Annotated in this window: 49 protein-coding genes and 2 pseudogenes (2 of these 51 cut by a window edge); 21 read left to right on the top strand and 30 right to left on the bottom strand. The window is 72.1% G+C overall.

The window, feature by feature from the left end; all coding sequences use genetic code 11:
- Both M2163_RS19950 and M2163_RS19945 read right to left on the bottom strand, forming a co-directional pair.
- Positions 1–712 carry the 5' portion of a glutamate ABC transporter substrate-binding protein gene (locus M2163_RS19950; protein ID WP_280851451.1) on the bottom strand. It extends 353 nt beyond the left edge of the window, so 712 of the gene's 1065 nt are visible here — the first part of the coding sequence; its start codon is at positions 710–712; its stop codon lies beyond the left edge, outside the window.
- A 14-nt stretch (positions 713–726) separates the two neighbouring features.
- Positions 727–2145: a hypothetical protein gene (locus M2163_RS19945; RefSeq protein WP_280854196.1), complete on the bottom strand. Its 1419-nt coding sequence runs from the start codon at positions 2143–2145 to the stop codon at positions 727–729.
- A 250-nt stretch (positions 2146–2395) separates the two neighbouring features.
- Here M2163_RS19945 and M2163_RS19940 point away from each other — a divergent pair, with 250 nt between their 5' ends.
- Positions 2396–2986 carry a hypothetical protein gene (locus M2163_RS19940; RefSeq protein WP_280851452.1) on the top strand — a complete coding sequence of 197 codons (591 nt, stop codon included), beginning with the start codon at positions 2396–2398 and terminating at the stop codon, positions 2984–2986.
- On the opposite strand, the gene M2163_RS19935 is transcribed toward M2163_RS19940, so the two are convergent.
- From M2163_RS19935 to M2163_RS19905, 7 genes are all read right to left on the bottom strand, one after another.
- Positions 2974–3945, bottom strand: a complete 972-nt coding sequence (locus M2163_RS19935; protein ID WP_280851453.1) for a BadF/BadG/BcrA/BcrD ATPase family protein — start codon at positions 3943–3945, stop codon at positions 2974–2976. The two genes, M2163_RS19940 and M2163_RS19935, sit on opposite strands and share 13 nt — an antisense overlap.
- Positions 3936–5201, bottom strand: coding sequence for a 6-phospho-beta-glucosidase (locus M2163_RS19930; RefSeq protein ID WP_280851454.1), 1266 nt, complete (start codon positions 5199–5201; stop codon positions 3936–3938). Before M2163_RS19930 ends, M2163_RS19935 begins: the two co-directional genes overlap by 10 nt.
- A gap of 89 nt (positions 5202–5290) precedes the next feature.
- Complete coding sequence (locus M2163_RS19925; protein WP_280851455.1) at positions 5291–6184, bottom strand: carbohydrate ABC transporter permease; 894 nt, start codon at positions 6182–6184, stop codon at positions 5291–5293.
- A 2-nt stretch (positions 6185–6186) separates the two neighbouring features.
- Positions 6187–7131: a sugar ABC transporter permease gene (locus M2163_RS19920; RefSeq protein WP_280851457.1), complete on the bottom strand. Its 945-nt coding sequence runs from the start codon at positions 7129–7131 to the stop codon at positions 6187–6189.
- A complete protein-coding gene (locus M2163_RS19915; RefSeq protein ID WP_280894601.1) occupies positions 7131–8474 on the bottom strand; it encodes an ABC transporter substrate-binding protein in 1344 nt (447 codons plus the stop codon). The genes M2163_RS19920 and M2163_RS19915 overlap by 1 nt, the downstream gene beginning before the upstream one ends.
- A 52-nt stretch (positions 8475–8526) precedes the next feature.
- Positions 8527–9720 (bottom strand): ROK family transcriptional regulator, encoded by a 1194-nt coding sequence (locus M2163_RS19910; protein ID WP_280851459.1) that lies wholly within the window; start codon positions 9718–9720, stop codon positions 8527–8529.
- 178 nt (positions 9721–9898) lie between these two features.
- Positions 9899–11002: a mechanosensitive ion channel family protein gene (locus tag M2163_RS19905; RefSeq protein ID WP_280851460.1), complete on the bottom strand. Its 1104-nt coding sequence runs from the start codon at positions 11000–11002 to the stop codon at positions 9899–9901.
- A gap of 282 nt (positions 11003–11284) precedes the next feature.
- Here M2163_RS19905 and M2163_RS19900 point away from each other — a divergent pair, with 282 nt between their 5' ends.
- On the top strand, positions 11285–11821 hold the full coding sequence (locus M2163_RS19900) for an HNH endonuclease (RefSeq protein ID WP_280851461.1): 537 nt from the start codon (positions 11285–11287) through the stop codon (positions 11819–11821).
- Between the two features lie 87 nt (positions 11822–11908).
- On the opposite strand, the gene M2163_RS19895 is transcribed toward M2163_RS19900, so the two are convergent.
- From M2163_RS19895 to M2163_RS19885, 3 genes are read right to left on the bottom strand one after another with little or no spacing between them, the layout of a single operon-like run.
- Positions 11909–13276: an ABC transporter permease gene (locus M2163_RS19895; protein WP_280894600.1), complete on the bottom strand. Its 1368-nt coding sequence runs from the start codon at positions 13274–13276 to the stop codon at positions 11909–11911.
- Positions 13273–13959, bottom strand: coding sequence for an ABC transporter ATP-binding protein (locus tag M2163_RS19890; RefSeq protein WP_280851463.1), 687 nt, complete (start codon positions 13957–13959; stop codon positions 13273–13275). The genes M2163_RS19895 and M2163_RS19890 overlap by 4 nt, the downstream gene beginning before the upstream one ends.
- Entirely contained in the window at positions 13956–14489 is a 534-nt protein-coding gene (locus M2163_RS19885) for a PadR family transcriptional regulator (protein ID WP_280851464.1), read from the bottom strand. The genes M2163_RS19890 and M2163_RS19885 overlap by 4 nt, the downstream gene beginning before the upstream one ends.
- 187 nt (positions 14490–14676) lie before the next feature.
- On the opposite strand from M2163_RS19885, the gene M2163_RS19880 reads away from it, so the two are divergent.
- From M2163_RS19880 to M2163_RS19870, 3 genes are all read left to right on the top strand, one after another.
- Positions 14677–14892 (top strand): hypothetical protein, encoded by a 216-nt coding sequence (locus tag M2163_RS19880; RefSeq protein WP_280851465.1) that lies wholly within the window; start codon positions 14677–14679, stop codon positions 14890–14892.
- The gene (gene malQ / locus M2163_RS19875) at positions 14893–16947 is read left to right on the top strand and encodes a 4-alpha-glucanotransferase (protein ID WP_280851466.1); all 2055 of its coding nucleotides are present in this window, start codon (positions 14893–14895) and stop codon (positions 16945–16947) included.
- A 69-nt stretch (positions 16948–17016) separates the two neighbouring features.
- The gene (locus M2163_RS19870) at positions 17017–17313 is read left to right on the top strand and encodes a hypothetical protein (RefSeq protein ID WP_280851467.1); all 297 of its coding nucleotides are present in this window, start codon (positions 17017–17019) and stop codon (positions 17311–17313) included.
- Positions 17314–17448: 135 nt separating this feature from the next.
- Here the strand turns inward: M2163_RS19870 and M2163_RS19865 are convergent, their stop codons facing one another.
- Positions 17449–18015, bottom strand: coding sequence for a TetR family transcriptional regulator (locus M2163_RS19865; RefSeq protein WP_280894599.1), 567 nt, complete (start codon positions 18013–18015; stop codon positions 17449–17451).
- Positions 18016–18138: 123 nt separating this feature from the next.
- On the opposite strand from M2163_RS19865, the gene M2163_RS19860 reads away from it, so the two are divergent.
- A complete protein-coding gene (locus M2163_RS19860) occupies positions 18139–19575 on the top strand; it encodes an FAD-dependent monooxygenase (RefSeq protein ID WP_280851469.1) in 1437 nt (478 codons plus the stop codon).
- Positions 19576–19584: 9 nt separating this feature from the next.
- Here the strand turns inward: M2163_RS19860 and M2163_RS19855 are convergent, their stop codons facing one another.
- Entirely contained in the window at positions 19585–20094 is a 510-nt protein-coding gene (locus tag M2163_RS19855; protein ID WP_280851470.1) for a MarR family transcriptional regulator, read from the bottom strand.
- Between the two features lie 134 nt (positions 20095–20228).
- Between M2163_RS19855 and M2163_RS19850 the strand changes: the two genes are divergently transcribed.
- The 3 genes from M2163_RS19850 (at position 20229) to M2163_RS19840 (ending at position 23423) form a co-directional block, all read left to right on the top strand.
- Complete coding sequence (locus tag M2163_RS19850) at positions 20229–21176, top strand: EamA family transporter (protein WP_280894598.1); 948 nt, start codon at positions 20229–20231, stop codon at positions 21174–21176.
- 69 nt (positions 21177–21245) lie between these two features.
- Entirely contained in the window at positions 21246–22586 is a 1341-nt protein-coding gene (locus M2163_RS19845) for a sigma-70 family RNA polymerase sigma factor (RefSeq protein WP_280851472.1), read from the top strand.
- Positions 22587–22664: 78 nt separating this feature from the next.
- Positions 22665–23423: an SDR family oxidoreductase gene (locus M2163_RS19840; RefSeq protein WP_280894597.1), complete on the top strand. Its 759-nt coding sequence runs from the start codon at positions 22665–22667 to the stop codon at positions 23421–23423.
- Here M2163_RS19840 and M2163_RS19835 read toward each other — a convergent pair.
- The 3 genes and pseudogenes from M2163_RS19835 to M2163_RS19825 all read right to left on the bottom strand — a co-directional run.
- A complete protein-coding gene (locus M2163_RS19835) occupies positions 23392–24564 on the bottom strand; it encodes a hypothetical protein (protein WP_280894596.1) in 1173 nt (390 codons plus the stop codon). The genes M2163_RS19840 and M2163_RS19835 overlap by 32 nt on opposite strands.
- A pseudogene (locus M2163_RS19830) lies at positions 24561–25007 on the bottom strand (ThiF family adenylyltransferase); the annotation flags it as partial. The gene M2163_RS19835 and the pseudogene M2163_RS19830, both read right to left, overlap by 4 nt.
- 720 nt (positions 25008–25727) lie before the next feature.
- Positions 25728–26033: pseudogene (locus tag M2163_RS19825) on the bottom strand (ThiF family adenylyltransferase); the annotation flags it as partial.
- Between the two features lie 681 nt (positions 26034–26714).
- On the opposite strand from M2163_RS19825, the gene M2163_RS19820 reads away from it, so the two are divergent.
- A complete protein-coding gene (locus tag M2163_RS19820; protein ID WP_280851474.1) occupies positions 26715–27965 on the top strand; it encodes a M14 family zinc carboxypeptidase in 1251 nt (416 codons plus the stop codon).
- 287 nt (positions 27966–28252) lie between these two features.
- On the opposite strand, the gene pepN (M2163_RS19815) is transcribed toward M2163_RS19820, so the two are convergent.
- A complete protein-coding gene (pepN, locus tag M2163_RS19815; RefSeq protein WP_280851475.1) occupies positions 28253–30829 on the bottom strand; it encodes an aminopeptidase N in 2577 nt (858 codons plus the stop codon).
- Between the two features lie 158 nt (positions 30830–30987).
- On the opposite strand from pepN (M2163_RS19815), the gene M2163_RS19810 reads away from it, so the two are divergent.
- Positions 30988–31461: a DUF1203 domain-containing protein gene (locus tag M2163_RS19810; protein ID WP_280851476.1), complete on the top strand. Its 474-nt coding sequence runs from the start codon at positions 30988–30990 to the stop codon at positions 31459–31461.
- Here M2163_RS19810 and M2163_RS19805 read toward each other — a convergent pair.
- A complete protein-coding gene (locus M2163_RS19805) occupies positions 31458–32474 on the bottom strand; it encodes an aspartate-semialdehyde dehydrogenase (RefSeq protein WP_280894595.1) in 1017 nt (338 codons plus the stop codon). The genes M2163_RS19810 and M2163_RS19805 overlap by 4 nt on opposite strands.
- Positions 32475–32778: 304 nt before the next feature.
- On the opposite strand from M2163_RS19805, the gene M2163_RS19800 reads away from it, so the two are divergent.
- Positions 32779–33312: a sigma-70 family RNA polymerase sigma factor gene (locus M2163_RS19800; RefSeq protein ID WP_280851478.1), complete on the top strand. Its 534-nt coding sequence runs from the start codon at positions 32779–32781 to the stop codon at positions 33310–33312.
- 1 nt (position 33313) lies between these two features.
- Positions 33314–34015 (top strand): hypothetical protein, encoded by a 702-nt coding sequence (locus M2163_RS19795; protein WP_280851479.1) that lies wholly within the window; start codon positions 33314–33316, stop codon positions 34013–34015.
- Positions 34016–34082: 67 nt separating this feature from the next.
- Here the strand turns inward: M2163_RS19795 and M2163_RS19790 are convergent, their stop codons facing one another.
- Together M2163_RS19790 and M2163_RS19785 are read right to left on the bottom strand one after the other, a co-directional pair.
- Positions 34083–37376 (bottom strand): S8 family serine peptidase, encoded by a 3294-nt coding sequence (locus tag M2163_RS19790; protein WP_280894594.1) that lies wholly within the window; start codon positions 37374–37376, stop codon positions 34083–34085.
- Positions 37377–37618: 242 nt separating this feature from the next.
- Positions 37619–38161 carry a CGNR zinc finger domain-containing protein gene (locus M2163_RS19785; protein ID WP_280894593.1) on the bottom strand — a complete coding sequence of 181 codons (543 nt, stop codon included), beginning with the start codon at positions 38159–38161 and terminating at the stop codon, positions 37619–37621.
- Between the two features lie 122 nt (positions 38162–38283).
- Here M2163_RS19785 and M2163_RS19780 point away from each other — a divergent pair, with 122 nt between their 5' ends.
- From M2163_RS19780 to M2163_RS19765, 4 genes are all read left to right on the top strand, one after another.
- The gene (locus M2163_RS19780; RefSeq protein WP_280894592.1) at positions 38284–38727 is read left to right on the top strand and encodes a VOC family protein; all 444 of its coding nucleotides are present in this window, start codon (positions 38284–38286) and stop codon (positions 38725–38727) included.
- A 2-nt stretch (positions 38728–38729) separates the two neighbouring features.
- The gene (locus M2163_RS19775; RefSeq protein WP_280894591.1) at positions 38730–39611 is read left to right on the top strand and encodes a pyridoxamine 5'-phosphate oxidase family protein; all 882 of its coding nucleotides are present in this window, start codon (positions 38730–38732) and stop codon (positions 39609–39611) included.
- A 9-nt stretch (positions 39612–39620) separates the two neighbouring features.
- Positions 39621–40067 carry an NUDIX hydrolase gene (locus tag M2163_RS19770; RefSeq protein WP_280894590.1) on the top strand — a complete coding sequence of 149 codons (447 nt, stop codon included), beginning with the start codon at positions 39621–39623 and terminating at the stop codon, positions 40065–40067.
- A 232-nt stretch (positions 40068–40299) separates the two neighbouring features.
- The gene (locus M2163_RS19765; RefSeq protein ID WP_280894589.1) at positions 40300–42066 is read left to right on the top strand and encodes a TIGR03767 family metallophosphoesterase; all 1767 of its coding nucleotides are present in this window, start codon (positions 40300–40302) and stop codon (positions 42064–42066) included.
- Positions 42067–42184: 118 nt separating this feature from the next.
- On the opposite strand, the gene M2163_RS19760 is transcribed toward M2163_RS19765, so the two are convergent.
- Together M2163_RS19760 and pepN (M2163_RS19755) are read right to left on the bottom strand one after the other, a co-directional pair.
- Positions 42185–43243, bottom strand: a complete 1059-nt coding sequence (locus tag M2163_RS19760) for a hypothetical protein (RefSeq protein WP_280894588.1) — start codon at positions 43241–43243, stop codon at positions 42185–42187.
- Positions 43244–43449: 206 nt separating this feature from the next.
- Complete coding sequence (gene pepN, locus M2163_RS19755) at positions 43450–46053, bottom strand: aminopeptidase N (protein ID WP_280897286.1); 2604 nt, start codon at positions 46051–46053, stop codon at positions 43450–43452.
- Positions 46054–46189: 136 nt separating this feature from the next.
- Here pepN (M2163_RS19755) and M2163_RS19750 point away from each other — a divergent pair, with 136 nt between their 5' ends.
- On the top strand, positions 46190–46852 hold the full coding sequence (locus M2163_RS19750; RefSeq protein ID WP_280851486.1) for a DsbA family protein: 663 nt from the start codon (positions 46190–46192) through the stop codon (positions 46850–46852).
- 267 nt (positions 46853–47119) lie between these two features.
- On the opposite strand, the gene M2163_RS19745 is transcribed toward M2163_RS19750, so the two are convergent.
- Entirely contained in the window at positions 47120–48544 is a 1425-nt protein-coding gene (locus M2163_RS19745; protein ID WP_280894587.1) for an FGGY-family carbohydrate kinase, read from the bottom strand.
- Positions 48545–48565: 21 nt separating this feature from the next.
- The gene (locus tag M2163_RS19740) at positions 48566–49609 is read right to left on the bottom strand and encodes a 2-hydroxyacid dehydrogenase (RefSeq protein WP_280851488.1); all 1044 of its coding nucleotides are present in this window, start codon (positions 49607–49609) and stop codon (positions 48566–48568) included.
- A gap of 97 nt (positions 49610–49706) precedes the next feature.
- Here M2163_RS19740 and M2163_RS19735 point away from each other — a divergent pair, with 97 nt between their 5' ends.
- From M2163_RS19735 to M2163_RS19725, 3 genes are read left to right on the top strand one after another with little or no spacing between them, the layout of a single operon-like run.
- A complete protein-coding gene (locus tag M2163_RS19735; RefSeq protein ID WP_280854198.1) occupies positions 49707–51218 on the top strand; it encodes an FGGY-family carbohydrate kinase in 1512 nt (503 codons plus the stop codon).
- Positions 51215–51844, top strand: coding sequence for a histidine phosphatase family protein (locus M2163_RS19730; protein ID WP_280894586.1), 630 nt, complete (start codon positions 51215–51217; stop codon positions 51842–51844). The genes M2163_RS19735 and M2163_RS19730 overlap by 4 nt, the downstream gene beginning before the upstream one ends.
- A gap of 12 nt (positions 51845–51856) precedes the next feature.
- The gene (locus M2163_RS19725; RefSeq protein WP_280851490.1) at positions 51857–52633 is read left to right on the top strand and encodes an SAM-dependent methyltransferase; all 777 of its coding nucleotides are present in this window, start codon (positions 51857–51859) and stop codon (positions 52631–52633) included.
- Between the two features lie 137 nt (positions 52634–52770).
- Here M2163_RS19725 and M2163_RS19720 read toward each other — a convergent pair whose 3' ends face one another.
- The 5 genes from M2163_RS19720 to M2163_RS19700 all read right to left on the bottom strand — a co-directional run.
- Entirely contained in the window at positions 52771–54123 is a 1353-nt protein-coding gene (locus M2163_RS19720) for an amino acid permease (protein WP_280894585.1), read from the bottom strand.
- Positions 54124–54235: 112 nt separating this feature from the next.
- Positions 54236–55132, bottom strand: coding sequence for a TauD/TfdA family dioxygenase (locus M2163_RS19715; protein ID WP_280851491.1), 897 nt, complete (start codon positions 55130–55132; stop codon positions 54236–54238).
- A 15-nt stretch (positions 55133–55147) separates the two neighbouring features.
- Complete coding sequence (locus M2163_RS19710; protein WP_280894584.1) at positions 55148–56485, bottom strand: LLM class flavin-dependent oxidoreductase; 1338 nt, start codon at positions 56483–56485, stop codon at positions 55148–55150.
- A complete protein-coding gene (locus M2163_RS19705; RefSeq protein WP_280894583.1) occupies positions 56482–57207 on the bottom strand; it encodes an ABC transporter ATP-binding protein in 726 nt (241 codons plus the stop codon). Before M2163_RS19705 ends, M2163_RS19710 begins: the two co-directional genes overlap by 4 nt.
- Positions 57183–57671: the 3' portion of an ABC transporter permease gene (locus tag M2163_RS19700; RefSeq protein WP_280894582.1), read on the bottom strand. The gene runs 351 nt beyond the window's last position; the window shows 489 of its 840 coding nt (coding positions 352–840); the start codon falls outside the window, past its right edge — the gene reads right to left on this strand; it ends in the stop codon at positions 57183–57185. Before M2163_RS19700 ends, M2163_RS19705 begins: the two co-directional genes overlap by 25 nt.

Raw genomic sequence — 57671 nt, 5'->3', positions numbered from 1 at the left:
CGAGATCCCCGGCCTTCTTGTCGTCCTCCAGCTTGCTGAAGGCGGTCGAACCCTCCGCCGTGCAGATCCTCTTGTGCGCCAGCGTGCCGTCGTAGCCCTCGATGTCCGAGGACTTGGGGGCGAGGACCTGCTGCCCCGTCTTGAAGTACGGTGCGGAGAACGCCACTTGGCCGACACGCGTGCAGTTGATCGTCATCGTGCGGACGACCATGTCGACCCGGCCGTTCTGTATGGCAGGGATGCGCTGGTTGGTGGGGATGGCCTTGAACTGCACCGCGTTGGCGTCGCCGAGGATGTCCTGGGCGATCCGGTGCACCAGGTCGATGTCGAAGCCCTCCAGGTCGGCGTTCTCCCCGCCGTTGGGGTTGCGGTAACCCCAGCGGTAGCTGTTCTGGTCGACGCCGACGATCAGCTTGCGCTTCTCGCCCTCGCGGGCCTTGATCCTGTCGATGGTCGGGCCGTCCGCGCCCGACGGGGACAGAGTCTGCTCCTCCGGGTGCGCCTTGATCGCGGGATCGAGACAGGGGTCGTCCGCCGCGGCCTGCTCGGCACGGGTCAGCCCCGGGCCGCCGCTGCCCGTGCTGCCGTCGCCGGGTGGCCGGGCCAGCGGCAGCAGCAGGGCGAAAGCGAACACCAGGACACAGACGGCGGCCATCGCCCCCACCCCGCCCCAGCCCCTGAGACCGGCCCGCACCCGTCCACGCATCCGCATCGTCCCGCCCCCTCTCACCGGTACTCCGACAGCCTGCGGCCGATGCCGAGGACCGCGCCCGCGGCGCCCAGCACGGCCAGTACGGCGGCACCCACCGAAAGCCCCGTCATCGCGTCCAGACCGTCACCGGCCGACTGCCGGAACTCGGACTCCTCGTGGGTCAGGGCGAGGGAGAGGTTGTGGTCGACGCTGTCGAAGCACTCGCCCGTCGCGCCCTTGCCGCCGATCACCCGGTTCAGCGCCGCCTGGTAGTTGCCGAAGTCGTCCTGCTCGCGGGCCGCGGCGTGACGCTCCTTCCACACCTTCATGTTGCCCTGGGCCGCGGTCACCGGCTTCTCGCCCTTGTCGTCGTCGGCGAGCCCCGACGCCTGGGCCAGTCCCTTGCCGAGCGCGTCCATGTCCTGGTCGAAGTCGTGGTCGTAGGCGTCGAGGGTGACCTTCTCGCCGGTCCTGCCGTCCGTGACCGTGACGGTCTCCGCGCCGCGCGCCACCAGCGTGAGGTTCTCGTTGCCGCGCGCCTTCAGGGAGGCGATGCGGGCGTCGTGCAGCACGTTGAGCGAGCGGACGCCGTGGTCGTAGGAGTCGTTCAGGCCCGCGCGCGCCACGGTGTGGCCGACGACGAGCCACAGCAGCACCACGGTCGCCGTCGCGGTGGCCGCGACCAGGCCGTGGTTGAGGACCCGGTTGGTGCGCCGGTAGTTGCGGTGCTGTGCCCAGGCCAGTGCGGCGAGCGCCAGGACGCCGAGGCCGATCGCGGCCCACGGGTAGGGCGTGGCGTCGGCGTAGTCGGCGCGCAGCCGCTGGTTCTCGCTCGTGTAGAGGTTCTGCGCCTTCGGGAGCATCTCCTCCTGCATCTTCTCGTTGGCGTACCGCAGGTACGCCCCGCCGACCGGGAAGCCCTGGCGGTTGTACGTACGGGCCTGCTCCACCAGGCCCTTGTACTCCGGCAGCAGGGTGTTCAGCTCGGCCACCGTCTTCGCGGCGGGCGAGTCCGGGTCGGAGTTCGAGGCGGCCCTGACCAGGCCGGCGGCGGCCCGGTCGATGTCGTCCTCGTACCGCTTGCGGGAGTCGGCCGACTCCTGACCGCCGGCGAGGAAGCCGCTGGAGGCCGTGGTGTTGGCGTCGGCCAGGTACAGGTAGATGTCGGCGGCGGCGCTGCTGAGCGGCTGGCTCTTGTGCAGCACGTCGTCCGCGGCGCCGGCCCGTTCCTCGCTCTGCCAGGCGGTCACCGCGCCGAAGAGCACCACGAGCAGGGCGAGCGCCGCGCCGATGATGCGCAGCCTGCCCGGCTCGGTGGTGGCGGCCGCGCGCACCTGGTCGAAACCCTCGGCGAAGGCGGTACGACGGGCGGGCGCCGGGTCCGGCGCGGGGGCGGGCGGGGGCGCCTGCGGGGCCGGGGCCGAGGGGCCAGGCTGTGGCGGTACGGCCGGCATCGTGGGCACCCCGGAACCCGGTGGTGCCGCACTGCTCTTCGGCGGATGTGTCACCGCTTGACCTCCCCCATGGTCACCCCTCGCCGCAAGTATCGCTGCCGCGACCGACATCCGCACCGGGCTTGGCTGGATCTTGATCGGATCGCAGCGGATCGACCGTCGGCGGCTGAGCGTTCCGCACCACCCCTTGCCCATGAATACGCCGCCGGAATCGGTTCGGTTCCCCCCGGGGGCGCGTAGGGTCGGCGTCGTGCGCGGGGTACGTGTGGTGATGATCGGCGGAACATCCAATACCGGCAAGTCCACGGTGGCCGGGGCGGTCGCGGAGCGGCTCGGCTTCGCGCACCGTTCGACGGACCTGCTGGCCAGACACCCGGGACGGCCCTGGCGTACGCCGGAGCGGGAGGTGCCGGCGCATGTGGCCGAGCACTACGCGACGCTCGGCGTCGACGAGTTGACCGCCTCGGTCCTCGCCCACTACGAGCGGCTGTGGCCCCGCATCGAGGCGTTGGTCGGGGCGCACGCCACCGGACCGGGCCTGGTCCTGGAGGGCTCCGCCCTGTGGCCGGAACGGGTCGCCGCGCTGGGGGCCCCGCACACGGCCGCCGTGTGGCTCACCGCCGGCGAGGACGTCGTACGCGCCCGGATCCGCGCGGGCGGGCGCTACGACGAGGCGTCGGCGGACGAGCGCGCGCTGATGGACAAGTTCCTGGCCCGGAGCATGCGCTACCAGGAGCTCATGGTGGAGGCGGTCGACCGGCTGGGGCTGCCCCGCGTCGACGTCGAGGACGGCATGTCCGTCCCCGACGTGGCCGACGCGGTGCTCGCTCAGGCCTCGTAGTACGCCCGCACCCTCGCCTGCACCTCCGCGGACGCCCCGGCCCGGTCCAGGCCGAGGAGCGCGGCGCCCAGGACCGGACTCGCCGTCACCACCCGGGGCACCGCCTTGGGGGCGCGGGCCGCCAGGAGTTCCCGCACCCCGTCGTCCAGTTGGGGGTGCCGGGCGGCCAGGACGCTGCCGCCGAGCAGGACCGGCGTCTCCTCGTCGAGGAGGTCGAGGCGGGTCAGCGCCACCGTCGCCATGGACACCACCTCGTCGGCCAGCCGGTCGACGAGCGAGCGGGCCACCGGGTCGCCGGCGGCGGCCGCGGCGAACAGCACGGGGGTCAGTTCGTGGCGGCGGTCGGGGGCGATCTCCCCCAGGTGCAGGGCCTCGACGAGGGCGTACATCGACGGCAGCCCGAAGTGAGCGGGCAGCACGCGCGCGAGCTCGGTGTCGACACCCCGCCCGTCCTCCGCACGGGCGGCATGCCACAGGGCCTCCTCCGCGAGGCCCCAGCCGCCGCCCCAGTCCCCGGAGATCCGGCCGAGCGCCGGGAAGCGCGCGGTACGGCCGTCGGGCCGCATGCCGACGCAGTTGATGCCCGCCCCGCACACCACGGCGACCCCGCGCGGCTCGGCGGCCCCGGCCCGCAGGATCGCGAAGGTGTCGTTGCGGACCTCCACGTCCGCGCCCCACGCGCGCGCGTGCAGCGCCGCCGCCAACTGCTGTTCCTCCACCGGGAAGTCGGCGTTGGCGAGACAGGCCGAGACATGCTCGACCGCGCTCACTCCGGCCGCGGCGAAGGCCCGCCCGACCGCGTCGGCGACGACGTCCACGGCCTTCTCGACGCCCACCACCGGGGGGCGGAACCCGCCGCCGCGGGCCGTGGCGAGGACGCTTCCGTCGGCCGCCACGACCGCGACGTCGGTCTTGCTGTTGCCCGCGTCGACGGCGAGGACGCATGCGGTCAGGCCCACGCGAGATGCTCCCGGTTGTGTGCGATCAGTCGGTCGGTGAGTCCCTCGGCGTACGCGTACTGGCCGACGAGGGGGTGGGCGAGGAGCGCCTTGAAGACCCGGCCCCGGCCCCCGCGCAGGGCGGCCGTCAGTGCCAGGTCCTCGTACGCGGTGACGTTGGCCATCAGCCCCGCGAACAGCGGGTCCACGGCCGGAACCGCCAGCGGGGTCGGTCCCTTCGGGCCCACCGCCGCCTGCACCTCGATCACCGCGTCGTCGGGCAGGAACGGCAGCGTGCCCCGGTTGAGGGTGTTGACCACCTGGTAGGGGCTGCCGCCCCCGCCGAGCAGTCCGGCGGCCAGGTCCACCGCCGCCTCCGAGTAGTAGGCGCCGCCCCGCTTGGCGAGCAGCTCCGGTTTCTCGTCCAGGGCCGGGTCGCCGTACATCCGCAGCAACTGCTCCTCCATCGCCGCGACTTCGGCGGCCCGGGACGGCTTGGTGCCCAGTTCCCGTACGACCTCGTCGTGCGCGTAGAAGTAGCGCAGGTAGTACGACGGGACCACACCGAGCCGGTCGAGGAGCGTGCGCGGCAGGTGCAGGTCGCCGGCGATCGCCTCGCCGTGCTCGCCGAGCAGCTTGGGCAGCACGTCCTCGCCCTCGGGGCCGCCGAGCCGTACGCCGGTCTCCCAGGTGAGGTGGTTGAGGCCGACGTGGTCGAGGTGGACGTCGGAGGGGGTGAGGCCGAGCAGGCCCGCGAACTTCCGCTGGAAGCCGATCGCCACGTTGCACAGCCCGACCGCCTTGTGCCCGGCCTGGAGCAGCGCGCGGGTGACGATTCCGACGGGGTTGGTGAAGTCGATGATCCAGGCGTCCGGGTTGGTCCTGCGGACGCGTTCGGCGATGTCGAGGACGACCGGGACCGTGCGCAGCGCCTTGGCGAGGCCGCCCGCGCCGGTGGTCTCCTGGCCGACGCAGCCGCACTCCAGGGGCCAGGTCTCGTCCTGTTGCCGGGCCGCCTGGCCGCCGACGCGGAGCTGAAGGAGCACGGCGTCGGCGCCGTCCACGCCCGCGTCCAGGTCGGACGTGGTGACGATACGGCCGTCATGGCCCTGCCGGGCGAAGATGCGCCGGGCGAGCCCGCCCACCAGCTCCAGGCGCTCGGCGGCCGGGTCGACCAGGACGAGTTCCTCGACGGGCAGGGTGTCGCGCAGGCGGGCGAAACCGTCGATGAGTTCGGGGGTGTAGGTCGAGCCTCCGCCGACCACGGTGAGTTTCACTGAAGGTTGCCTCGCTTCCGGGCGTGGGGAGCGGTGATCATCGGCCGGGGGTCCGGGGGTTGCCCCCCGGGGAGATGCCGCATACGTCCTTAACCCTTCACTCCGGTCAGCGTGACGCCCTCGACGAACGCCTTCTGCGCGAAGAAGAACACGAGGATCACGGGGGCCATGACCAGCACGGTCGCGGCCATGGTGAGGTTCCAGTCGGTGTGGTGCATGCCCTTGAAGGACTCCAGGCCGTAGCTCAGTGTCCAGGCGTTCTGGTTCTCCGAGGCGTAGATCTGCGGGCCGAAGTAGTCGTTCCAGGCGTAGAAGAACTGGAAGAGCGCGACGGCCGCGATGCCGGGCTTGGCCATGGGGACGACGACCTTCAGCAGGGTGCGCAGATCGCCGCAGCCGTCGACCTTGGCCGCGTCCACGTACTCGTTCGGGATCGTCATCAGGAACTGCCGGAGCAGGAAGATCGAGAACGCGTCCCCGAACGCCATCGGGATGATCAGCGGCCACAGTGTGCCCGACAGACCGAGCTGCTTCGCCCAGAAGAGGTACATCGGGATGATGACGACCTGGGGCGGCAGCATCATCATCGAGATCACCAGCATCAGGGACAGGTTGCGGCCCCGGAAGCGGAACTTGGCGAGCGCGTACGCCACCGGGACCGACGACACGACCGTGAGGACCGTTCCCAGTCCCGCGTAGATCAGCGTGTTGCGCCACCAGGTCAGGAAGCCCGGGGTGTCGAGGACCCGTCGGTAGTTGCCCCACTCCCAGGTGTGCGGGATCAGATCGCGGCTGAGGGCCTGGCTGTCGCTCATCAGCGAGGTCAGGAACACGAACACGAAGGGCAGCGTGAAGAAGAGCGCGGCGGCGATGCCGAGCGAGTGGACCGCCACCCACTCCAGCAGGGCCCGGCGCCGGGCGGTGCGCTCGGCGGGCGAGGCCGGGGTCTTCAACTCCACCGGCCGGTCCAGTACTTGGGTCATGGTCAGTCACCTGCCTGGAGGAGACCGCCCCGGCGCCGCATCAGGAACGCGGTGAACACCATCGACAGGGCGAAGAGGACGAGGGCGACGACACACGCGGAGCCGTAGTCGAAGCGCTGGAAGCCGAGGTTGTAGACGAGCTGGGGGAGGGTCAGCGTGGACTTCTCCGGATAGCCGGGCTCGAACTGGGTGCCCGCGCCCTGGATCACCCCCGAGGCGACCTTCCCCGCGATCAACGGCTGTGTGTAGTACTGCATGGTCTGGATCACGCCGGTGACGACCGCGAACATCACGATCGGCGAGATGTTGGGCAGGGTGACGAACCGGAACCGCTGCCAGGCCGACGCCCCGTCCAGCTCGGCCGCCTCGTACTGCTCCTGCGGCACGTCGAGCAGCGCGGCCATGAAGATGACCATCAGGTCGCCGATGCCCCACAGGGCGAGCAGGGTGAGGGCCGGCTTGGACCAGGTGGGGTCGTTGAACCAGCCGGGGGCCGGGATGCCGGCCTTCTCCAGGATCGAGTTGACCGGGCCCGTACCGGGGTTGAGCAGGAAGGCGAAGGCCATGGTGGCGGCCACCGGCGGAGCCAGGTACGGCAGGTAGAAGAGCGTCCGGAAGACACCCGTCCCCGTCTTGATCTTCGTGATGAGCAGGCCGACACCGAGTCCGAAGACGACCCGGAGGGACACCATCACCACGACCAGCCACAGGGTGTTGCGCAGGGCCGGCCAGAAGAAGGGGTAGTGCTCGAAGACGTAGGTCCAGTTCTTCGTCCCGCTCCAGGTCGGCGGCCTGAAGCCGTCGTAGTGCATGAACGAGAAGTAGACCGTGGAGATCAGCGGATAGGCGAAGAAGACCGAGAAGCCGATCAGCCAGGGGGACATGAAGGCGAGGGTCCGCAGCGCCGACCTGCGGCGCTTCGAGGCGAGCGTGATCGTCGCGGCCATCACTTCGCCTGCGCGATGTCCGTGTCGATCTGCTCGGCCGCGGCGGCGAGGCCCTTCTTCAGGTCGGTGACCTTGCCGCTCTCGTAGGCGTAGCCGAGGTCCTGGACGGTGGTCAGGTAGACACCGCCGTTGATCGAGGACGGGGCGGTCGTCGAGTGCGGGTTCGCCGCGATGTCGAGGAAGGTCTTGAAGCGCGGGTCGTACTTCAGCTTCGGCGACTTGAGTGCGGCCAGCGTGGACGGCACGTTGTGGATGTCGTTCGAGAAGCCGACGACCGCGTCCGTGTCCGTGGTGATGTACTTCAGGAACTCCCAGGCCGCGTTCTGCTTGGTGCTGTTGGCGGCGATGCCGGCGATGGTGCCGGTGATGTATCCCTTGCCGTACTGGTCGGCCTGGTCGTCGGGGACCGGCAGCGGGGCCACGCCGATCTCGAAGTCCGGCTTGGCGTCCAGGGCCATGCCGAGGCGCCACTCGCCGTCGAGCTGCATGGCGACCTGGCCGGTCTGGAAGGGGTGCTTGGGGCCCCACTCGTCGCCGAGGCCCGCGCGGTACTTCTCCAGCTTCCGGTAGCCGCCGAGCTCGTCGACGAGTTTCTTCTGGACGGTGAAGGCGGCGGTGACGGCCGGGTCGGTGGCGATCGTGGACTTGCCCGAGGTGTCGAAGTAGGTGGGCGAGAACTGGCCCAGGTAGTGCTCGGTCGTGGTCTCCCAGCCGTGGTAGTTCGGCATGAACCCGAGCTGCCTGTACGAGTCGCCCTGGGCGATCGTCAGCTTCTTGGCGTCCTTCTCGAACTCGGACCACGTCTTGGGCGGGCTCGTGATCCCGGCCTTCTCGAACGCGGTCTTGTTGTAGTAGAGCCCGTACGCGTCGCCCAGCAGCGGCACGGCACAGCGGTCGCCGTCGAACTGCGTGTACTCGTTCATCGCGGCCGGGAAGGTCTTCGCCGGGTCGATGTCCGACTTCTCGAAGAACGGGTTCAGGTCGACCAGCGCGCCCGAGGAGCAGAACTTGCCCACGTTGTTGGTGGTGAACGACGAGATGACGTCCGGGGCCTTGCCGCCGCCCGTGCGCAGCGCCTGGTTGATCTTGTCGTCGGTCATGTTGCCGACGACGTTGACGTGGATGTTGGGGTGCGCCTTCTCGAAGCCGGCGACCAGGCTCTTCACGGCCTTCACCTCGGAGTCCGCGCTCCAGGCGTGCCAGAAGTTGACGGTCGTCTCCTTGGAGGCGTCGTCGTCGGCGCCGGAGGAGGACTGGCCGGTACAGGCGGTGGTGACGAGCACCGCGGACACGGTCAGGGCAAAGGCCGCTTTTCGGGCGGCTGAGGGTACGGCTGTGCGCATGACGGGGTCTCCCAGGGACGGGCGGTGAGTGAGGTGTGGGGGAGTACGGGGGTCAGCGCGAGGTGTCGAAGACCTCGTCGCGGGTGGCCGCCAGCGCGCTCTCCAGGGCGCCGCGCAGCACGGGGTGTTCACGGACGGCGCCGACGACCAGCCGGGGCCGGGAGGCTGCCAGTTCCTCCAGCTCGGCCTGGACGAGGGCGCGCAGGGTGTCGCCGCCGGCGGTGAGCGAGGCACCGCTGAGGACGACGAGTTCGGGGTCGAGGACGGAGACGAGGGAGGCGAGACCGGTGGCCAGCCGGGTGGCGTAGGTCTCCAGGAGCAGCCTGTTCAGGACGGTGTCCTCGGTGGCGGCCCGCTCGACGAGGGCGGCGGCGACCTCGGCGTACGGCCCCGAGGGGATGTCCGTCATGCCGAGCTCGCGGGCGAGCTGGGGGATGGCCTGGGAACCGGCGAGTTCCTGGTAGCCACCACTGTTGGCCCTGGTCACCTGTCGGACCAGGGGCGCTCCGGGAACCGGCAGGAAACCCACCTCTCCCGCGCCGCCGGTCCAGCCGCGGTGCAGCCGGCCGCCGAGGACCAGGGCGGCACCGAGACCGCCCTCGTTCCACAGCAGCACGAAGTCCTCGTGGCCGCGGGCGGCGCCGAGCCGCTGCTCGGCCACGGCGACGAGGTTGACGTCGTTCTCGTACTCGACCGGCATCGGCAGGGCGGCGGCGAGTTCGTCGAGGAGGGTCGGGGTGTGCCAGCCGGGGAGGTGGGAGGCGTAGCGCAGCCGGCCCGTGCCCGGGTCGAAGGCGCCCGGGGTGCCGATGACGAGCCGGTGGACGTCGCCGCGGGCCAGCCCCGCCGCCTTCACCGCGCCGTCGAGGGCCTCGGTGACCTGCTGCACGACGGGCTGGGCGGGTCGCCTTCCCGGGGTCGGCAGTTCGAAGGAGCCCACCTCGCGGCCGGTGATGTCGGCGACCGCGGCGAGGATGCGCTCGGGGGTGACGTCGAGCCCGGCGGCGTAGGCGGCGGTCGGGTCGACCTCGTAGAGCTGGGCGTTGGGTCCCGGCCTGCCCTCGCTGGTACCGGTGGCGAGGACGAGCCCCGACGCCTCGAGGCGGGCCAGGAGCTGGGACGCGGTCGGCTTGGAGAGGCCGGTGAGCTTGCCGATCCGCGTACGGGAGAGGGGGCCGTGCTCCAGCAGGAGGTCGAGCGCGGCACGGTCGTTCATGGCGCGGAGTGTGCGTGGTGTGCCTGCCATGGGTGCCCCTCTCCGTGACTGCCGGACGACTGTACTGTCCGGAGACTGTTAGGAAGGTTTCCTATCGGATGCAGGGAACTTAGGTCCGGCCCACCTGTCCGTCAAGAGGGGAAAGACAAAACGCCCCCGCAGGCAACGGAGTCGTTACCTGCGGGGGCGGTCGCGCGGGAGGCGCGGGCTACTTCGGCGCGGGGCGCTGGACCGGGGCCGACACCAGGGGGGAGGCCGCTGCCGACTGCGGGGACTCGGAGTTGGCGAAGACGGAGGGGGCCGCCACCGCCGCGGCCGGGTCGGTGGCCTCCTCGTCGGCGGGGACGGTCGCGCCGCCCACGATGCGGATGTCCGCCGCGTCGAAGGCGCGCTTGATCCGCCAGCGCAGCTCGCGCTCGACCGTGAGGGACTTGCCCGGCATCGTCTTGGCGGAGACCCGCACGACCATGGAGTCCAGCAGCACGCTGTCCAGGCCGAGGACCTCGATCGGGCTCCACAGGAGCTCGTTCCAGGGCTCCTCCTTGCTCATCTTCTCGGCGACCTCGGCCAGGACCCGCTTGACCTTGTCGAGGTCCTCGGAGGCCCGCACGGTCACGTCCACGCCGGCCGTCGCCCAGCCCTGGGAGAGGTTGCCGATCCGCTTGACCTCGCCGTTGCGGACGTACCAGATCTCGCCGCTGTCGCCGCGCAGCTTGGTCACCCGCAGGCCCACCTCGATGACCTCGCCGGAGGCCACGCCCGCGTCGATGGTGTCGCCGACGCCGTACTGGTCCTCCAGGATCATGAAGACGCCGGAGAGGAAGTCCGTGACGAGGTTGCGGGCGCCGAAACCGATCGCCACACCCGCGACACCGGCCGACGCGAGCAGCGGGGCGAGGTTGATCTCGAAGGCGCCCAGGACCATCAGGGCGGCGGTGCCCATGATGATGAAGCTCGCCACCGAGCGCAGCACCGACCCTATGGCCTGCGAGCGCTGGCGGCGGCGCTCGTTGTTGACGAGCAGACCGCCGATCGCCGTGCCGTCGACGGCCTGGGCGGTGCGGTTCATCCGGTCTATGAGCTTGGTGATGGCCCGCCGCACGACCATTCTCAGCACGGCGGCGATCACCAGGATCAGCAGGACCCGCAGACCGATCGCCAGCCAGGTCGACCAGTTCTGCTCCACCCAGCTCGCGGCGTTCGTCGCGCTCTCCTGGGCGTCCTGGAGACTCGGCACGGCCGGCGTCGAGGTGTCCGAGGGGGACGGCGACGGCGACGGACTCGCGGCCAGTAGGACGGCGGACAAGGACACGGCAGGTACCTCCAGGTGCTGCGTCCGCCTTCCGGTGCGGCGGTCAAGGTCACGAAAAGGTCACCGGAAAGGCAGGCTCACCACACTAACGGTGCATCGTGTGTGGATCGTTGCAATGTTCGGGGGAGAGACGGCTCTCACCTGGGGATGAAGAAGGGTGTGGTCGAAAACACTCCCAGCCCGTTACCGGGACATGGTGGCGTTTCTCCCGGCCGAGAGGGGAGACTGACTGCAGTTCGTCCCGGCGCGAGCCACGCGCCGCCGACGCCCAAGGAGGCATCCGTGCCGCATGTCCTGGTACTCAACGCGTCGTACGAGCCCCTCGGCGTCGTACCGCTCCGCCGCGCGCTCGTCCTCGTCCTGGAGAACAAGGCCGTCTCCCTCGAGGAATCCGGCGCTTTCCTGCACAGCGCGACCGTCACAGTCCCCGCACCCAGCGTGGTCCGGCTCAAGCGATTCGTCCGGGTTCCCTACCGTGGGCCCGTTCCTCTCACCCGCAGGGCGCTCTTCGCCCGCGACGGGGGCCGGTGCATGTACTGCGGTGGCGTCGCAACCAGCGTCGACCACGTCATCCCGCGCAGCCGCGGGGGCAAGCACGTCTGGGACAACGTGGTGGCGTCCTGCCGGCGCTGCAACCACGTGAAGGCCGACCGGCACCTGTTCGAGATCGGCTGGCGGCTGCGCCACAAACCCGCTCCCCCCACCGGACTGGCCTGGCGCATCATCGGCACCGGCCACAGGGATCCGCGCTGGCTGCCGTACTTGCAGCCGTTCGGCGCGGAGGACGCCATGGCCCGGATCGACGGCATCTCAGCCTGACGACGATCCGGGCCTTTGTGTTGCCGCACGCGGTACGGATCCGGCCCCGGAGGTCCCCTGTTCCTCCGGGGCCGGACGGCTGCGCGGTCAGGTGTGCCGGAGCTCCGCGGGGCGCAGGGAGCGCCGCAGGAGGGGCAGCGAGGTGGCGGCGGCCAGGAGGCAGGCCGCGTACACCGCGACGGGCACCAGCAGGGCGTCGTACGGCAGGGCTGTCGGGGTGTGCCGTGCGGCCGGCGAGGCGTACCAGGCGCTGATCGCCATGCCGCCGCATCCCGCGAGCACGATCGCCGGGGCGAGCGGCAGCGCGGTCTCCAGGAGCAGCGCCCTGGCCAGCACCCGGTGCGGCACCCCCGCGGCGACCTGCGCGGCCAGGCCCCGGCGCCGGGTGGCCAGGGACTCCACGGTGCCGACGGCCAGCCCCGTGAGGACCAGTGCGAGGGCCACCAGGATCGCGGCGGCCGTCAGGTCGATGCCGGTCGTGTAGTACTCCACGTCCGCCGCCAGAGTCCCCTCCCGGCGCCTGTCGCGCAGGACCGCGAGCAGCACCTGCCGCACGCCCACGAAGCCCGAGCCGACGACCGTCACCAGCAGCACCGCGGCATGCGTACGCGCCGCCGCCCACGGGTCGTCCCGCAGCCGTTCCGCCGCGATCAGCACCGCCGGGCTCTGGGCGCGGGCGGCGAGCACCCCGCCCAGCCGCCGGGCCGCCGTACCGGCCAGGGAGACCGTCGCGCACCCCACGACCAGGACGACGGCGAACAGGGCCGCCGGGCCGAGGGCCACCTCGACGGGACCGCCCGTGAACGACCACACGACGACGAGCAGGGCCGTGACCCCGAGCAGCACGGTCACCACCCGCAGGGTCCGCCCCGGACCCCACACCGGCCGGGTGCGCCGGACCCAGCCCAGCGGCGAGGCCACCACCCGCCGCAGCGACAGCGCGCTCACCGCGGCGCCCAGTACCGGGACGGCCACGGCGACCAGGCCGACACCGGCCCAGACGAGGGCGGGCGGCCGCTCCCACAGCCGCAGCAGCAGCGGTGCGTACAGGGCCGTGGTCACCGCCGAACCCGCCAGGCACGCCGGCCCCGACTCCAGCGCCGCGATCCGCCGCACCTGCCCCGGGTCGGCGCCCGCCAGCCGCAGCGCGGCCAGCCGCCGGTCCCGGTGCACCGCGCCGAGGCGCGCGCACTGCCCGACGAAGCCGAGCACCGGGATCAGCAGCAGCGCCAGGACGACGCTCACGTTCCGCCGGTCGCCCGCCGAGTTCAGCAGTCCCGCCCCGAAGGACACCGAGTAGTACCCGTCCAAGGAGTTCAGCGCGACGACCGCCGCCCCGATGCCGGTCGCGAGCATCGCCCCGACGGCCGTGAGCCCGATCCGCCACCACTCCCGCCGGTCGGACCCGCGGGTGAGCAGCCAGGCCGTCCGCAGATCCCGCCGCAGCGTCCTCACGCCGTCACCCCCACCGGTACGACGGCCCCGTCGCCCATCCGCACCTCGCGGTCCGCGTACGCCGCCACCTGGGCGTCGTGCGTGATCAGCAGGACCGCCGTGCCCGACTCGCGGGCCGTGTGGACCAGGGCCGTCATGACCTGCTCGCTCGCCAGGGAGTCCAGCGCGCCGGTCGGCTCGTCGGCGAAGACGACCTTCGGGCCGGTGATCAGGGCCCGGGCCAGCGCGGTCCGCTGGGCCTGCCCGCCGCTCATCTCGCCAGGTCGCAGCCCGGCCTGGCCGCGCACCCCGAACCGCTCCAGCCACGCGCCGGCCCGCGTGTGGGCGTCGGCGCGGGAGAGGCCCGCAAGGAGCAGCGGCAGCGCGACATTGTCGAGCGCCGTCAGCTCGGGGATCAGCTGCCCGAACTGGAAGACCACGCCGAACTCCGTACGGCGCAGCTCGCTCAGCCGCTTCTCGGGCAGCGCGTCGAGGCGCTCACCGCCGTAGGACACCGCACCGGCGTCCGGCCGGACGATCCCGGCCAGGCAGTGCAGCAGCGTCGACTTCCCACTGCCGCTGGTGCCGGTGACGGCGAGGATCTCGCCGGCGTCCAGGTGGACCGAGGCGCCGCGCAGGGCCGGTGACCTGCCGTACGTCTTCACGAGGTCGCGGGCCGCGAGCAGCGGCTCTGGGTTGCTCATGCTGAGTCGACCTCCGCGGTCAGTGAGGTGAGCCGGGCCGCCGTGGTGGTCATCCAGCGGAGGTCGGCGTCGAGGTGGTTGAGGGCGTAGTCCGCCGAGAGCACGGTCGCGAGGTCGGCCCCCTGGGCGGTCTTGACCGCCGTGAGCTCCCGCATCCGCGCCATGTGGGCGGCGCGCTGGGCCCGGAGATAGGCGTCCGGGTCGCCGCCGGACAGGATCGAGACGACGACCTTGGCGAAGATCTCGTTGGTCACGAAGGGCGCGGGCGGGGCGATCTGCCCGGCCCACTCGGCCAGTTCCCGTGCGCCCGCCTCCGTGGAGCGGTACCTGGTGCGCTCGGGGCCGCCGTCGGAGTCGGTGCCCTCGACCTCGGCGAGTCCGTCGCGGACCAGGCGCTGGAGGGTCGTGTAGACCTGCCCGTAGGCCAGCGGACGGGCCTCGGGGAAACGGTCGTCGTGGCGTCGCTTGAGGTCGTAGCCATGGCTCGGCCCTCCGGCGAGCAGCCCCAGCAGGATGTGGCGGGTGCTCATGGTGATCAGTATGCACCACGTACATGTACTGAGTGAATAGTGATCAGTGCACAGCGATCAGTGGACGGAAGCGGCCGGGACGCGGAACATGACGAACAGCACGTTCTCCCCTCTCGCACGTCTGCCGTCGCGTCCTGTGGGTAGGGCTGCGGTAACCCCCGTCGTCGTACTCGACAAGGAGGCCCCCGTGGCCGCATCGGCACCCCTTCTGCTCCCGGCCCTGTCCAAACCCGAGGCGCCCGCTGAGCACTTCTGTGTCTTCAGCGCCGAGGGCGCCTGCACCGAGACCCCCCTCACCAGCGAACCGCCCCTGCCCGACGCCGAGCAGCCCCTCACCAGCGAGCCGCCGCTCGCCGACACCGCCTCCCTGACCAGCGAGTCCGACGCTTACCTGGAGCCGTAGATGGTGGCGCCCCCCGGTCCGGAGTTGTCGCGGCTGGCCGAGTCCTACGGCGTCGCCACCTCCTACCAGCCCGCCCCGGACCGTACGGTCGCCGCCTCCGCCACCGCCGTCACCCTGGCCCTGGCCGCCCTCGGGGTCGACGCGGGCGATCCGGCCGCCGCGCTCGCCGCCCGGGAGCGCGAGCTGCGCGCGCGCCTGCTGCCGCCGACGGTGGTGTGCTGGAGCGGCAGCCCGCCCGCCTTCGTCGCCGACCTGCCCGAGGGCACCCGGCTGCGCATCACCACCGAACAGGGCGAGACCCGCGCCTCCGCCGACCGACTCCCGCCCGGTGTCCACCGGTTGACCGCCACCGCCCCCGACGGCCGCACCGGCGACGCACACCTGATCGTGGCCCCGCCGCGGCTGCCGGCACCCCCCGGGCGGTCGTACGGAATCCTCGTCCAGCTCTACTCCCTGCTCTCCCGGCGCTCCTGGGGCATGGGCGACCTCGGCGACCTCGCCGAACTGACCTCCTGGGCCGGGCGCGCCCTCGGCGCCGGCTTCGTCCAGGTCAACCCGCTGCACGCGGCCGTGCCCGGCGCCCCCACCGACCCGTCCCCCTACCGCCCGTCCTCGCGCCGCTTCCCCGACCCGGTGCACCTGCGGATCGAGGACATCCCCGAGTACGCCCACGTCACGGACCCGGACCGGCTGCGGACCCTGCGCGAGCGGGCCGAGCGGCTGCGCGAGTCCGTGCTGGAGAAAGGCGCGCTGATCGACCGGGACGCGGTGTGGGAACTGAAGCGGGAGGCCCTCGAACTCGTCCGCGAGGTCCCGCTCGGACCCGGCCGCCGCGCCGCCTACGCCGACTATCTCGCCGAGGGCGGCCAGGCCCTGGAGGACCACGCGACCTGGTGCGCGCTGGCCGAGGCGCACGGCTCGGACTGGCGCGGCTGGCCCCCCGGCCTGCGCGACCCGCGATCCGCCGAGACGGCCCGCGCCCGCCGTGAGCTGATGGACCGCGTCGACTTCCACTGCCGCCTCGCCTGGCTCACCGAGAGCCAGCTCGGTGCCGCGCAGCGCACCGCGCGGGAGGCGGGGATGCCGCTGGGCGTCGTGCACGACCTCGCGGTGGGTGTCCATCCCGAGGGCGCGGACGCGTGGGCCCAGCAGGCGTACTTCGCGGCCGGGATGTCCGTGGGAGCGCCCCCGGACGCCTTCAACGCCCGCGGCCAGGACTGGGGGCTGCCGCCGTGGCGCCCTGACCGGCTCGCGGAGTCCGGCTACGCGCCGTACCGGCAGCTGCTGCGGGCCCTCTTCCGGTACGCGGGCGCGCTGCGCATCGACCACGTCATGGGCCTGTTCCGGCTGTGGTGGGTCCCGCAGGGGCACCCGCCGACCGAGGGCACCTACGTCCGCTACGACGCGGAGGCCATGCTCGCCGTGCTCGTCCTGGAGGCCTCGCGGGCCGGGGCGGTGGTCATCGGCGAGGACCTCGGCACGGTCGAACCCGGGGTGCGGGAGGCGCTGCGGGAGCGGGGGGTGCTGGGGACGTCGGTGCTGTGGTTCGAGCGGGACTGGGAGGGCGACGGACGCCCGCTGCCGCCCGAGCGCTGGCGCGCCGACTGCCTGGCGACGGCGACCACGCACGACCTGCCGCCCACCGCCTCCCGCCTCACCGGCGAACATGTCGAACTCCGCGACAGCCTCGGTCTGCTGACCCGGCCGCTGGACGAGGAGCGCGCGGAGGCCGCGGCGGACACGGGGGAGTGGCTGGAGCTGCTGGCCCGGCTCGGACTGCTGCACGGCACGGGCGGCGGTGCCGACCCCTCCTCCGAGGAGGCGCAGATCCAGGCCGTGCACCGGTACCTGCTGAACACCCCGGCCCGCATGGTGGGGGTCTGGCTGCCGGACGCGGTGGGGGACCGCCGCCCGCAGAACCTGCCGGGCACGTGGGACCAGTACCCGAACTGGCGGCTGCCGATCGCGGACGGGGAGGGGCGGGCGGTGACGCTGGAGGACCTGGCGGGGTCCGCCCGGCTGCACGCGCTGGTGGAGGTGCTGCGGGCGCCGTAGGGATGCTGCGGGCGCCTCATACGGCACCCCGGACGCGCGGCCCGAACCGCCGTTGGATACTTTGACTCCGTGGACAAGAAGAACGCCCTGCGCGCCGGCGCCCTGGTGGCCGGTACGACGCTGATGATGCTGCTCATGTCGTCCCCCGCCTCCGCGCTGAACCGCGACGACGGTGACGACCCCGGCACGGGCCTGAGCGTCATCGAGACGCTGGGACTGTTCGTCGTGGCCCCGATCGTGCTGTTCGCGGTCATCGCCGGCCTGGTGATGGTCCTGGACAAGTCCAAGGAAGAGCACCGGGTGACCAGCCGCAACATCCGGACCAAGCCCGCCGGGGCCGAGGCCAAGGCCGGCTCCAAGGCCTGACATTACCTTTGCCGGGGCACTGACCCCGGCTTTCCGGGGCACCGACCTCGACTCCAGGGGCGCCGGCCCCGCCGCACGCACGCGCGTCAGCCGTACGTGGGCGAGGCCGGCGCCCCTGTGCATCGCGCGGGCGGGTCAGGGGCTCGGCGCGGTGAGGTACCGCTGCACCGTGGGCGCGAGCCACGCGACGATCTCCTCGCGGGCCAGCGCCACGGTCGGCGGGAACCGCAGGACGTACCGGGTCAGCGCGAGCCCCAGCAGCTGCGTGGCGGCCAGCGCGGCCCGCGCGGGAGCCTGCTCCGGGCCCGGACACACCCGCAGGGCCACCGGCAGCACCTGCTCCCCGAAGATGCCCTGCATCCGCTCGGCCCCCGCCTGATTGGTCGCGCCGACCCGCAGCAGCGCGGTCAGCACCTCGTTCTCCTCCCACAGGTCAAGGAAGCGCGACACGAGGGCGCGGCCGATGTCGTGCCGGGGTAGTGAGCCGGTGTCCGGCAGCCTCAGGTCGACGGAGACGGCCGCCGCGAACAGGCCCTCCTTGTTGCCGTAGTAGCGCATCACCATGGACGGGTCGATGTGCGCGTCCTTGGCGATGGCGCGGATGGTGGCCCGCTCGTAGCCGTCGGCGGCGAAACGCTCGCGGGCCGCGGCGAGGATCGCGTCGCGGGTCTCGTCGGAGCGGCGGCGGGGGGTTTCGTTCATGCCGGAGATCGTATGCCAACGGTTGTGGGCCAACAAGTGTTGACCGCGCGGGAGAGGTGCGGCTACGTTGGTCAACGAGCGTTGGCCAACAAGCGTTGGCGTAATGAGCGACAGGAGGTCCTCATGAACCGCACCCCCGTGATCGTCGTCGGCTCCGGCCCCACCGGCCTGCTGCTGGCCGGTGACCTGGCCACCGCCGGCGTCCCCGTCACCGTCGTCGAGAAGCGGCCGCACCGGATCAGCAACCTCTCCCGGGCCTTCGTCCTGCACGCCCGCACCCTGGAGCAGCTCGACGCCCGCGGTCTCGCCGACGGTCTGGAGGCGGTGGGGCAGCGTCTGGACCGACTCCGGCTGTTCGGCAGCCTGACCATCGGCCTGGAGGACCTCCCCTCCCGTTTCCACCACCTCCTGGTCCTGCCGCAGTACGAGGTCGAGAAGGCCCTGGAGCGGCGGGCGGTGGAAGCGGGCGTCGACTTCCGGTACGAGACCGGGGTGACGGGCCTGTCCCAGGACGAGAACGGCGTGACGGTGCGGGTCGAGGGACCGGACGGTGTCACGGAGTCCCTGCGCGCCGAGTACGTCGTGGGCGCCGACGGCATGCGCAGCACCGTGCGCGACGCGATCGGGCTGCCCTTCCCCGGTCACTCGGTGATCCGTTCGGTGGTCCTGGCGGACGTCCGCCTCGCCGAGCAGCCCGAGACCCTGCTCACCGTCAACGCCGTGGGAGACGCCTTCGCCTTCATCGCCCCCTTCGGCGACGGCTACCACCGGGTCATCGCCTGGAACCGCGCCCGTGACGTCGCCGACAGCGAGCCCCTCGACCTCGACGAGATCAAGGAGGTCGCCCGGCTCGCCCTGGGCCGGGACTTCGGGATGCACGACGCCCGCTGGATGTCCCGCTTCCACAGCGACGAACGCCAGGCCCCCGCCTACCGGGTGGGCCGGGTCTTCCTGGCCGGCGACGCCGCCCACGTCCACACCCCGGCCGGCGGTCAGGGCATGAACACCGGGCTCCAGGACGCGGCGAACCTGAGCTGGAAGCTGGCCCAGGTGACGGGCGGGCACGCGGGCCCCGACCTCCTGGACAGCTACCAGTGCGAACGCCACCCCGTCGGCAGGGCCGTGCTCCGCAGCAGCGGCGGCATCGTCCGCCTCGCGATGGCCAGGCGCCCCTGGGAGCTGGCCCTGCGCGCCGCGCTCACCACCGTCCTCGACCACGTCGGCCCGGCCCGCCGCAGAATGCTCGGCCAACTCACCGGAATCGGCTACAAGTACGCCGCCCCGCGCTCCGCCCACCCCCTGACGGGCACCCGGGTCCCCGACGTGGCCCTCGCGGACGGCGGCCGCCTCCACGAGTCCCTGCGCGGCGGCAGGTTCGTCCTGATCACCCCCGCCCCCTCCCTCGACCCGGGCCCCCGCAAGGACCGCCTCGCCGTGGAACGCTGGGCGAGCGGACGGCGTACGACCGTACTGGTGCGGCCCGACGGATACGTGGGGTGGGCGAAGGAGGAGGCGACGCCGGCGGACATCGAGGCGGCACTCGCCGGCCACGTCGGCTGAGTTCCGTCGTCACTCCCCGGAGTTCTGCGTCCCCTCCAGCAACTTCCGCAACAGGTCGGCCAGTTGGCCGGCCTGTTCGTCGTCGAGGGCGGACAGGGCCTGTGTCTGGGCGGCGAGGCCCGCTCCGACCGCCTCGTCGATGACGCTCAGGCCCTTCTCCGTCAGGGTGACCTGGAGGCCTCGGCGGTCGTGGGGGTCGGGGGAGCGGCGGAGGAGCCCGGCGCGCTCCAGTCGGTCGAGGCGGCCCGTCATGCCGCCCGTGGTGAGCATCAGCGTCGAGGAGAGCCGGCGGGGCGAGAGGGTGTACGGCTCGCCGGCGCGGCGGAGGGTGGCGAGGACGTCGAACTCGCCGCGGGAGATGCCGTAGGGGGCGTACACCTTGTCCACGCGGTCGCCCATGGTGCGGGCGAGGCGGTAGACGCGCCCGAAGACCTCCATGGCCCGGGTGTCGAGGTCGGGCCGCACGGCCGCCCACTGGTCGATGATCGCGTCGACGGCGTCCTTGCGCTGTGCACTCATGCCCCGAGTATCCGCACGCCTCGGCTCGCCCGCAAGAAAGTGGATGAGAAGAAAGTAGCTCGGCGGAAAGTGGCTTGCGGAAAAGTAGCTTAGGAGTAAGCTACTTTTTGCACAGCCGATCTCGAGGGGGAGCCATGAGAACGCAGACCGCCCACCGTCCCGTCACCATCCTGCTCACCGCCCTCGCCCCCGTCTCCTGGGGCACCACCTACGCCGTCACCACCGAGTTCCTCCCGCCCGACCGGCCCCTGTTCACCGGCATGATGCGGGCGCTGCCCGCCGGGCTCGTGCTCCTCGCCCTCGCGCGTGTGCTGCCGCGTGGCGTCTGGTGGGGGAAGGCGGCCGTGCTCGGGGCGCTGAACATCGGGGCCTTCTTCCCGCTGCTGTTCCTGTCGGCGTACCGGCTGCCGGGCGGGATGGCCGCCGTGGTCGGGTCGGTGGGGCCGCTGATCGTCGTCGGACTGTCGGCCGGGCTGCTGGGGCAGCGGCCCACCGCCCGGAGCGTGCTGACCGGACTCGTGGCCGCGTTCGGCGTGAGCCTGGTCGTGCTCAAGGCGGCCGGGGCCCTCGACCTCGTCGGTGTCCTCGCGGCGCTCGCGGCCACCGCCTCCATGTCCCTCGGTACCGTGCTGACCAAGCGCTGGGGCCGCCCCGACGGCGTCGGCCCCCTCGCGCTCACCGCCTGGCAGCTCACCGCGGGCGGTCTGCTGATCGCGCCGCTCGCCCTCCTCGCCGAGGGCGCCCCGCCCGCGCTCGACGGGCCCGCGGTCGGCGGCTACCTCTACCTCGCGCTGGCGAACACGGCGGTGGCGTACTGGCTCTGGTTCCGCGGCATCGGCCGCCTCACCGCCACCCAGGTCACCTTCCTCGGCCCGCTGTCCCCCCTGACCGCCGCGGTCGTCGGCTGGGCGGCGCTGGGACAGACGCTCACACCTCTCCAGCTCACGGGCATGGCGCTGGCTTTCGGGGCGACCGTGGCGGGCCAGTTGGGCGTACGGCCGCCCGCCCGGCCCGCGTTCGGTCCCGCCGAGCGGGATCCCCGCGGAACCACGGACCTGGCGTCCGCGACGCTTCGCCGGTAGGGGCGCGCGCACCGCGACGGCGCTGTAGCGTCACTCCGACACCGCGTTACGAAACTCCCGGAGGCGCACATGGCCACAGAAGTCTGCGCGGTGTGCGGGAACCCGCTCGCCGCGCGAGCCGGCCGCACCGGCCGCGGCTCCGTCTACTGCTCCGCCGCCTGCCGGCAGAAGGCGTACCGGGAACGCCGCCGGCCGCAGGGCCTCACGGTGCAGGGGCTCATCGACGACATCGGGCGGCAGGCGGGGCGGCTGGCACCGCAGCCCGCGGACGCCCTCTACTCGACCGTCAGCGAACTGGCCGCGTCCGTGGCGCAGTTGAGGCGCGTGGCCCGTACGGCACGGGACACCGTCCGGGACTCCGGGGATTGCGTCACGGCCACCCCCGTGACGCAACCCGCCGGCCCCGCCCCCGTCGCCCACCTCACCGAGACCGACTTCGCCGCCCTCACCGAGCAGTACCGCCGTGAGATCCAGGTGCACTGCTACCGCATGACGGGGTCCTACGACGAGGCCGAGGACCTGGTGCAGGAGACCTTCCTGCGGGCCTGGCGGGCGCGGGACGGGTTCCAGGGCCGGGCGAGCGCGCGGACCTGGCTGTACCGGATCGCCACCAACACCAGCCTGGACCTGCTGCGCCGGACCGCGCGCCGCCCTCAGCGGTACGAACCGGTGCCCGGGATGAACCACGGCGACGGGGAGCCGCCCGCCCGTATCACCTGGCTCCAGCCCTACCCCGACGACGAGATGCCCCTCACCGAGGAGCACGAGCAGCCCGAGTCCGCCGCGGTCTCCCGCGAGACCCTGGAGCTCGTCCTGCTCGCCGCGATCCAGCATCTGCCCCCGCGTCAACGGGCCGCACTGGTCCTGCGCGACGCCCTCGGACTGACCGCGGCCGAGACCGCCGAGGCCCTGGAGACCAGCGTGGCCTCCGTCAACAGCGCGCTCCAGCGGGCCCGGCCCGCCCTGCGCCAACACCTGCCCCGGGAACGCTCCGACTGGCGGGCTCCGGTGCCCACCCAGGACCAACAAGCCGTACTGGACCGGTACATGGCGGCCGTCGGACGGCTCGACTTCGACGCGATGGCCACGCTGCTCACCGAGGACGTCATCCTCACCATGCCGCCGAACCCGTTCTGGTTCACCGGCCGGGACGCGATCATCGACTTCGTGCGGGTCAGCCTCGATCCCGGCTCCCCGATGTTCCTCGGGCACTGGCGCAGCCTGCCCACCCGGGCCAACGGCCAGCTCGCGGCGGCGAACTACGTCCGCAGGCCCGGGACCAGCGTCTACCGGGCCCAGGTCCTGGACGTCCTGCGCTTCGCGGACCGGGGTCACGGTGACCGCATCGCGGAGATCACCTCCTTCGAGCCGCACCTCTTCCCCGCGTTCGGGCTGCCCCTGCGGCTGTGACGATGAGCGTCGGGGAAGTCGTACGTCTGCATGGATGTCCGGGCCTCACACACGAACCCTTTCCGAGGAGACATCACCATGCTGCTCACCGACAAGACCGCGATCGTCTACGGCGCCGGCGGATCCATCGGCGGCGCGGTCGCCCGTGCCCTCGCCGAGCAGGGCGCCAGGGTCCACCTCGTCGGCCGCACCCGGCAGTCCCTGGAGGCGGTGGCCGCCGACATCAAGAACGCCGAGGTCGCCGTCGTGGACGCGCTCGACGAGGCGGCCGTGGAGGCGCACGCCGACCGGGTCGGCGCCATCGACATCTCCTTCAACCTGGTCACGCGCGGCGATGTGCAGGGCGCGCCGCTCACCGACATGGCGGTCGACGACTTCATGCGGCCGGTCACCGACGGTCTGCGCGCCAACTTCATCACCGCCCGTGCCGCCGGACGCCGTATGGCCGCGCGCGGCTCCGGTGTGATCCTCGCCCTCAACAGCGGTTCCGCGCACGGCAGTCCGATGATGGGCGGCACCGGGCCCGCGGACGGGGCGATCGACACGCTCGTGCGCAACCTGGCGATCGAGCTGGGGCCGCGCGGGGTGCGGGCGGTCGGGCTGTGGGTGGCCGGGGTGCCCGAGACGTTCACCGTGGAGAAGCTCTCCGCGGTCAACCCGGCGATCGACGAGAGTGCCGTCCAGGGCATCGTCGACCACCTCGCCGGGATGCGCATGACCCGGCGCAACCCCACCCTCGCCGAGATCGCCGCCACCGCGGTGTTCCTGGCCTCCGACCACGCGGGCGGCATCACCGGCACGTTCGTCAACGCGACGGGCGGGATGGTGTCCGTCTGAGCCCGCGGCCGCGCCACCAGGTCCGCAGCCACAGGGCGTGCAGCCCGCCGAGCGTGACGACGACGGCGATCCCGTCCAGCCGGTCCCGAACCGACCGCCCGGCAGCCGACTTGACCAGGGCGCGGGTGAACAGCGTGATGTCCGCGGGCAGGGTGACGGCGGCGAAGAACGCGAGGCACAGCGTGATGCCGAGGACCAGCACCACGCTGTACGCGCGCACGGCCCGCCGTTCGTGCGCGGGCAGTGCGCGGCTCGGGTCCCGCCCGCCGCGCCGCAGCAGACGCCGGGCCCGGTACCTCGTGTACGCCACCCCGTCCCCGAACAGGTCGCGGCAGCGGGTGAGGTCCTGGAGGACGAAGTAGAGGTCGGTCCGCATGAAGACCAGGAGCTGGAAGGGCAGCGGGAGCAGGGCGAGCAGCGCCACGGCGGCGAGCACGCGCCGGGGTGCGCCGGTCGTGGCACCCGCGGCGAGGGCGGCCAGGGAAGCGGCCGTCAGGTTGGTCGCGATGCCGGCGAGGTAGGCGGTCAACCGGTGTCGGCGCGGGGCGAGTTCGATCCCGCTGATGTCCGTCTGCATGACCAGGAACTGGAGCCGCGTGCCGAGCCGCATCCGCCCCGCCACGCCGGTCGCGCGGGCCGTCAGCAGGTGGGCGCACTCGTGGAGCAGCAGCAGGCTCCAGCCGACGCCCGCGCCGAGGGCGAGGACCGCGCTGCCGTGCGAACTCCACAGCAGCGTGCGGTAGTCGAGCGGCACGGGCGGCCGGGAGAGCACGGTGGCCGCGATCAGCAGGAGGACCGCGGCCGGGACGGCGGGACTCAGCAGCCAGCGCACATGACGGGGCCGTATCCATGCCAACGTCGGTGCCGGCGGCGGCTCCTGCTCGACCGCACGGCCGTCCACCTCCGCGACGAACCCGAGGTCCAGCAGGGCCTGGACGAAGTCCGGTACGTCGATGTCGTCACCGGTGCGGACGCGGAGCCGTTCGCCGACCTCGGCCGGGGTCAGGCCCTCGTCGAGCAGGTCGAGGGCCTGCTTGCCCACCTCGGGCAGGGCGACGAACCGGCCGGTCGCCCTGCGGCCCACGATCCACTCGTCGCCGTCGGGGCGGGAGTCCAGCGGATGCAGCCGTACCCGGTTCACGCACGGTCCCCGCAGGCCGGGCAGTCCGGGCGGCGGGGGGTGCGCCGGTGGACGGGATCGCCGGGGAGCATGAGGTTCATCCCGAAGCGGAAACCCGGCTCCAGCGCGGGGACCCCGGTCAGCAGGGCGAGGGCCGCGTGGGCGAGCAGCGCGCCCGAGAGTCCGGCGGTGACGGCGCTCGCCGGGTTCCACGGCATGCGGGGCGAGGCGACCTCCGGGTCCTGGTCCGGGCCGAGCCGCAGGTCGCGCCGGGCGATCTCGCCGTCCCGCAGACACTCCCAGCAGGCGCCCTGCCCGGGCACGTACACCCCGGCGGTCACGAGGGGCCCCCGGTACCCGGCGTCGACCCACGGCAACCCGACGGCCAGGCACACCCGGTTGGCCCAACGGCGGATGTCGTCGGGGCGGTCGGCGGCGAGGACGAGAAGGTCGTAGGCGGGGGAACCCGGCCCACCGGCGTCCGCCGGCTCCGCGCGCCCCTCCGGCCGCTCGGCGTCCGCGGCCTCCGCCGGGTCGTCCCTGCTGTGGGCGGCCGTCAGCTCCGCCGGGTGGTCCCGTTGACGGGCGGCCGCCAGCTCCGCCGGGTGGTCCCGTCGATGGGCGGTCATCGGGTCCGCCCGGTCGGCCGGGTCATGGGCGGCCAGCTGTTCCGCCGGGGCGTCCGGCCCACTGGGGGGCGTCGGTTGCGCCGGGTGGTCCGGCCCACTGGCCGTCGTCGGCTGTGCCGGGTGGTCCGGCCCTCCGGCGATCACCTGCTTCGCCAGGTCGTTCGGCCCGTAGGCGGTCACCGGATCCGTCAGGCGGTCCAGCCCAACGGCGGCCGTCAGCTCCGCCGGGTGGTCCCGTCGATGGGCGGTCATCGGGTCCGCCCGGTCGGCCGGGTCGTGGGCGGTTGCCTGATCCGCCAGGTCGTCCGGCCCACTGGCGGTCGTCGGCTGTGCCGGGGCGTCCGGCCCACTGGCGGGCGTCGGCTGTGTCGGGGCGTCCGGCCCGTCGGCGATCACCTGCTCCGTCCGGTCGCCGTCCGGTCCGTCGGTGGTCACCTGCCTCGCCAGGGTGTTCGGTCCGTCGGCGGTCATCTGATCTGTCAGGGCGTCCAGCCCGACGGCGACCACCGGCGAAGGCGGATCCTCCGGTCCTCCGGCGGTCACCAGATCTGTCAGGTCCTGGGGCCCCCGCACCTCCCTCCGCTCGCCGGTCACCGTCACGTCCGAGTTCAGTGCCCGCAGGGTCGCCACCGCCGCCTCCACCTTGGGGCGGCCGAGGTCGGACTCGCGGTACAGGGGCTGGCGGTTGAGGTTGGAGAGTTCGACCACGTCCGGGTCGACGCAGTGGACGTGGCCCACGCCGGACGCGACCAGGGCCTGCGCCGCGTGGCCGCCGGTGCCGCCGACACCGATCAGGAGCACCCGGGCCCCACGCAGGCGGAGCTGGGCGTCCCAGGGGCCGGTGCGCGGGGAGAGGTCCATCCAGCGGAGCAGCGGGACGCCACGGCTGTAACGGTCCTCCTCGCGGGACGGCACCGGCACGGGCGCCCCCGCGTCGTCCACGAAACCGGCGGCCAGCAGGTCCGCCATCGCCTGGCGGGCGTCCGCGCCGGACAGCTCCGGGTGCGCCCCCAGCACCTCGGCGACCACCTCCGAGGGCCCCCGTGTCCCGTCCATCGCCGCCACGAGCGTCCACACCCAGCCCTGCGGGTCCGCGATCTCCGCGCCGATGCCGTGGATCACGCTGCCGACGCGGACGTTGCCGTCGACCGTGCGGTAGGCGCGGTGCTCGGGCTTGATCCGGGGCCGCCGGAACGCCTCGACCGTCACCGCCGCCGCCTCCGTCATCAGGGCCCCCTACCCGTCACACGTACACCTCCTTGACACTCTGACTCCCTCGGCACAGCCTTGACAAGAGCGGTCAGCGATCGCTTCGGAAAGGTCAAATCCCGTACTGAGGCGAGGTGTTGAGATGCCGACAAAGATCGTGATCCGCCCCTTGGACAAGAAGGAGACCACAGGGGAGAGCGGCGGCAACGGCGGCAGCTGAGAGGAGCTGACATGCCCGTCAAGATCGTGATTCGCCCGCTGGACAAGAAAGAGACCACTGGGGACAGTAATTCCCAGGGTGCTTGATCGGATCACCAGCGTGGGAGGACCGGCGTGCGGACTTCGCTCTATCCGGCAGTCGACGAACTGGAGCGAAGGGCCCGCACGCTGGTCCGCGCCGCCCCCGGTCTGCTGCGGTTGAGCCGGGTCGGACGGAGCCGGGCGGGGCGCCCGCTGTGGCTGCTGTCCGCCGGGCACGGCGACCGCCACATCCTCGCGGTGGCCGGCGCCCACGCCAACGAACCGGTGGGCGGCGCCTCGGCGTTGCGGCTCGCCGCCCTCTTCGCCCGCCGGCCCCGCCTGCTCGAACCCCTCGGCTGCACCTGGCACTTCCTGCTCTGCCTCGACCCCGACGGGGCCCACCTGGCGCACGGCTGGCAGCCGGAGCAGCCCGAGCCGTCACTGACGGAGTGTCACCGCTCCTTCTACCGGCCCGCGTTCGCCCGCCAGCCGGAGTCCCTGCCCGTGCCGCCCGGCAGACCCCTGCCCGAGTCGGCCGCGCTCGTCCGGCTCCTCGACGAGCTGCGGCCCGTCGCCCAGTTCACCCTGCACGGCATCGAGTTCGGCGGTGCGTTCGTGATGATGACGCGGGAGGTGCCCGGCGCCGCGGAGGCGTTCCGGCGGACGGCGGCGCACCTGCGCGTCCCCGTCGACCGGCACCCCGTAGACGGCCCCGACTGGCGGCTCGACCCGCCCGGTGTCCTGGTGCTGCCCGACGGCCATGGCGGGGGCGAACGCGACCCGAGCGGCTATGTCGCCGAGAGCACCTGGTTCCACCCCCGCCGCCACGGCACCCTGACCACCCTGATCGAGACCCCCGCCTGGGCCGTGCCCTCGGTGAGCGACACCCGGCCCGTGACCGACCCGGACCGCGAGGCCGCCCGGCTGGGGGAGGTGCTGCTGGGCCGGACCGCGGAACTCGCGGCCGTCCTCGGGACACGGCTGGAGACGGCCGTACCGCAGGATCTGGCACCGCTGGGGGACGCCGCGCGGGAGCTCCTGGACGTGGCGCCGTCGATCGTCGCGAGCTGGGCGGCGGAGGAACCCGGGCGGTTCCAGGGCCACTTCGCGACCCGGGGGATCTCCGCCCGCCGTATCCCGCTCAGGGTGGCGGCGATGGCGAGCCGCGCCCTGGCCCGCACCGACCCGGGGGCCACCGAGATCCTCGACGACCTGGTGCGCGAGTGGAGCCAGGAGCTGGAGAAGACGTACGACCTGCGCTGGGTGCCGGTGGCCGCGCAGACCGGTCTGCATGTGCGGACGATGCTGAACACCGCCCGGCTGGTGTGCGCGGGAGGCGGCTGACCCGGACCGACCGCCTCCCGCCGGACTGCCGGCCTACCGGCTTCTCGCCGGACCGCCGGCTTCCTGCCGGACCGTGCCGACTTCCCGTCGGCCCACCGGCCCACCGGCCCACCAGCCCACCGGCCCACCGGCCCACCGGCCCACCGGCCCACCGGCCCACCGGCCCACCGGCCCACCGGCCCACCGGCCCACCGGCCCACCGGCCCACCGGCCCACCAGCCCACCGACTTCCCGTCGGCTGCCCGGTCTGCCTGACCGGCCCGCCCGGCCACCCGCCTCCCGTCGGCCTACTGGGCCGCCTGCGCGTCTGCCGCCTGGGCCTTCAGGGCCCGCTCCACGCCCGCGCGGGACTCGGAGACGAGCCGGCGCAGGGCCGCGTTCGGCTCGGCCGAGGCCAGCCAGGCGTCCGTCCTGTCCAGGGTCTCCTGGGAGACCTGGAGCGAGGGGTAGAGGCCGACCGCGATCTGCTGGGCGATCTCGTGCGAACGGGACGCCCAGATGTCCTTGACCACCTCGAAGTACCGCTCCGTGTACGGCGCGAGCAGCTCCCGCTGGTCGGTCTGCACGAACCCGCCGATGACGGCCTCCTGCACGGCGTTGGGCAGCTTGTCGGACTCGACGACCTGCGCCCAGGCCTCCGCCTTGGCCTCCTCGGTCGGCCGCGAGGCACGGGCGGTGGCCGCGTGCCGCTCACCGGCGGCGGTCTTGTCCCGCTCGTACTCGGCGGTGATCTCCGACTCGTCGTAGCGGCCCACGGAGGCCAGCCGCTGCACCAACGCCCAGCGCAGCTCCGTGTCGACGGCGAGGCCCTCGACGACCTGCGACCCGTCGAGCAGCCCCTCCAGGAGGTCCAGCTGCTCCGGCGTACGGGCCGTCGCCGCGAACGCCCGCGCCCACGCCAGCTGGTGGTCGCTGCCCGCCGCCGCGGACCTGAGGTGGGCCAGCGTGGCGTCGGTCCAGCGGGCCAGCAGGGCCTCGCGGGCGGTGGGGGCGGCGTACAGCTCGATCGCCAGCTTCACCTGCCGGTGCAGCGACTGCACGACACCGATGTCGGACTCCTTGCCGATGCCGGAGAGGACCAGCGAGAGGTAGTCGCGAGTCGCGAGTTCGGCGTCCCGCGTCATGTCCCACGCCGACGCCCAGCACAGCGCGCGCGGCAGGGACGACTCGAAGTCGCCCAGGTGCTCGGTCACGAAGGCCAGCGACTGCTCGTCGAGGCGGACCTTGGCGTACGAGAGGTCGTCGTCGTTGAGGAGCACGACCGCCGGGCGGCGCTTGCCGACCAGCTGCGGTACGGCCGTCAGCTCGCCGTCGACGTCCAGCTCGACGCGCTCGTCGCGCACCAGCTTGCCGCTGGCGTCGTCCAGCTCGTACAGGCCGACGGCGATGCGGTGCGGGCGCAGGGTCGGCTCGCCCTTCGCGCCGGCGGGCAGCGCCGGGGCCTCCTGGCGGATGGCGAAGGAGGTGATGACACCGTTGCCGTCGGTCTCGATCTCCGGGCGCAGGACGTTGATGCCGGCCGTCTGGAGCCACTTCTGCGACCAGGTCCCGAGGTCACGGCCGGAGGTCTCCTCCAGCGCGCCCAGCAGGTCGGACAGGCGGGTGTTGCCGAACGCGTGGCGCTTGAAGTACGCCTGCACACCGCCGAAGAACTCGTCCTCGCCCACGTAGGCGACGAGCTGCTTGAGCACGGAGGCGCCCTTGGCGTACGTGATGCCGTCGAAGTTGACCAGCACGTCGTCCAGGTCGCGGATCTCGGCCATGATCGGGTGCGTGGACGGCAGCTGGTCCTGACGGTACGCCCACGTCTTCATCGAGTTGGCGAACGTGGTCCAGGAGTGCGGCCACCGGCTCTCCGGGGCGTACGCCTGGCAGGCGATGGAGGTGTAGGTGGCGAACGACTCGTTCAGCCACAGGTCGTTCCACCACTCCATGGTCACGAGGTCGCCGAACCACATGTGGGCCAGCTCGTGCAGGATGGTCTCGGCGCGCATCTCGTACGCGGCGTCGGTCACCTTGGACCGGAAGACGTACTGGTCGCGGATGGTGACGGCACCCGCGTTCTCCATCGCGCCCGCGTTGAACTCCGGCACGAACAGCTGGTCGTACTTCTTGAACGGGTACGCGTAGTCGAACTTCTCCTGGAACCACTCGAAGCCCTGCCGGGTGACCTCGAAGATGGCGTCCGAGTCGAGGTGTTCGGCGAGCGAGGGCCGGCAGTAGATGCCCAGCGGCACGGACTGGCCGTCCTTCTCGTACACGCTGTGCACGGAGTGGTACGGGCCGACGATCAGGGCCGTGATGTACGAGGAGATCCGCGGGGTCGGCTCGAAGACCCAGACGTCGTCCTTCGGCTCCGGCGTCGGGGAGTTGGAGATGACCGTCCAGCCGGTCGGCGCCTTCACGGTGAACTGGAAGGTGGCCTTCAGGTCGGGCTGCTCGAAGGAGGCGAAGACGCGGCGGGCGTCCGGCACCTCGAACTGCGTGTACAGGTAGGCCTGCTGGTCGACCGGGTCGACGAAGCGGTGCAGGCCCTCACCGGTGTTGGTGTAGGCGGCGTCGGCGACGACCCGCAGGATGTTGCGGCCCTCCAGCAGGCCCGGCAGGGCGATACGGGAGTCCGCGAAGACCTCCGCCGGGTCGAGCGCGTCGCCGTTCAGCGTGACCTCGTGGACCGTGGGGGCCACCAGGTCGATGAACGACTCGGCACCGTTCTCGGCGACATCGAAGCGCACCGTGGTCACGGACCGGTAGGTACCGCCCTCCTGCGCGCCGGAGAGGTCGAGATCGATCTCGTAGGACTCGACGCTGAGCAGCTTCGCCCGCTGCTGAGCCTCTTCGCGGGTCAGGTTTGTGCCAGGCACGCGGTCATCTCCTTGTTTCCTCGATATGAGTAGGTTCGGCGGTTCGGTCATCCTTCCACGAACTGCCTCCGACGGATCGGGGGATTACCCTGCGGTTTCGGGGACGCCCCGTCTGATTTCCGCCGGTCATCCGCGCGCGGCGGCGCCAGCCTGGTCCCATGACGACCTACACCGCACGCCCCGTCGCACCCGCCACCCTGAAGGAACTCCGCACCGCCGACGACGCCGGCCGCCCCCTGTCCCCCTTCACCGACGAGGAGGGCGGCGCCCCGCTCCGCTGCTGTCTGCGCCGCAGCGAGCCGGGTGAGCGGATCGCGCTGGTCTCCTACGCACCCCTGCGCCGCTGGGCGGCCGGGACCGGCGCCGAGCCCGGGGCGTACGACGAACAGGGCCCGGTCTTCCTCCACGCCGAGGAGTGCGCGGGGCCGGACGGACGCGAGGGGTATCCCTTCGCGGGCACCCACCGGACCGTGCGCCGCTACTCCCGCGACGGGCACATCCTGGGCGGAGAACTGGTCGAGGAGCTGGGCGACGACGCCTTCCGAAACGCGTTCGACGACCCGTCCGTGGCACTGGTCCACGTCCGGGCCGTCGAGTACGGCTGTTTCCTCTACGAGGTCAGGAGGCCCTAGCCCTTGAGCTCGGCCGCCACCAGCTCCGCGATCTGGACCGCGTTCAGCGCGGCGCCCTTGCGGAGGTTGTCGTTGGAGATGAACAGGGCGAGGCCGTTGTCCACGGTCTCGTCGCGGCGGATGCGGCCGACGAAGGAGGCGTCCTGGCCGGCGGCCTGGAGCGGGGTCGGGATGTCCGAGAGGGTCACCCCGGGGGCGCCCGCCAGGATCTCCGTCGCGCGCTCCGGGGAGATCGGGCGGGCGAAGCGGGCGTTGACCTGGAGGGAGTGACCGGAGAAGACCGGCACGCGCACACAGGTGCCGGAGACCTTCAGCTCGGGGAGTTCCAGGATCTTGCGGGACTCGTTGCGGAGCTTCTGCTCCTCGTCGGTCTCGTTCAGGCCGTCCTCGACGAGGTTGCCGGCGAAGGGCAGCACGTTGAAGGCGATGGGCCGCTTGTAGACCTGCGGCTCGGGGAAGTCGACCGCCGAGCCGTCATGGGTGAGCTTGTCCGCGTCGGCGACGACCTTCTGCACCTGGCCGTGCAGCTCCGCCACGCCCGCGAGGCCCGAGCCGGACACCGCCTGGTAGGTGGTGGCGATCAGCGTCAGGAGGCCCGCCTCGGCGTCCAGCACCTTCAGGACCGGCATCGCGGCCATCGTGGTGCAGTTCGGGTTGGCGATGATGCCCTTGGGGCGGTCCGCGATGGCGTGCGGGTTCACCTCGGAGACGACCAGCGGGACCTCGGGGTCCTTGCGCCAGGCCGAGGAGTTGTCGATCACGACCGCGCCCTGCGAGGCGACCTTCTCGGCCAGTGCCTTCGAGGTCGATCCGCCCGCGGAGAACAGCACGATGTCCAGGCCGGTGTAGTCGGCCGTCGCCGCGTCCTCGACCGTCACGCCGTCCAGGACCGAGCCCGCCGAGCGCGCGGAGGCGAACAGGCGCAGCTCCGTGACCGGGAAGTTCCGCTCCTTGAGGATCCCGCGCATGACCGTGCCGACCTGCCCGGTGGCTCCGACGATTCCGACCCTCACGGTGACTCCTTCTGCGTGTCCTGGTTGTGTCTGCGGCTTTTCCATCATGCGGCCGACCGGGGTCAGCCTGTCCAATTCTTTGTGCTCCATGCTCGAAAGCTGGGACGCCCGCCGTCGCCCCGCCGTTGCGGAACACCCGTCGCACCCCGGCTGAACTGGAGAAATTCGCTCTCCCAGGGCACTGTGCCGCAAGCCGTGCGGTCCCGCGCGCCGGGTGTGACGTACACCTCGAAGAAAAAGTCCCGGACCCCGCCGAACGTTTTCCGCCCCACCCGCGTCGTAGGAGAAACGCGGTGAGGGGAGGGTGTCTGTGCTGCGCAGAATCGCCCGCCGTGGCCAGGGGGAACAGCATGGGGACCCCCTGGACGCGGCGCAGGAACGCCGGGTGCGGGCCGTGCTCGCCCTGGGCGGGGTGCCGCAGGCGGACCTGCCGGACGGGGTGCAGCAGGTCCGCCTGCGGTTGCTGGAGCGGGCGGCGAAGGGGTACGAGGCGCCGCGGGACGTGTCCGCGTGGGCGGCCGTCGTCGCCTCCAACCTCGCCATGGACTGGCACCGGGCCAAGAAGCGCCAGGAGCGGCTGGGGGAGCGGCTGGCCTCGCTCCGGCAGCACGAGCACCCCTCGGGGGAGGACACCAGCGTGCTCTCCCTGGCCGTCGCCCAGGGCCTGGACGAGCTGCCCGACCAGCAGCGCCAGGTCCTGGTGCTGCGGTTCTTCGCCGACCTGCCGGTGCGCTCGATCGCCCAGGAGCTGGGCGTCCCGGAGGGCACGGTGAAAAGCCGCCTGCACACGGCGGTGCGGGCCCTGCGCACCCGCCTGCACGAGGACGAGGTGGTGTGACATGAGCGCGGAACACGACGGTCTCGACGCCCTGATGGCCGCCCTCACCGACGAGCCGCTGCCCGAGAGCGCCGCCGCCGACCCGGCTTTCCTCGCCGAGCACCGCTCGGCCCGTGCCGACATCGCCCTGCTGAAGGAGCAGCTCGCGGTCATCGGGGGCACGCTCGCCGAAACGGCGCCCGCCGCGCAACGCGTTCCCGTACGGCCCTCCCGGACCCGGCGGCGCGCCCGCACCTTCGCCTTCGGCACCCTCGCGGTGGCCGCCGCCGCGAGCGTCGTCACGGGCCTCGGCTGGCTCCTCGGGCACAGCGGCGCGCAGGAACTGTCCTCGGGTGGCAGCGCGGACTCGGACGCCAAGGCGGAGGCGGGGGTCCGCTTCGGCGGCCCGGCCTACCTGGCCTGCGCCGCCACGGTCGCCGAGGGCGAGGTCACGATGGTCAAGGAGCTCCCCGCCACCGGGGAACTACAGGTCACCGTGCACGTGACCCGCTACTTCAAGCCGGACCGGGGAACGGACCACCTCACCTACGTCATCGGCGCGTACGACCTTCCCGAGCCCTTCACCCGGGGCACCCGCGTCCTGTTCGGCGTGACCGAGGGCTCACCGAGTCCCGACCAGTGGGTCGTCGGGGAACAGCAGATCGCCCGGGAGCGGGCCTGGATCGTCGCCTCGCTGCCCCAGTCGCGCACGATGCCCTGCTGAGGCGGGCAACGAGAAGGGCGGGCGCCCTCACGGACGCCCGCCCCTTTGATCGCCGTACGGAGAAGTGTTACGGCGTGACCTTCTCGATCTTCACGTTGCCGACGCCCGCGACCGTGCCGCGCGCGTTGACGAGGCTGACCTGGCCGAAGAACTCACGGCCCTCCGGGGCGGGCGCCAGGGCGGTGACGCTGCCGGAGACGGTCGCCGAGGCGCCGGTGGCGAGCTTCACCGGCGCGTCCGAGACGGTGACGGTGCCCAGGGCGCTGGAGAAGAACACGTCCCGGTAGTCGTACGCCGTGGTGCCGGCCGGGACCGCGTAGCCCACGACCTCGATGGTGTACGTGCCGGCGGCGGGCGAGGCGACCGAGACGGCCTCCTCGGAGTCACCGTCGGCGGACGTACCGACCACGGTGCCGGCCGCGTTGTAGACCGTCAGGTCGAGGTCGGCGGCCACGTCGGAGACGTTGCCGATGGCGACGTCCAGCGACTTGGCGCCCGCGGGCACCTCGACCGTGGTGGTCTGGGTGGCGCCCTCGGCGATGGTCGGGCGGGCCGTCTTGGACGAGCCGAGCGGGCCGCCGGCCAGCTTGCCGTCGATCGCGGCGAGCTTGTTGGTCACCGTCCAGGAGGCGGTGGCCGGGGTGCCGACCTTGGCCTCGGGGACGGTCACGGTCTCCGGGTCGAAGGCCGCGCCGTACACGGCGACGTCCAGCTTGTACGGGTTGTCGAGCAGCGGCGAGGTGCGGCGCGACTCGACCTCGATCTCCCAGACACCGGCCTGCGGGGCGGCGTAGGAACGGGCGTCCGGCTTGCAGCCGTTGCCGTCGAGGTAGTTGTTGTAGCAGTTCGGGGTGCTGGTGACGTCGACCGGGACGCCGTAGGGGTGGATCGCGATGAACCGGGTCTGGCTCTTGTCCTTGAGCCCGCCGATCGCGACCTCAAGGGACGTGGCGCCCTCGGGGACGGTCACGAAGTACGACTGCGTGCTGTTGCGCTGCACGGTGTTCGACGCCGAGTACGTGTACTTCAGCGGCGAGGAGACCACGACCGTGCTGAGGATCTGCTGGTCGACGCCCTCGGTCTTCGGGTCGTCGACGACCAGGATCGCGCTCTTGAGGCCCGCGGACTTCGGCTGGGCCTGGACCTTGACGGTCACCGGCTGGTTCAGCGGGAGCCGGATGTCGTCCTTGCCGAGGATCCGGAAGGTGCCACCGGCGTTGTTCTCGAAGTACACCTCGTGGCGCAGCGCCTTGTCCGCGCCGGACGTACGGGTGATGGTGACGTCGTACGTCTTCTTCTGACCGGCCTTCAGGCCGCCCTCGCGGTCGTAGAGACCGGTGCCGAAGCCGGGGGTCTTCAGGAGCTGGTCGATCGCGGTGTCGACCGGCGCCTTGACTGTGTAGTCGTGGGCGGTGGCGCCGTCCTTGATGGCGTCCCAGGCGTCCACGATGTCGATGAGGCCCGCACCCTCCTCGTACGCCTGCACACCCTTGATGTGGTCGGCGGTCGAGGTCAGGGCGGTGCGCAGGGTGGCCGGCGTCAGCGCGATGTGCTTCTGCTTGGCGGCCGAGATCAGCAGCGCGGACGCGCCCGCGGCCTGCGGGGAGGCCATCGAGGTGCCCTGGAGCATCGAGTAGCCGGCCGGCAGCGTGTAGCCCGACTCGGCGACCGGGGAGCCCGGCAGCCAGGTCTGGGTGGTGTTGATGGCCGCACCCGGGGCGGACAGGGTCGGCGTGAAGCCACCGTCCTCACGCGGACCGCGCGAGGAGAACGGCATCATCGCGTACTTCTTCTCCACGACCGAGCCGTAGTTGGCGGCCCAGGTCTCCTTGGAGATGGTCGCGCCGACGGAGATGACCTTGTCGGCCAGACCCGGGTCGCCGATGGTGTTCGCGCCGGGCCCGGAGTTGCCCGCGGAGATCACCAGCTGGACGCCGTAGGTGTCGATGAGGCGCGTGTAGAGCTCGGCGCGCGCGTTGTTGCCGTCGTTGAGCGCGGGCAGGCCGCCGATCGACATGTTGACGATGTCGACCCCGCGGTTGACGACGAGGTCGATCATGCCCTCGGTCAGTGCCACGTTGGTGCAGCCGCCGGTCCAGGTGCAGGCACGGGAGGAGACGAGCTTCGCGCCCGGGGCCGCGCCGTTCATCCTGCCGCCGAACAGGCCGTTGGCGGCGGTGATGCCGGCCACGTGGGTGCCGTGCTCGGACTCGATGACGCCGATGTTGACGTAGTCGGCCTTGCTGCCCGCGGCGTCGTAGACGACGTCCTTGCGGATCTCGACGACGAACGGCTGGCGCTCGGCGACGTCGGTCGCCGGGTTGTCGGTACCGAAGTACCCGACCTGGTAGCCGTCCTTGTACGGCTTCATCGCCGCGTCGTCGGAGAAGTCGTTGTTGTTGTTCAGGTCGACCCGGACGGTTCCGGCGGCCGCGTCGTAGAGGACGCCCCAGACGTCGGTGGTGTCGCCGTCGCGGTTGGCGTCGCCCTTGGCGTCACCGCCGGTGGTGGCCGACTCGCGGAACAGGTTGAACTGGTAGGAGCCCGCCGGGGCCTTCCAGGTGGCGCCCGCGATGGTGAAGGTGGGGCCGCTGACGGGGTTGTTCATCCGCCGCCAGGTGGCGTCGCCGTCGGAGACCGGGTCGGTCGCCGTCACCCAGTCGACGATCTTCCGCTCACCGGTGGTGGTCTTCTGGAGCGCCGGGTGGCCGAGGTCCACACCCGAGTCCAGGATGCCGATGGTGACCCCGCGGCCGTCCGCCTTGGGGTGGTCCTCGACGAACTCGACGGCGCCGGTCTCGAAGGACGGGTTGTACGGGTTCGTCGCGGGGGTCTTCCGGCCCGGCGCGGGGTAGGTCGTGGTGCCCTTGCTCGCGGCGCCCTTGGCGGTGTCGGCGCTCGGCGTCGGGTCGTCCAGCGGGATGTCCTGCTTGACGTCGATGCCGTGCACGGAGGACAGCTTCGCGGCGGCGGCGATGGCCGAGTCCGCCTTCGCGGTGGGGACGGTGGCCCGGACGTAACCGAGCTTGTCGTAGGTCTGGCCCACCAGGCCGCCCTTGACCGCGTCCAGATCCGCGGCGACCTGCTCGGTCTTGCCGGGGGCGGTGGCGACCATCAGCGTGATGCTCTTGTCGCCGTCGGCCTTGGCCTCGGCGAGTGCTTCGGCGTCGTCCGAACCGAGCTTCTCGTCGGCGGACTTCAGGCCCGGGTCCGACGCCGCGGGGGTGGTGCCCGCGTCGGCGGAGAAGGCCATGGGTATCGGCCCCGCCGCGGAGAGCGCGGCGACCAGTCCGGCGGCCGCGGCGATCCGCGCCACACGTCTCGCGCCCGATATCGGGGCGCGCTGGGGGGTGAGGGTCATCGGCATCCCTTGTAGGTAAAGGAACCAGCAGGCGTGCGACCGGGACCGATCGGTCCTGGCCACGGTGATCCGGAATACGACCCCGGATGAGCGCCCAGCTTTACGCATGGGAAGGATGTTTAGGGAGAGTTGACCGAATCGATATGGGTGTATGGGGAAAACCCGCGATGCCCTTTAGGGACATCGACGAACAGGCGTGAGAAAGAAGGCAATTCGCCCTACGGGCTCTTCGCCCGGCCTTTTCAGGCGTCCTTGGAGCGGGCGTAGTGCCGGGACGCCTTCGCCCGGTTGCCGCAGGTCGCCATCGAGCACCAGCGCCGGGTGCCGTTCCTCGACGTGTCGAGGAAGTGGAGCACGCACGACTCGTGGGCGCAGGAGCGGATCCGGTCCGGCGCGGTGCTGAGCAGCTCCAGGTAGTCACGGGCGGCGAGCCAGGCGGGGCCCCAGGCGGGGTCGGTCAACTCGGGCCTTTCGGCGGGGCCTTGAGGAGTGAGCGCGACCCGGACCCGCCCGTGCTCCAGCACCGCGTCGACCAGCGGGGCGCCCTGCTCCAGTGATCCGTCCACCGCCGTGCGCAGGGCCTCGCGGGCCTGTCGGACGTGCCGCAGCATCCCGTCGTCCGGGGTGTGGGCGCCGCTCAGTCCGGCCGAGTCCAGCCACACCGCGAGCCCGTCGACGTCGGTGAGGAGGTCCTGGAGGGTCCCCTCGCTCATCCACCGCGTGTTGAGCAGGTCGAGTGCGAGCGGCTCGCCGGTGAGCGGGCGGGGGTCGCGGGGGGCGGGCATGGGGGGCTCCCTTCCGTACTAACCGGTCAAGCCTACGTGACTGGTTGCGCTCCCCGCTTCTAACCCTTAAAGTCGCTCACACAGGTTATTTATCGGGTTGTACGCACTTGGAGGGGACAGCTGTGACCCTGCGCACCGGCCACATCGGCCTGAACGTCACCGACCTCGACCGTTCGCTCGCCTTCTACCGGGATCTCCTCGGCTTCAGGACCCTCGCCGAGGGCAAGGAGGAGGACCGCCGCTACGCGTTCCTCGGCGACGGCGAGACCCTCGTCCTCACCCTCTGGCAGCAGGCGGAACAGCCGTACGGCCCCGACCGCGCGGGCCTGCACCACCTCGCCCTCCAGGCGGACTCCATCGAGCAGGTCAGGGAGTACGAGGAGGCGCTGCGGGCGCACGGCGTGGACTTCGCCCACGAGGGCGTGGTCGCCCACCGCGAGGGCGCGGCCTCGGGCGGCATCTTCTTCCACGACCCCGACGGCACCCGCCTGGAGATCTCCGTGCCGAGCGGCGCCGAGGACGCGCCTGCCCCCTCCGGTGCGGCTCCGACCTGCGGGTTCTTCTAGCCATGAGCGTCTATCACGCGGGCTCGCGGGCCGTTCAGGACCGGGTGGGGGTGCGCGAACAGGCCGATCACGTGGGCCGTTCGGTGGGCCGGGGCATCAGGGAGATCGCGGCGGCCTTCCTGGAGCAGCAGCCGCTGCTGGTGGCCGGCGCCGCGGACCCCTCGACGGGCCGGGTCTGGGCCTCCCCGCTCACGGGGGCACCGGGCTTCGTGCGGGCGACGGGCCCGGACCGGATCTCGGTGGCGGGCGGATGGCTGCCGTCCGACCCCCTCGCGACCGCGTTCACCGCACCCGGCACTCCCGTCGGCACCATCGCGCTCGACCCCCGCACCCGCCGCCGCATGCGCCTCAACGGCCGACTGGCGCCCACCGCACGAGGGTTCGCGATCGAGGCGGACCAGGTCTTCGCGAACTGCCCCAAGTACCTCCAGAGAAGGCAGTCGTACGAGATCGTGGCGGACCGCCGACCGGGCGAGCCCCGAAGCGGTGCCGAACTGACCGGTCGGCAGGCCGAGTTCGTCACCGCAGCCGACACCTTCTTCCTGGCCTCCGTGCACGAGGGCGGGGCCGACGTCAGTCACCGGGGCGGCAACCCCGGTTTCGTGCGCGTCGATGCACCGGGTGAGCTCAGCTGGCGCGACTACCCGGGCAACTCGATGTTCCTCACCCTCGGCAACCTCGCCGCGGACCCCCGGGCCGGACTGCTCTTCCTCGACTGGACGACCGGCACGGCACTCCAGCTGACCGGCGAGGCGCACACCGAGTTCGGCGAGGACCGCAGGGTCCGCTTCACCGTAGGGGAGGTGGTCGAGACGCCCTCGGCGCTCCCCCTGCGCTGGTCCGCGCCCGAATACTCACCGGCCAATCCGGCACCGGAGGGCTAACTTGCCCGTATGCGGAAGAAGTTGAGAGTGGCGGCCTACGCCTTGTGTGTCCGCGACGGACAGGTCCTGCTGGCCCGCTGGCTCAACGACGGCCTGCCGGAGTGGACGTTGCCGGGCGGCGGTATGGAGCACGGCGAGGACCCCCACGACACCGTCCTGCGGGAGGTGGAGGAGGAGACGGGCTACCGCGTCGAGGTCACCGGCATGCTCGGGGTCCGTTCGGTGCGCTTCCCGCTGCGGCGGCACTTCGGCCGCACGGTGGACCAGCACTACGTGGGGCTCATGTACGAGGTCCGGGTCACCGGAGGCGAACTGCGCCACGAGGTCGGCGGCTCCACCGACATGGCCGCTTGGCACGACCTGGACGCGGTACCCGCGCTGAAGCGCGTGCCCATGGTCGACTTCGGCCTGCGGCTGTGGCGGGAGCGGCCGGTGTCCGGACGGCCCGCGGACTAGGTGTCGTACCCCGGAAGGTGAACACGGAGTGACCGTCCCAGGGCCGTTCGCCCAGCTCTCCTGAACGCGCGGGGTGGGCCAAGATCCACGTACGGTGATCGGCGTTGCGCGTTGCCGTCTCGTTCACGCGCAGGTCATTCCCGGTGCCAAGCATCCAGAGCGAGCGGGTTGTTCGCGAACGCGATCACCCGCGACCACTGCCGACGCAGTTCGCACTCGGGGAGATCGCGCCATGTCGCGCACACGCTCTGTCGCCAGCAGCACGCTGGGGGTCCACCGCCGTACCGTCCTCGCCGCCGCGGGCGCGGCCGCCGTCTCCGCGGGCGTCGGCTACGCCCTGCGGCCCACCGACAGCCAGGCCGCGACGGCCTCCGGCGCCGCCGAGGCACCGGTGGCCCGGACCGTCCACGAGGCCGCCGCCCCGGCCGAGGCCCCCCTCGCCCCGTACACCCGCGGCACCACCGTCGCCTCCGTCGCCGCCCCGCGCACCGGCTCCGGCTACCGGCGCCTCGGTGACGGCGCCGGCTGGAGCCGCAAGGTGCGCTCAGAGCTGGCCGCGCCGAAGGCCGGGCGGGCCGGCCGCCGTACCGCGCTGGCCGCGTTCGTGCAGCTCACCGACCTACACCTGATGGACAGCCAGCACCCGATGCGCCTGGAGTACCTGCGCTCCACCGACGTGCACGCCTGGCGGCCCCAGGAGGCCCTGACCGTGCCGGGCGCGATCTCGCTCGTCGAGCGGATCAACGCGCTGCGCGGCGGCCCCGCCACCGGCGCCCCGCTCCAGTTCGCCATGACGACCGGCGACAACACGGACAACAACGCGCGCACCGAGCTCGACTGGTTCCTGACCGTCATGAGCGGCGGCAGAATCACCCCCAACTCCGGGGACCCGCGCCACTACGAGGGCGTCCAGAACAGCGGCCTCACGCAGTACTGGCAGCCCGACTCCACCACCCGCGACCAGGACAAGCAGCTCGGGTTCCCGCACCTGCGGGGCTATCTCGCCGCCGCCGTGCGGGAGGTGAACAGCCCCGGACTCGCCATCCCCTGGTACTCCACGGTCGGCAACCACGACAGCCTGCCGCTCGGCTGCTTCGGCCACGGCGACTCCTGGCTCGCCGAGTACGCCGTCGGCGGCAAGAAGCTGATGTCGCTGCCCGCGTCCGAGTCGAAGAAGCTCCAGGACATGCTCAGGAAGTCCGGCGACCCCCAGGGGCACGCCTTCCGCGACCTGCTCAAGGCACACACCCGGAGCATGCGCTCGGTCACCCCCGACGAGCGGCGCGCCCCCTACACCGCCCGCGACTACCTCACGGCCCACCTGGACCCCGCACACCGGGGCGCGGGCCCGGTCGGCCACGGCTACTCCAGCGCCAACCTCGACGCGGGCACCCAGTACTACAGCTTCCGCATCGCCGACGACGTGATCGGCATCAGCCTCGACACCACCGATCCGGGCGGCTACTACCAGGGCTCCATAGGCACCCGGCAGCTGCGCTGGCTGGACCGGACGCTGCGGGAGAACAAGGACTCCTTCGCCGTCGTCTTCAGCCACCACACCAGCGACTCGATGGACAACACCCGCCCCGACCCGGCCCGTCCGAGCGAGCGCAGGCACACCGGCCGGGAGGTCGTCGCCCTCCTCGCGAGCCACCGCAACGTCCTCGCCTGGGTCAACGGCCATATCCACCGCAACGCGATCACCGCCCACCCGGCTCCGGACGGCCGCTCCTTCTGGGAGATCTCCACCGCCTCCCACATCGACTTCCCGCACCTCGCCCGGGTCATCGAGCTGGCCGACAACAAGGACGGCACGATCTCGGTCTTCACCACGCTGGTCGAGTCCGCCGCCCCCCACCGCACCGACTTCACCGACCTCTCCCAGACCGGCCTCGCGGCCCTCTACCGCGAACTCGCCTACAACGCCCCCGGTTCCAGCACCAAGCTCGGCGGCACCTCGGGGGACCGGAACACGGAGCTGGTGCTGAAGAAGGGGTGAACCACCCGCCCCGCCTTGCCCGAACCGTTCCAGGGGGTGCGCAGACCACGAGGAGGGGCCCCGGCTCCCCAGTGCCGTGGCCCCTCCTCTCCCCTCCTGGTCCCGCCCCGGTCCGTCACTACCGGGGCAGCACCACGACATAGGCGGCGGGATCGCGGTCGCCGGCGGCCATCAGGGCCGTACGGACCACCGTCGCCTGCTGCTCCATCGCGTCCCGGAGCTTGCGCGGGGTGATGTGGACCACCGTGATGCCGAGCCGCTCCAGGTGCTCGCGCTTGCGGGCGTACTCGGACCAGAGCGCTTCGTCGTCGTGCCGGTGGTCTTGACGGGGTGCCCGGGTGTCCAGCTCCACCGCGACCGCCTGCTCGGGCCAGTACGCGTCCAGGCCGCCGAGGTGGGGGCCGCCGGGCAGCCTCAGGTCGACGTTCCACACCGGGTCGGGCAGGCCGTACTCCGTGACCATGCGGTAGAGGCGGTCCTCCGCGATGGCGCGGCCCTCGGCGAGCAGGGAGTCCACGGCGTCCACCACGTGCGGACGGGTGAGCAGCTTGGCGTTGGTCAACTCCCGTACGACGGCGGCCGGTTCGCAGTGGCCGCCGCGCACCGCCTCGGTCAGCAGCCGGCGTACCGCGCCCGCGTCCGTCAGTTCGCCGACCGCGTCGGCGAGGGCACGCGGCACCGGGGCCACCGGGAGGCCGGTGACCTGTTCGGCGGCGGGGAGCGCCGAGGTGCGCACGATCCGGGCGCCGCCCGTCGAGCGCAGCCGGCGCATCCTCGGGACCAGGACGTCGATCCGGTCCAGGGAGAGCAGTGGCGGCGTCGAGCTGAAGCCGTGCAGCGTGAGCGCCGCGAGACCGGTGATCATCGCGTCCGCGTACACCGGTCGGTGCGGCTCCTCGGCGCCGGGCTGCGCGGGGACCCCGGCGCTCTGCTCGCGGGCCGCGTACATCAGCACCGCGTGCAGCCGCTCCTCGCTGGTCGGCGGGCCCGGGTGGAGCAGGAAGACGCCCGGGAGGATCTGCTGCCAGGGGCCGCCGGGCCGGCACTGCTCGTTGGCCTCGGCGACCGAGACGCCGGTCGCGCGCAGCCGGCCGGCCGTCACGACACGGCGGTGCACCTCGGAGAGGTGACGCAGAGGGCGGGGGGAGAGCGGGGGGACCGGGGTGTTGTGGTTCATGCAGCGGAGATTCCCGCCTCCGGAGCGCCCGATAACCGCTGTTACACGCCTGTCGACATATGCGGACAAGGCAGCACTAAAGGACGGGTGTTCGGGTGCCGAGTAGGCAGCGAAAACCCCTGGTCCATTCGGGTAGGACCAGGGGTTACGGTTCCTATTGGCCGTATTTCGTAACGGCTACCGGGAGCCCAAGCTCAGGCCAGAGGTCACTCGGTGTTGACGGCGGTGACGCCGTTGACGGCCCCCGCGTCGCACTCCTGGCCCCGCAGCGCCCGCGCCAGATCGTCCCGCCCCTCCAGCACCAGCCTGCGCAGCGCCGGCGCCGCGTCCTCGTGGGCGGCGAGCCACGCGTCGGCCGCGTCCAGCGTCGCCTGCGAGTCCTGGAGGGAGGGGAACAGCCCGGAGACGATGTTCATCGCGATCTGGATCGAGCGCTCCTCCCAGACCCGCTCGATCACCGCGAAGTACTTCTCCGTGTACGGCTCCAGCAGATGGCGCTGGGACGGCTGGTCGAACCCCGCGATCGTCGCCTCGGCCAGCGCGTTGGACAGCGCGTCGGACTCCACGACCTGCGCCCACGCCTGCGCCTTCACCGCCTCGGACGGCCGGGCGGCCAGGCAGCGGACCTGGTGGCGCTTGCCGGACGCGGTGTCGTCCCGGGCGAGCTCGGCGGCCAGCGTCTTCTCGTCGGCGGCCCCCCACACGGTCAGCGGCTGAAGGAACGCCCAGCGCAGCTCCTGGTCGACCTCCAGCCCGTCGATGGCCGACGTGCCGTCCAGCAGACCCTGCAACAGGTCGAGGGCGGCTGGGCCCTCGGCCGTCCGCGCGAAGAACCGCGCCCACGCCAGCTGCTGTTCACTGCCCGGAGCGGCGGCGAGCAGCTCCCGCTCGGCGCCCTCGGCGAGCAGCTTCGCGCCCCGCTCCCGCCACTCGGGCGCCGCGTAGCGCACGAGGGCCGACTCGGCCCAGGCGTGCAGCATCTGCAGGACCCCGATGTCGGACTCGCGGCCCGCGAAGCGCAGCACGATGTCGATGAACTCCCTGGCGGGGAGCAGCGCGTCCCGTGTCATGTTCCACAGCGCCGACCAGCACAGGGCGCGGGCGAGCGGGTCGGTGAGGTCGCCGAGCCCGGCCTTCAGGGTCTCCAGGGAGCCCGCGTCGAAGCGGGTCTTGCAGTAGGTCAGGTCGTCGTCGTTGACCAGCACGAGCTCCGGCGCCTCGGCACCGGCCAGTTCCGCCACGACCGTACGCGGGCCGTCGACGTCCACCTCGGCGCGCGCGTACCGCTCCAGCGCGCCGCTCCCGGAGCGCCGGTACAGGCCCACCGCCACCCGGTGCGGACGCAGCTCCGGGTGCGATTCGGCGGCCTCCTGCACGACGGCCAGCTCGTCGACCCGCCCCTCGGCGCTCAGCAGCACCTGCGGGGTCAGCGAGTTGACCCCGGCCGTCTGGAGCCAGGACCGCGCCCACGCGCCCATGTCCCGGCCGCTGGTCTCCTCCAGCACCGACAGCAGGTCACCGAGGCGCGTGTTGCCGTACGCGTGCCGCTTGAAGTAGCGCCGGGCACCCTCCAGGAACGCGTCCTGACCGACGTACGCCACGAGCTGCTTCAGGACCGAGGCGCCCTTGGCGTAGGTGATGCCGTCGAAGTTGAGCTTGGCGTCCTGCAGGTCGCGGATGTCGGCGGTGATGGGGTGCGTGGAGGGCAGCTGGTCGGCGCGGTAGGCCCAGGCCTTGCGGCGGTTGGCGAAGGTGATCCAGGAGTCCTTGAAGCGCGTGGCGCCGACGTTGGCGAAGGTGCCCATGAAGTCCGCGAAGGACTCCTTCAGCCACAGGTCGTCCCACCACACCATGGTGACGAGGTCGCCGAACCACATGTGCGCCATCTCGTGCAGGATGACGTTGGCCCGGCCCTCGTAGGACGCCTGCGTGACCTTGCCGCGGAAGATGAACTCCTCGCGGAAGGTCACCAGACCCGGGTTCTCCATCGCGCCGAGGTTGTACTCGGGCACGAACGCCTGGTCGTACTTCCCGAAGGGGTACGGGTAGTCGAAGTGCTCGTGGAAGAAGTCCAGGCCCTGCTTGGTGACGAGGAACACGTCGTCGGAGTCGAAGTGGGGGGCGAGCCCCTTGCGGCAGAGGGCACCGAGGGGGATCTCCAGACGGGTGCCGTCGTCGAGGACGCGCTCGTAGGAGTCCGTCACGTAGTGGTAGGGGCCCGCCACCACACAGGTGATGTACGTCGAGATCGGCTTGGTCTCCGCGAACCGCCAGACCCCGTCGCTCTCCGAGCCGACCCCGTTGCTCCACACCGTCCAGCCCTCAGGCGCCCGCACCTCGAAGCGGTACGGCGCCTTGAGGTCCGGCTGCTCGAAGTTGGCGAAGACGCGGCGGGAGTCGGCCGGCTCGTACTGCGTGTAGAGGTAGACCTCGCCGTCCTCGGGGTCGACGAAGCGGTGCATGCCCTCGCCGGTGCGGGAGTAGGCGCACTGGGCGTCGACGACCAGTTCGTTGTCGGCGGCCAGGTCCTCCAGGGTGATCCGGGAGCCGTCGAAGACCTCGCCGGGGTCGAGGTCCCGGCCGTTCAGCGACACGGCCGTGACGCTCGGCGCGACCAGGTCCGCGAAGCTCGTGGCCCCCGGCTCGTTGCACCGGAAGCGGATCGTGGTCACCGAGCGGAAGGTGCGCGGACCGTCCCCGGGCTCGTCCCCGACCGCCGAGCGCAGGTCGAGGGACACCTCGTACCCGTCGACGGACAGCAGGGCGGCCCGCTCCCGGGCCTCGTCACGGGACAGATTCTCACCGGGCACGGCGATGCTCCCTCGGATGGTGTTCAGCATGCGGACAGGCCCGATCCTGCCATGTGCCCCTGACATCGGTCAGCCGGGAATGGGGTGGGCGGGCAGCGGTGTTGCGGGTTGAAACGAACTCTTATCTAGGAGACTCATGTCCGAGACCACGAGCACCTCCGGCAAGACTCCCGTCGACTTCTGGTTCGACCCGCTGTGCCCCTGGGCGTGGATGACCTCCCGCTGGGTCCTGGAGGTCGAGAAGGTCCGGAACATCGAGGTGCGCTGGCACATCATGAGCCTCGCGGTGCTGAATGAACCGAAGCTCGACGAGCTTCCCGAGGAGTACCGCGAGCTCCTCGAGACCAAGGCCTGGCAGCCGATCCGGGTGGTCACCGCGGCCTGGCAGAAGCACGGCTCCGACATCCTCGGCCCGCTGTACACCGCGCTCGGCACCCGCATCCACAACCAGGGCCAGGGCCCGACCCGCGAGGCCGTCGAGGGCGCCCTGGCGGACGTCGGCCTGCCCGCCGACCTGATCGAGTACTTCGACCAGAAGGACTTCGAGTTCGACGCCGAGCTGCGCGCCTCCCACAAGGAGGGCATCGACAAGGTCGGCCAGGACGTCGGCACCCCGGTCATCGCGGTCCCCGGCCCCGACGGCGAGCAGATCGCCTTCTTCGGCCCGGTCGTCACCCCGGCCCCCAAGGGCGAGGAGGCCGCCCGCCTGTGGGACGGCACGGTGGCGGTCGCCTCGGTCCCGGGCTTCTACGAGATCAAGCGCACCCGCACCAAGGGCCCGGACTTCAGCAACCTGTAGTCACTTCTCCGGCTCGGGAAAGGAACCCCCGTCGTTGTGGTTCCCGCGCCGCTGATACCGCAGACACCCTTCACGCGCGCACCGGAAGTACGAGCCCAGGCTGGTGTGCCTGGGCTTGTGCTCCTGGACGAACTTCCGCTCCTCTTCGGTGAGAGCCCGAAACTCCTGAAGACTCCCACCGCAGTTCCGGCATCTCATGAACACCATGTGCCCCAACCCACTCAGGGGCGCGGGGAACTGCGCGACCAGCCACGACGAGACCCGCGGCTAACGACCGGCCCGCCCCCGAGCCACATCCAACCGTTCCACATGCTCCCGGAACCCTGTGGAGTAGTACGCGGAACGCCCCGGATCCGGCTCGACAATGGCCGTAGGTTCGGTCCAGACACCCGCGTCCAGTGAAACCCCGTACCGGTCGGCCGCGGCCAACACGGCCCCCCGGGCCCCCACCTCCCCCTCCACGACCCTCAGGGGCCGCCCGAGCACATCCGCGAGCAACTGCATCCACGCCGGGCTCCGGGTCCCACCGCCGCACACCGCGAGAGCGCCGGTCAGCCCGGCCGCCTCCAGACAGTGCCGGGCCGCGTACCCGATCCCCTCACAGGTCGCCCGGACCAGATCCGCCTTCGTCGTCTCCAGCGACACCCCGCTCAACTCGGCCCGCAGCCGCGGCTCGACGAAGGGCGCCCGCTCCCCGGAGGGAGCGAAGTACGGCAGCACCCGCACCCCGTGCGCCCCCGGCGCAGTGGACGCCAGCAGGGCATCCACCTCCGCGTGCGTGACCCCGGTCGTCGACAGCACCCAGTCCAGCGCGGCCGTACCCACCATCGCCGGCATCGCCCGCAGCCGGTGCCCGTGCCGGTCGGTGGAGATGTACAGCCCGGCGGGCTCACCGCTCAGGTCGAGCTCGGTCGTCGCGACCAGCGCGGCCAGACAGGTCCCCACGATGAGGAGACCGTCCCCAGGCTCGTTGACCCCCGCCCCCAGCGCACAGGCCGGCAGATCGTACGGGCCGTTCGAGATCCGTGTCCCGGCCGGCAGCCCTTCCTGAACCTCACCCGTGGTGATCGGATCCCCGACCGGCGGCAGCAGCCGTCGGCGACGGGTGAGCCCCAGCAGCTCCACGACCCGGTTGTCGTACGTCCGGGTCCGGGGGTCCATGAAGGGCATCGACGCGTCCGACACGTCCGTCGAAGCCCGCGCGGCGCCCGTCAGCCGCTGGAAGACCATGTCCTTGCAGTACACGGCGGCCGCGGCGGCGTCCAGGGCCTTCGGGTCGTACCGGTCCAGCCAGGCCAGCAGCGGTCCCGGCGAGCCCGGGAACATCGCGCCGCCGGTCCGCCGGAACACCGTCTCGAACGTGCCGTCCGCGAGCCACTGGTCGAGCAGTTCGTGCGCCCGGCCGTCCATCCAGGAGATCGCCGGCCGCACCGGCCGCCCCTCCCTGTCGACCAGCCACACCCCGTCGCCCTGCCCGGTCAGCCCGGCCAGCTCCACCGGCTCCGGCACCCGGGCGGTCAGCTTTCCGAGGACGTCCACGACGGCGCCGTAGACCTCCGCCATGTCCTGCTCGACGAACCCGCCGCGCAGGGAGAGCTCCACCGGGCGTGACTCGACGGCCAGTTGGCGTCCCTCACCGTCGAAGGCGGCGGCCTTGACGACGGACGTGCCCACATCGATACCGACGTACATACGCATTCCCTTCCACGACCGTCACGTCAGGCAGTGCGCCAACCGCTCTCCGCGCGCCCAGCGGCCCACCTCCTCCGCCGCGATCCTCGCCGCCTTCTCGGCCACCGCGCGGCTCGCCCCGCCGAGGTGAGGGGTGAGGACGACCCGGTCGGCCAGGGCGCGCAGCCGGGAGTCCGCGGGCAGCGGCTCGTGCTCGTAGGTGTCGAGGGCGGCCGCGGACAGCCGGCCGGCCTCCAGCGCGTCGCACAGGGCGCTCTCGTCGACCAGCGGGCCGCGGGCCACGTTCACCACGGCCGCCCCCTCGGGCAGCAGCGCCAGCTCGCGGGCGCCGATCAGACCGCGGGTCTCGGCGGTGAGACGGGCGTGCAGGGTGATCACCCGGGAGCGGGTGAGGAGCTGGTCCAGGGAGTTCACGCGCAGTCCGTGGATCTCGCCGCGCACATAGGGGTCGTACACCATCACCTGCGCCCCGAAGGCGCACAGCACGCGGGCGACCCGGCTGCCGACCGCGCCGTAGCCCACGAGTCCGACGGGCAGGTCCTCCAGCTCCAGGCCGCTGTGCTCGTAGGTGTAGTAGGCGGCGCCGCCCTCCCAGCTGCCCCGGCCGGCCAGGAGGTCGTGGGCCTGGGGGATGCGGCGCACGGCGGCCAGCAGCATGCCGACGGTGAACTCGGCGGTGGCGGCGGCGTTGCGGCCGGGCGCGAAGCACACCCGGACGTCCCGGGCCTTGGCCGCGTCCAGGTTCACGTTGACCGGGCCGCCCCGGCAGACCACGACGAGCTTCAGCCGGTCGGCGGCGTCCAGGACGCGTTCGGTGACAGGGCCCATCTGGGTGACGAGGACGTCCGCGTCCGCCAGCGCCTCGATCAGCTCGTCCTCGGCGTCGCTCGCCTCCGTCACCTCCGAGACCGGCCCGAAGGGTTCCAGGGGCCAGCCGAGCGTCAACTCCCTCGTCTCGACGGCGATGCCGCTCAGTTCGGCCTCGACGGCCCCGGCGATCAGCCCCGGCAGTACGAAGTGGTCGCCGGCCGCCACGACACGTACGGCATCGGTCCTCTGGGTCATCGTCGACCTCCGAGTCGTCGCTTCACTGAGACGATGTTGGGCCGCGGATCCGGGTACGCATAGACCCCGTGCGGGTGGGAGGCCCTCGATGACACGGATGACGGACGAGAACGAGACGGCGTGGCTGGGGATCGACCTCGGCACGCAGAGCGTGCGCGCGCTGGCGGTCACGGCCGACGGAACCGTGCTGGGCCGGGGCTCCGCCCCGCTCGGCGGCCGGCGCGAGGGTGCGCGGCACGAGCAGGATCCGGGCGAGTGGTGGGAGGCGGTGCGCACGGCGTGCCGTGCCGCGCTGCTCACCCTGACGGGCGTACGGATCGGCGGACTCGCGGTGTGCGGGACGTCGGGGACGGTCCTGCTGACGGACGCGGAGGGCCGGCCGACGAGCCCGGCGCTCATGTACGACGACGGCCGCGCGGCGGACGAGGCGGCGCGGCTCAGGGAGGCGGGCCTCCCGGTCCAGGACACCTGGGCACTGCCGAAGGCGCTGTGGCTCGTCGCCGCCCACGGCAGGGGCCGGGTCACCCATCAACCCGACACCGTCACCGCCCGGCTGGTCGGCCGGCCGGTGCCCACCGACTCCAGCCACGCCCTGAAGACGGGCTACGACCTTCAGCGCGCCGCCTGGCCGGACGTCGCCCTCGACCTTCCCGAGGTCGTCCGCCCCGGCACCCGGCTCGGCGCGGTCTGCCCGGCCGCCGCCGAGGCCACCGGCATCCCCGCCGGGACCCCGGTCGTCGCCGGGATGACCGACGGCTGCGCGGCCCAGATCGCCGCGGGCGCCCTGCGACACGGGTCCTGGAACTCGGTGCTCGGCACCACCCTCGTGCTCAAGGGGGCCACCCCCGAGCCGGTCCGGGACCCGACCGGCGTGGTCTACAACCACCGTGCGCCGGACGGGACCTGGCTGCCCGGCGGGGCGTCCGGCGTGGGCGCGGGGGCGCTCCCGACGGACGTGGACCCCGGGCTCATGGACGAGCGGGCGGCCGCGTTCGAGCCGTCCGGCGCGGTGACCTACCCGCTGGTGTCGCGCGGGGAGCGGTTCCCGTTCCGCGCCCCGGACGCCACCGCCCTCACCCTCGGCACCCCGGCCGACGACGCCGACCGCTGGGCCGGGCTCCTCCAGGGAGTCGCCTTCGCGGAACGCCTGTGCCTCGACTACCTGCACCACCTGGGCGCCCCGCTGGACGGCCCCCTCACCTTCACCGGCGGCGCGGCCCGCAGCCCGTACTGGAACCAGCTCCGCGCCGACATCCTCGGCCGCCCCGTCCGCGTCCCGGAACAGACCGAACCGGCGCTGGGAATGGCCGCGTTGGCGGCCCACGGCGTCACGGGGGAGTCCCTTCCGGACATCGCTGAGCGCATGGTCCGCATCCGCATGCTTCTGGAACCACGCCCTGCCCGCACAGCGCTCTTCGCCGAGCCGTACATCCGCCTCGTCGACGAACTCACCGAGCGAGGCTGGCTTCCGGCCCCGGTAGCGGCACACGCGCACAGCCAACTGGACCAGGACCTGCTCAGGGGCGCGGGGCTGTGTCGATCTGCGGCTCCGCCGCGGGGCGCGACCAGCCACGACGGCGCCGCACCTACCGACTGGACCAGCCCATGACCACAGGCACGACCCTCCTCCTGACCCGCCACGGCCAAACGATCTGGCACGCCGAGAACCGCTACGCCGGCGTCAGCGACATCGGCCTCACCGAAGAGGGCCGCGCGCAGGCGGACGCGCTCGGGAGATGGGCCGCCACCCACCGCCCCGACGCGATCTGGACGTCGCCCCTGTCGCGAGCGATCGCCACAGCGGAACCGGCCGCCCGCGCTCTCGGCAGAGAACCGCACCGCGAACCCGCCCTCAGGGAGTGCGACTTCGGCGTGCTGGAGGGCCGCACCCTCGCGGAGTTCGCGGCGGAGGTCCCCGACGCGGCCGAGGCGTTCCGGGCGGACCCGGTGGCGTATCCCTTCCCCGGCGCGGAGAACCCCCTCGACGCCGCCGCCCGCGGCACCGCGGCCCTGCGCCGCATCGCCGCCGCCCATCCCGGTGAACGGGTCCTGGTCGTCGCCCACAACACCCTGCTGCGGCTGGTGCTGTGCACCGTCCTCGGAATCCCGCTCGCGGAGTACCGCAGAGTGTTCCCCCGGTTGCGCAACGCGGCGATCACCGAACTCCGCCTGGGCGAGGACGGATCCGCCGCACTTCTCTCGCTCAATGTGCCGTGCGAGCAGGACCGGTCGTAGCACGATAGGCCCATGACGGAGATCGACACCTCGGTGCCGCATTCGGCCCGGATCTGGAACTACTGGCTCGGCGGGAAGGACAACTACCCCGTCGACGAGGCGGCCGGCGACGCCTACACGGCCGTCTTCCCCGGAATCGTCACGATCGCCCGCAGCAGCCGGGCCTTTCTCGGCCGCAGCATCCGGTACCTGGTCAAGGAGGCGGGCATCCGCCAGTTCCTGGACGTCGGGACCGGGCTGCCCACGGTCGACAACACCCACGAGGTCGCCCAGCGCATCGCCCCCGAATCGAAGATCGTCTACGTCGACAACGACCCGCTGGTCCTCGCCCACGCCCGCGCCCTGCTCACCTCCACCCCGGAGGGCGAGACGGCGTACGAGGACCTGACGCTCTACGAGCCGGAGAAGATCCTGGAGGCGGCCTCCCGCACCCTCGACCTCACCCGCCCCACGGCCCTGATCCTCAGCGGGCTCCTCGGCCATGTCGCCGACTACGACCTGGCCCGGGACCTGGTCCGCAGGCTGCTGGCGGGCCTGCCCTCGGGCAGCTACCTGTGCGTCAACGACGGCTCGCGCGGCACCGACCCGGACTACGAACAGGCCCAGGACGCCTACAACGAGACCGGCGCGGTGCCCTACTTCCTGCGCCCGGTCGACAAGATCGAGGCGTTCTTCGAGGGCCTGGAACTGGTGGACCCCGGAGTGGTGTCGGTCCCGCTGTGGCGCCCGGACGGCGACACGGCCCCGGCCCCGATCGGCCAGCACGGCGGTGTGGGCCGCAAGCCCTGACGGCACGTCAGCCCTGATAGCACGTCGGAAGCCCCCGCGAGTCACGTCCTCACGGGGGCTTTCGCTCTTCCGCCCGCCGTCGTGAAGGGTGAGAAGACGATCACGAGACGCGGGGCCTTGTTGCAAGTAGATTGCAACTACACGGTAGCAACAGGAAGCGCCTTCTGTCGTGCGTACCCGGCGACCGCCAGCGCCAGCGTCATCCCGCCCGTCGCGTACAACTGCACCCGCGTGCCCGGTTCCCGGGCCATCAGCACGAGGATCGCCGTCATGCCCGCCAGGGCGACCCAGGTCAGCAGGGGGAAGCTCCGGGACCGGCGCAGGCGCAGGTGCGAGACGGCGACGAGGATCCAGACGACGAGAACGACCGCGCCGATCATGTTGAGAAGCCAGGAGAAGACGTCGTCGGGACGCCAGTAGCCGAGGACCACGCAGGCGAAGCCGAACGCGCTGGAGGCGAGCACCGCGACCCGGGGCGCCCCGCCGGACACCCGGCCCAGGGCGCGCGGGCCCAGACCCCGGTCGACCAGCGAGTAGGCGATGCGCGAGGCGCCGTAGACGTTGGCGTTCATCGCGGAGAGCAGGGCGATCAGCACGATCACGTTCATGAGCGGTCCGGCACCGGGGATGCCCAGCTCGTCGAGGGCGGCGACGTACGGGCCCTTCTCCACGACCGCCTTCGCGTCCCAGGGCACCAGCGTGACGATGACCGCCATCGAGCCGACGTAGAACAGCCCGATCCGCCACATCGCCGTGCGGACCGCGCTCGCCACCCCGCGCACCGGGTCCTCGGACTCGGCGGCCGCGATGGTGACCGTCTCCAGGCCGCCGTACGCGAAGACCGAGGCGAGCAAACCGACGACCAGGCCCTCACCGCCGCCGGGGAAGAAGCCTCCCCGGCCGGTGAGGTTCGCGGTGCCGGGGGAGTCCGTGCCGGGCAGGAGGCCGGCGACCGCCAGGACCCCGAGGACCAGGAACAGGACGATCGCACCGACCTTCAGGGCGGCGAACCAGAACTCGAACTCGCCGAAGTTCTTCACCGCGGTGAGGTTCGTGCCGCAGAAGACCAGCATGAACAGGGCCACCCAGGCCCATCCCGGGGTCCCGGGGAGCCACCCGGTCACGATCTTCGCGGCGCCGATGCCCTCCAGGCCCACGGCCGTGCACAGCAGCACCCAGAACGACCACCCGGCGGTGAAACCGGCCCAGGGGCCGATCGCCCGCTCGGCGTGCGCGGAGAAGGAGCCGGAGGAGGGGTGTGCGGCCGACATCTCGCCGAGCATCCGCATCACCAGCATCACGAGGAGCCCGGAGAGCGTGTAGGCGAGGACGATCGACGGTCCGGCGGCGGCGATACCCGCGCCGGAACCGACGAACAGGCCGGCGCCGATGACCCCGCCGAGGGCGATCATCGACAGATGGCGCTGCTTGAGACCGTGGGAGAGGGAGGCGGCGGACTCTTGTGGAGCCTTGACCGTGGTGCTGGGCATGGGCGTGGTTCGTCCAGTGCGTGAGACGGCAAAAACGCCCACAGTCTGGGCGGTCTCCCCTGGTCAGAGGGATGACCGCCCATCATGCGGACGCATTGGGCACTGGCTGTGACTAAGCGGCTACGGCCGTGTAGTGCGAGGCGTCGCCCTCGATCGACCAGCTCTCCTTGCCCTCGATGCCCACCGGGACGTCCCCGGCGACGGTCACCCGGTGCAGCCGGCGCGGCAGACCGTCGTAGTTGTCGACGGCGTAGTGCTGCGTGATGCGGTTGTCGAAGAGGACCAGCTGGTTCTCCGACCAGCGGTGGCGCAGCAGGTTCTCCGGGCGGGTCACGTACGACTGGAGGAGGTCGAGCAGCTTGCGGGACTCACCCGCCGACAGTCCCACGATCCGCTGCGCGAAGCCGCCGATGAACAGCCCGCGTTCACCGGTCAGCGGGTGCACCCGGACCACCGGATGGGCGGTGCGGTACTTGATCGAGGTGAACTGGGCGCGCCGGGCGGCCTGTTCCTCGTCCAGGGTCTCCTCCGGCACCGCGTAGTCGTAGTCGTTGGTGTGCTCGGCCCACAGGTCGTCGGCGAGGCGCCGCAGCGGCTGCGGCAGATCCCGGTAGGCGGCCGCCGAGTTGGCGATCAGGGTCTCGCCGCCGTACGGCGGGATCGTCAGGCTGCGCAGGGTGCTGGCCTGGGGCGGGTTGAGCACGAAGGTGACGTCGGTGTGCCAGTGGTTGGCGGCCCGGCCGCCCTCGCTGTCGACGGGCAGGATGTTCGGGGCGCCGTCGACGGCGGGCACGGTCGGATGGGCGGTGGTGAGTTCGCCGAAGTGCCGGGCGAAGGCCTGCTGTCCCTCGTCGTCGAGGTTCACGTCGCTGAAGACCAGGGCCTTGTGGACGTTGAGGGCCTCGCGGAGAGCGGTGGCGGTCTTCTCGTCGAGCGGCCGGGAGAGGTCGACGCCCGAGACGTGGGCGCCGATGTTCGCGGTGACCTTGCGGATCTCGATACCGGACATGGGAGGGGGTCCTTCCTAGGCGGGGACGGGCTGGACGTGCTGGTTGGCGGGGCGGGGGAGGCCGTAGCGTTCCCGCAGGGTCCGGCGCGGGCCGTACTCCTCGCGCAGCAGGCCGCGGGTGCGCAGGATCGGGACGACGTGGTCGACGAAGGCGTCCAGGCCCGAGGGGAGCACCGGGGGCATGATGTTGAAGCCGTCGGCGGCACCCTGTGTGAACCAGGTCTCGATCGCGTCGGCGACCTGCTCGGGCGTGCCGGCGAAGGTGAGGTGGCCGCGTCCGCCGCCGAGCCGCCCGATCAGCTGCCGCACGGTGAGCCGGTCGCGCCGGGCCAGCTCCACGACGAGCGTGTAGCGGCTCTTGGCGCCCTCGACGGCGGACTCGGGCGGCAGGTCGGCCGGCAACTGTCTGTCCAACTCCAGTATCCCCGCGGGAAGTTGGAGCAGCCGCTCCAGATTGGCCACCCCGTGCCGGTGCACGATGTGGTCCTCCAGCTCCTGCTCCCTCGCGAGCGCCTCGGCCTCCGTGGCGCCGATGACGGGGACGATCCCGGGGAGCACCTTGATGTGCCCGGGGGCCCGGCCGGCCGCCGCGGTACGGGACTTGAGGTCGGCGTAGAAGGCCCGCGCGTCCTCGATGGTCTGCTGGGCGGTGAACACGGCCTCCGCGTACCGGGACGCGAACGCCTTGCCGTCCTCGCTCGACCCCGCCTGGACGAGCAACGGGTAACCCTGGGGTGAGCGAGGGACGTTGAGAGCGCCCTCGACGCTGAAGTACGTGCCCCGGTGGCGGGGCGGGTGGATCTTCGCGTCGTCGCCCCAGACACCGGCCGCCTTGTCGCCGAGGATCGCGTCGTCCTCCCAGCTGTCCCAGAGCTTGAGGGCCACGTCGAGGAACTCGGCGGCCCTGGCGTACCGCTCGGCGTGCGCGGGCTCGGCGTCCAGGCCGAAGTTGCGGGCCGCCTCCGCGCCTGCGGTCGTGACGATGTTCCAGCCCGCCCGGCCGCCGCTGACGATGTCCAGCGAGGCGAACTTCCGGGCCAGGTTGTAGGGCGAGTTGTAGGACGTGGACGCGGTCGCGATCAGCCCGATGTGCTCGGTGGCCGTGGCCAGCGCGGTCAGCAGCGTGAGCGGCTCCAGCGCGCCGGCGGGCCGCTGGGCGAGGTTGCTCCACAGTTGCGGTCCGTCGGCCAGGAACAGGGAGTCGAAGGTCCCGCGCTCGGCGATCCGGGCGAGGTGCACGTAGTGGTCGAGCGAGACATGCGCGAAGGGGTCGCTCTCGGGAAGCCGCCAGGAGGCCTCGTGGTGACCGGTGTTCATCAGGAACGCGTTGAGGTGGAGCTGTCGTGCGGTCATGCGGGGTCCTCCGTGACGCCCAGTGCGGCCAGCAGCCGTTCGCGGTACTCGCCCAGCAGGGGATCCCGGTACGAGCGCGGGTGCGGGCGGTCGATGGTCAGGTCGAGGCCGATACGGCCCTGCGCGAGTACGAGCACCCGGTCGGCGAGCACGATCGCCTCGTCCACGTCGTGCGTCACGAGCAGCACCGACGGCTGGTGCCGCTTCCACAGCTCCCGCAGCAACGCGTGCATCTTGATCCGCGTCAACGCGTCCAGCGCCCCGAACGGCTCGTCGGCGAGCAGGAGGTCCGGTTCCCGGACCAGGGACCGCGCCAGCGCCGCACGCTGGGCCTCCCCGCCGGACAGCTCACTGGGCCAGGCCCGCTCGCGCCCCTTCAGACCGACCTCGGCGAGAGCCTCCCGGGCCCTGTCCTGACCGTCGGTGCCCAGCAGGACGTTGTCCAGCACCCGCCGCCAGGGCAGCAGCCGCGAGTCCTGGAAGACCACGGACACCCTTTCCGGAGCGGTGAGCCGACCGCTGCCCGCCACCTCGTGGTCCAGCCCCGCCACCGCCCGCAGCAGCGTGCTCTTGCCGGAGCCGCTGTGCCCGAGCAGGGCGACGAACTGACCGGCCGGGATGTCGAGGTCGATGCCGTCGAGGACGGTCCGCCCGTCGAACGACCGGGTGAGGCCGCGCAGTTGTACGGCGGGCCGGGTCAGCTGCTCAGTGTGCGGCGCCATGACAGCACCCTCCGTTCGATCAGACGGACCGCGCTGTCGGAGACCAGGCCGAAGACCCCGTAGACGACGAGACCGACGAGGATCACGTCGCTTTGGCCGTAGTTCTGGGCCTGGAACATCATGTAGCCGAGTCCGCTGGTGGCGTTGATCTGCTCCAGGACGACCAGACCGAGCCAGGAGCCGGTGACGCCGAGCCGGAGTCCCACGAAGAATCCGGGCAGCGCGCCGGGGATGACGATCTGCCGTACGAAGGCGAACCTCGACAGCCCCTGGACCTCGGCGAGTTCGACGTAGCGGTGGTCGATGCCGGCCAGCGCGGCATGGGTGTTCAGATAGATCGGGATGTAGACGACGATCGCGATGATGGCGACCTTGAAGGACTCGCCGATGCCCAGCCAGAGGATGAACAGCGGGATCAGACCGAGGGTGGGGATCGCCCGGTTGAGGTTCACCGTCCCGTCGAT

The organism is Streptomyces sp. SAI-135, assembly GCF_029893805.1.
Taxonomy (GTDB): domain Bacteria; phylum Actinomycetota; class Actinomycetes; order Streptomycetales; family Streptomycetaceae; genus Streptomyces.
The sequence above is the reverse complement of the archived record's forward strand: the minus strand, read 5'-3'. Positions and strand labels throughout refer to the sequence as shown.

Bases quoted from the DNA above. Each gene is read 5' to 3' on its own strand.
- M2163_RS19945 (WP_280854196.1), bottom strand. From the start codon at position 2,145: ATGCCGGCCGTACCGCCACAGCCTGGCCCCTCGGCCCCGGCCCCGCAG.
- M2163_RS19925 (WP_280851455.1), bottom strand. From the start codon at position 6,184: ATGACCCAAGTACTGGACCGGCCGGTGGAGTTGAAGACCCCGGCCTCG.
- M2163_RS19920 (WP_280851457.1), bottom strand. From the start codon at position 7,131: ATGGCCGCGACGATCACGCTCGCCTCGAAGCGCCGCAGGTCGGCGCTG.
- M2163_RS19915 (WP_280894601.1), bottom strand. From the start codon at position 8,474: ATGCGCACAGCCGTACCCTCAGCCGCCCGAAAAGCGGCCTTTGCCCTG.
- M2163_RS19910 (WP_280851459.1), bottom strand. From the start codon at position 9,720: ATGGCAGGCACACCACGCACACTCCGCGCCATGAACGACCGTGCCGCG.
- M2163_RS19890 (WP_280851463.1), bottom strand. From the start codon at position 13,959: ATGAGCAACCCAGAGCCGCTGCTCGCGGCCCGCGACCTCGTGAAGACG.
- M2163_RS19885 (WP_280851464.1), bottom strand. From the start codon at position 14,489: ATGAGCACCCGCCACATCCTGCTGGGGCTGCTCGCCGGAGGGCCGAGC.
- malQ (WP_280851466.1), top strand. From the start codon at position 14,893: ATGGTGGCGCCCCCCGGTCCGGAGTTGTCGCGGCTGGCCGAGTCCTAC.
- M2163_RS19865 (WP_280894599.1), bottom strand. From the start codon at position 18,015: ATGAACGAAACCCCCCGCCGCCGCTCCGACGAGACCCGCGACGCGATC.
- M2163_RS19860 (WP_280851469.1), top strand. From the start codon at position 18,139: ATGAACCGCACCCCCGTGATCGTCGTCGGCTCCGGCCCCACCGGCCTG.
- M2163_RS19855 (WP_280851470.1), bottom strand. From the start codon at position 20,094: ATGAGTGCACAGCGCAAGGACGCCGTCGACGCGATCATCGACCAGTGG.
- M2163_RS19850 (WP_280894598.1), top strand. From the start codon at position 20,229: ATGAGAACGCAGACCGCCCACCGTCCCGTCACCATCCTGCTCACCGCC.
- M2163_RS19845 (WP_280851472.1), top strand. From the start codon at position 21,246: ATGGCCACAGAAGTCTGCGCGGTGTGCGGGAACCCGCTCGCCGCGCGA.
- M2163_RS19840 (WP_280894597.1), top strand. From the start codon at position 22,665: ATGCTGCTCACCGACAAGACCGCGATCGTCTACGGCGCCGGCGGATCC.
- M2163_RS19810 (WP_280851476.1), top strand. From the start codon at position 30,988: ATGACGACCTACACCGCACGCCCCGTCGCACCCGCCACCCTGAAGGAA.
- M2163_RS19795 (WP_280851479.1), top strand. From the start codon at position 33,314: ATGAGCGCGGAACACGACGGTCTCGACGCCCTGATGGCCGCCCTCACC.
- M2163_RS19790 (WP_280894594.1), bottom strand. From the start codon at position 37,376: ATGACCCTCACCCCCCAGCGCGCCCCGATATCGGGCGCGAGACGTGTG.
- M2163_RS19785 (WP_280894593.1), bottom strand. From the start codon at position 38,161: ATGCCCGCCCCCCGCGACCCCCGCCCGCTCACCGGCGAGCCGCTCGCA.
- M2163_RS19775 (WP_280894591.1), top strand. From the start codon at position 38,730: ATGAGCGTCTATCACGCGGGCTCGCGGGCCGTTCAGGACCGGGTGGGG.
- M2163_RS19770 (WP_280894590.1), top strand. From the start codon at position 39,621: ATGCGGAAGAAGTTGAGAGTGGCGGCCTACGCCTTGTGTGTCCGCGAC.
- M2163_RS19765 (WP_280894589.1), top strand. From the start codon at position 40,300: ATGTCGCGCACACGCTCTGTCGCCAGCAGCACGCTGGGGGTCCACCGC.
- M2163_RS19760 (WP_280894588.1), bottom strand. From the start codon at position 43,243: ATGAACCACAACACCCCGGTCCCCCCGCTCTCCCCCCGCCCTCTGCGT.
- M2163_RS19750 (WP_280851486.1), top strand. From the start codon at position 46,190: ATGTCCGAGACCACGAGCACCTCCGGCAAGACTCCCGTCGACTTCTGG.
- M2163_RS19745 (WP_280894587.1), bottom strand. From the start codon at position 48,544: ATGTACGTCGGTATCGATGTGGGCACGTCCGTCGTCAAGGCCGCCGCC.
- M2163_RS19740 (WP_280851488.1), bottom strand. From the start codon at position 49,609: ATGACCCAGAGGACCGATGCCGTACGTGTCGTGGCGGCCGGCGACCAC.
- M2163_RS19735 (WP_280854198.1), top strand. From the start codon at position 49,707: ATGACGGACGAGAACGAGACGGCGTGGCTGGGGATCGACCTCGGCACG.
- M2163_RS19730 (WP_280894586.1), top strand. From the start codon at position 51,215: ATGACCACAGGCACGACCCTCCTCCTGACCCGCCACGGCCAAACGATC.
- M2163_RS19725 (WP_280851490.1), top strand. From the start codon at position 51,857: ATGACGGAGATCGACACCTCGGTGCCGCATTCGGCCCGGATCTGGAAC.
- M2163_RS19720 (WP_280894585.1), bottom strand. From the start codon at position 54,123: ATGCCCAGCACCACGGTCAAGGCTCCACAAGAGTCCGCCGCCTCCCTC.
- M2163_RS19715 (WP_280851491.1), bottom strand. From the start codon at position 55,132: ATGTCCGGTATCGAGATCCGCAAGGTCACCGCGAACATCGGCGCCCAC.
- M2163_RS19710 (WP_280894584.1), bottom strand. From the start codon at position 56,485: ATGACCGCACGACAGCTCCACCTCAACGCGTTCCTGATGAACACCGGT.
- M2163_RS19705 (WP_280894583.1), bottom strand. From the start codon at position 57,207: ATGGCGCCGCACACTGAGCAGCTGACCCGGCCCGCCGTACAACTGCGC.